Source organism: Candidatus Methylacidiphilales bacterium (assembly GCA_028713655.1).
Classification (GTDB): domain Bacteria; phylum Verrucomicrobiota; class Verrucomicrobiia; order Methylacidiphilales; family JAAUTS01; genus JAQTNW01.
Genome location: JAQTNW010000013.1, coordinates 1 through 57,671, shown reverse-complemented (window position 1 = coordinate 57,671; position 57,671 = coordinate 1). Strand labels below are relative to the sequence as shown.

Here is a 57,671-nt window from a genome sequence, read left to right as displayed (position 1 = left end):
ACGGGCAAAGCGATTTTGATCTCAGGCCACCTGACCGAAGGCACTGATCCAAGAGTCCTGCGGCAGGCGTTTGCCGAAGTTTTGCAAAAACCTTTTACGATGGAACAGTTGATCAGCTGCATTGAATCCTTGGCGTCCTAGCATCCGCGCGGACGCAGCGGCAAAATGTCCTGTTGACCCGCCGGAATCGATTTGATAAATTTTCAGTTCACTCCACTACTGCCCGATGGTGCAATGGTAGCACACCAGATTCTGGATCTGGGTGTTCTAGGTTCGAGTCCTAGTCGGGCAGCCATTTTCAATTTCCGGGCCCGCCATGACCAGACCGGTCTATTCACACCCATCTTCCTCTTTTCCAACGTGTTGCGTTACCATTTGCTTGAAGATCCGGGAAAAAAGCCTAAATAACTATGAACTCAACCGCTTTTTATAAACCAGTATCGAGACAAGCCTGCCTCCAGAAATCAGACAAAACATGAAAACCTGCGCATTAATCCTGTTGCTTCTGCTTCCTCTAACGTCCGCTTTCGCTGAAAATCTCAACCCCCAAAGCAACACACCCGGCTGGAGTTGCGGTTTTGAGGAGATGACTACCCTGCCCAACGGCTGGAGCTATGAAGGCCTTATATCTATCACGGCCGAGAATACATTCAAAGGCTCCAACGCCTTGGTTCTCAACCGCGCGGCGGCCAATCGTGAAAAACCCTGTTCTGCAACAACAGCAGCCTTTCCCATCACTGCCGGTAGCTGGGAATTTTCCTGCGCCACAGCCTCGGACCTCGAATCGCCCGACTCCTCCTATGACGGCGTCATTACGGTGGAAATTCTCAATGCCAAGGGAAAGATAATAGATCAAATTGTCATTGCCGATGTCTATGGCAAGCGTCCCTGGCAGTTGACCCGCCAACGCCTCAGCATTCCCGCCCGGGCCGTGTCGGCGCGCTTTGTCATCCAGCTCAACAAAACCATAGGAACCTTCCGCGTTGATGAACTGGCAGCCAAACCCGTTGCCGACGAGGACAAGGTTGCGGCCATCAACCGCATTGTTTTTTCTTCATCGCAACTTGGCAACATGTTCAGGCTGGAGGACCCCCGCATCCTTACCGTCACCGTGGAATCAATCCGAGAATTAACGGATACCGAGCGAGTTCTCACTTGGACCGTACGCGATTACTGGAGTGCGGAGCAGGCGCCGCCGGAGACCGTCACCGTGACGGCCAACGGCAAGAACAAAGATCGCTTCAGCTACACAGGCAGCATTGACCTTGCGAAGATGCCGTTGGAGGTCGGCCGCTACTATGAGATTCACGGCCAGATACCTTTGACTGACAGCGATCCCTATCGCAACTGGTCGAGCTTTGCCATTCTGCCCGTTGCTCCGGCCAAGGCTTACAAGCCGACACAGATACCCTTCGGGGCAGGCGCCTGGGATGGACGAATTGCCGTCTGCACCCAACTCTCCGACCGGCTCGGGTGTCGCATCGGCAATCGCCCCCAGGCAGCCCTTTGCGCCCAGCTTGATATGGGCATCATGTCAGGCACCCCGGGGGTCTATGAAATCGAGCACCACACCCGGGATTACGAAAAGATGACCGAAGCAACGCAGCGCGAGGCCATCCGCAAATGGCTCGCCGAAAACGGCAAGCAACCACCGAGTCCGGTTGTGATGGTTCTCGGCAACGAGCCAGGCAACTCCGGAGAGCGTTTAAAGGAAGCTGTGCGTTGCTACAAGATCGCCTATGACGAGATCAAGAAGGTCGCCCCGGAGACCATCGTCATTGCCACCTCGGTGAGCGCGGACGAGGAATACTTCAAACTCGGCTTCCAGGATGCCTGCGATGCCTTCAATTACCATGTCTATGAGTCGCCGCAAGGCTTGCGGGCTGGCATGGAGGCCTACGGGGCGTTGATGAAGAAGTACCACTGTGTAAAGCCAGTCTGGGTGACCGAAACCGGCCTCAATGCCCAAGGCATGACCCGGCAATATGTGGCAAGTGACATGGCACGAAAGGTCGCCACTTTTTTTGCCGCTGGCGGCGCTTGGATGTCATGGTTCGACACTGTTTATCCTGACACCGACGCCAAAGGCGTTGGGTCGAGCGGCGACGCCTTCAACATGTTTGACGGCCGCTACAATATAAACAGCCCACGCCTTGATGCGATAATGTACTATAACCTGATCAACGGCATCTTGATCAAGAAGTTCGCCAATGAACGCACCTGGAAGGACGGAATCAACGGTTGCCTGTTCCGCGATGGCGACGGCTGGTGTTTTGCAATCCTGTGGAAGGACAAAGGCAGATCCGATGTAGTACTGCCCCTGGTCGGGGTCAAAGATGTAAGCTGCGTGCACATCGACGGACGCCGCACCATGCTTGATGCCAACGGTACAGGCATCGGGTTGAGTATCGGCGAGGATCCACTGCTGCTTTCTTATAAAGGCCCGGCCACTTTGCCTGAAAGCCTGGCGGAGCCGGAGATCCGGATTAGCTCTGCTCCAGAGCGGTTGATTCGTGGTATGCCTGCGACCATTACACTGGGAACCAAAGCGGATCCCAAGCTGGTTTCACTGCTTACCCCTCCGGGATGGAAAGTTGAGCGCAACCCTAGCAATCCTCTAAGCTTTACAATCGCCTCGCCGGAAGCCAGCATGGCCAAGGCCGGCGACCTTCTGGTCCACCTCGCCAACGCCAGGGGAAGGGTCATTGCAGAACTTGCCACCCGTCCGACCATTGCCGGCCGCCTCGGAGTTGCGATTTGGCCCAAGCCCGCAGCCACTCTTGACGGCCAGCCGTCTGTACAGATTGAGATCAACAATCTCGCCGCACAACCGCAGACCGTGAATTGGACGTTTTCCCTCACAGGGGAGCAGTTGATGACACATGGCGGCTATTTTTCCCCGTTGCAGCCGACAAACGCCTTTCTTGCCGATGCCGGTTCCGGCAAGGCCACCGTGGCGGCCAACTCCCTGCAAATGGTGACAATACCGTTGTCTGGGATTGATCCGCTCAAACTTTATCACGCGAAAGCGAGCATTACGGATGCCGACGGCGGCACCATTACCTGCGCCCGCGCGCTCGGCGGCTTTGCCTCCGTGCCGCGGGCTGCTGCAGTGAAGCTTGACGGCGTTCTTGACGAGCCAGCATGGAAACGGGCAACCCCGTGCCTGCTCAATAAAGCCAGCCAATATTTCGCTTTTGGCGAAGGCAAAGCTTGGAAAGGCCCTGACGACCTCTCCGCTACCCAGCGCTGTCTGTGGGACAACAAGTACCTCTACATCGGAGTCGAGGTAACAGATGACGTGTTTCGCAATGTCGGCGCAGATGGTGATCTCTATGCCGGCGATGGGGTGCAGTTTCTGTTCGACCCCAAGCGCGATCAGGAGGAGAAACCCGGCAAGTATGATGCAGTCTTCGCTGTCGGAACCAAAGGGCCCGAGGCTTGGTACTCTTTGACGGGAAGCTCCTCGGTGCCGAGTGGAATACAAAAAGACGTCATCGTGACGATGAAGCGCGGAGCCAATGGCAACGCCACGTATGAGATAGCAATTCCATGGGCCAAACTTGCGCCATTTGAACCGCACGTCGGCGCCGATCTTGGCGCCGCCATGATTGTCAACGAGGACGACGGAACCGGCCGCTGCGGTTATATTGGCTGGTTCGGCGACGTATCGAACAAGTTGATCGATATCGTGGGCGACTTGATCCTCGGAGAATAAGCAGGGAAGTTCCCGCAAGACTCCCGTCCGCTTAGGAACATCACGGTAATTAACCCGGATGCCGAGACAGCCGGGTTATACCCCCTGCTTCTTCTTGATCTCTTTCAGCTTGGGAGCATCCTCAAACACCTTGTAGTAGTCGTCGAGCGGATAACAACCCGATCTGAGCCCGTTTCGCGGCGCCGTGGTGCAATCGCTGAAAGTCCTGCAAATGTACCGGGGCTGCAATTTCCCCTGCGCCAGCGCGTCATTCAGGATGGTCGGATACGACAACACCGCGCGCCCGATGCCCACGATATCGACATGCCCGTTCGCCAGATAATACTGGGCGACATGCGGGAGGAATTCCTGCAGGTAGGAATAACCGGTGCCGACGAGGATCATGTCGGGAAATTTGGCTTTGAGCTGCCGGACCACATTGATCTGGCGCGCAACGCCGACCAGCGGGTCTTCCGGCGGTTGGTAGCCGTCCGAGGGCGGATACGCCGCCGGGCGTTGGATGTGCGGATTGTAATACGGGCTGCCTGCGCTCAAGTTGACAAGACGCACGTCCAGACTGCGCAGTAGTTCCAGTAACTTGAATGTTTCCGTGAGATCGCATTCAACAGGATTATTCTGATTCACGCCAAACCCATACTTGTAGGGCAGGCAATGCGAATAATCTTCAGGCATGCCGGGGCCGATTTTCCCGGGCTCGGCAAGCGCCGGATTGGGTTTGAACGGCACAAAATCAAACGCGCTCAGTCGAACTGCGATTCCCAGCCCCGGCACTGCGTCCCGTATCCCCGCCACGATGTCGCGGACCATGCGGGTGCGATTTTCAAACGACCCGCCGAACTCGCCCGGACGCGTATGTGCGCCCAGGAACTCGTGCAAAAGATAGCCGTGGCAATGTTTAACATCCACGAAATCGGCCCCCGCATCATGGGCCACTTTGGCCGCCTTGACGTAGTCCTCAATCAGGCGCTTGAGATCGTCATCGCTCAGAATTTGTTCGTCGCTGGTGACATTGAATTTTTTGTCGAGAATCGGGTGGCGATAGGCAATGCGCGACTCCCAACGCGACTTGTCATTCGGGCGGCAAAAACGGCCCGAGTGCGTCAATTGAAAGCCTATCACCAGATCGTCTGTATTCCCGTAACGTTCCTTATGGGCGTCAACCAGGGTTTGCCGCAATTGGGCAATGCCGTCCTTATTCTGCTCCTGAATGATGATCTGGTTCGGATTGGCCCGTCCATCGGGGCGCACCGCCATGGCCTCGCCGCCGCTGATGAGCTTCGCGCCGCTTTCGCCAAAACGCTGCCAGCGCCGGAGCATGGGTTCCGTGACGCCGCCGGTTGTTGTTCCATCCCAGCCTTCCATCGGATGGATGGCGATCCGGTTGCCGATCTTGCGTTTTCCCCATTGGATGGATTTTGAAAGCGGCGATTCGGCGCCCTGCTTGATGGTGTCATCGGCCTGCAAATCAATCTGCAGGGAGGAAACCAACTGCCTGAAGGCGTCAACCGTTTTGAGTGAAGGAATGCGCGTGATCTTGATTTTTTCCATAAATAGACTCCAGTGTTCCGTTATTTAATTTTAAAGAAAGCGGGGTAGGTCTGCTTTTGGCCCAGGCGCCACAGCAACAGAGCGAGTTCACGGCCATGGTAATCCCCCCACATCGAGGACTCGCCGGATGGCACTTTCTGTTTGGGCGGAATGTAGTCCCAGCCGTTCGGGCGATGGTACACCGAGTGAAGCAGAAGCCCCTCATGCGCGGGGTCTTCAGAAAGATACGGATCGCTGAACAAGGACTGAGCGACAGTCAACCCGGCCTGGAAATAAAGCCTGCCCTTGGCGCGGGAATTCCGCTTTTGCAGATAAGATCCGAGGCGCAGCAGGCCTTGGGCGGAAATAGCGGCGGCTGAACTGTCCACAGGCTCATGAAGATTGAACGGATCTGACGGCTTTTCGAGATAATCCCCCATCTGCGCCAAGCCGGGAGCACCCGTGTCCCAATAGGGAATCCCATCGGTGGGTGTGTACTCCAGATAAAAATCCGCCACGGCCTCGGCGACTTCCAAAAACCGCTCCAAAACCCTGGATTTGCCGCCGGATGCGGAAAAAGCGCCGGACGGAAGGGTATCGAGGAACTCCAACTGCTCCGCATAGCCTAACAATATCCACGACAGGCCCCGCGTCCAGGTCGAGAAGGGTGAGTAGCCCTGCTGGCTGCTCGGGCAACGGTACTGGCCGTCATTCAAATTGAAGATGGACTCATGCGCGACGCGTCCACGGATGTCGTACGAATCCCGGCCCTTGCCGAAATACACATTATAACGGGCGGTAGTTTCGGCATGCCGGAGAACTCGCTCCAGAAGATTGACAGGCTTGTCCATTTCCCCCATGAGCCTGTGACCGAGAAGGTGGCTCACAGCCAATACGCGCATGGAGCGGATGGTGTCGGCAAACAGCGAATGCGGGCCATTGAAGGAATAGACATAGCCTGCGTCGTCACCTAGACATGTCCAACGCGCAGCCTGAACCGCACCGGAGACCTTGAGCGCCAGCTCGTAAAAATTCTTTTCCCAGGCGTTTTCGGCGATCCGGCCTTCCTTCATCAAGCGCAGCAGGTTGCCGTAGGTGCTGACATTGTTAAATCCGTGATCGTGGACGCCGATGTGGCTGAGATGCGGTGCCATCACACTCACCGTGGCGCGGCGGCCCAGTTCAAGGAATTTCTCATCACCCGTCACGTCAAATTGCAACAGGGCCGAACCGAACTGGAATCCCTGGGTCCATTCCGTCCAGCCTCGTGAGGTGTACTTGCCTTTAACGGTAAAGACAGGCGTCCCATTAGCCGGATTCCATCGTTTCTCCAGATTCTCTATCTTTGAAGCAGAAGTCGAAAAAAATCGCTCGACGATGGGTAATAAATCCTCCGCTTGAAGTTGGGTGTTGATTTTGATCATGTTCGCTTCTCTGTCTGGTGTGAATCAGAATCCTGTTTGTATGAATTGGCTACAACCGTCGCAAATGAAATCCACCGTCCACATGAATGACTTCGCCGGTCGAAAACGGAAATGACCCGCCGAGAACCGCGCAAACCGCGCGGCCCACATCCTCGGGGAAACCCCAGCGTTTTTGCGGAACCAGGCCCTCCTCCAGCAATTTGTCGTATTTTTCTTTGACCCCCGCTGTCATGTCGGTCTCCATGATGCCCGGACGGATTTCAAACGATTGGATTCCCTCGCCTGCGAGGCGCACGGCCCAGAGCTGATTCACCATCGCAAGCCCGGCTTTGGAAATGCAATATTCGCCGCGGTTGATGGACGCGGTGTCGGCGGAGATGGAGGTAATGAAAAGGATTTTAAAACCACCGGAAAGCAAAGGCTCCGATTTTTTCTGCAACCACCAATTGGCCACTGCTTGGGTCAGAAAAAAGGGGCCTTTCAAGTTGGTACCCAGAACCTCGTCAAATGAGTTTTCACCGGCCTCGGTCAGATCCGCGCGGACTCGCGGTGCGATTCCCGCATTGTTCACCAGCGCATCAATGCGCCCCAATTGTGCCAGGCTTTCCTCCAACAACCGTTTGCGGTCCGCGGCCTTTCCAATATCCGCCTGAACGGTAATAAATTGTTGGGCGCTGGATTTGGCCTCGGCTTTGCAGCGGGCGGCTGTCTCGGCGGCGGCTTGGGCATTGCCGGCATAATTGATCACGATGGAATAACCATCGCGGGCGGCGTGGAGGGCAATCCCACGGCCAAGGCCCCGGCTGGCGCCGGTGATGAGGATTACGGGTGGTTGCGGCATGGGTCGGAGCGTATCAAAAACGGAGGCGTACTGTTAGAAAAAGAAAGCAAAAATTAGCATAAAACCGACTTTATTTTTGTATTAATACGGATATTCTCCTTCTGTTGAAAGACTTCAAACCCCTCTACCTCCAAAACCTGGATCTCAACCTGGCCGGAACCCGGGTTTTGCGCCTCCAATTAAACCGCCACCTCCGCGAATTGGACGCCATCGCACCCCACCACCATGAGTTCGACCAGATCCTGCTCTATTTCATTGGCCGCGGTATCCAAGAGATTGACTCCCGCCAAATTCCCATCCGGACCGGTACAGTTGTCATGGCCGGAGCCGGACTGCCCCACGCCTTCCGCGAAACAAAAGGACAGCGCCCGCTGTGCCTGGTAATCGACTTGAAACTCAGCGGCTCCAATTCCGGCATACGGTCTTTGGCAGGCCAATTGACCCAGATCCAATTATCCATGCTACGCCAGCATCTTTCCAATTTAATGTCTTGTTCGAAGTCAGATTTGGCGTCGAACCAGTTTCGGGTGGCAGGTCTGGTTTTGGAAATACTCGATGTAGCCTTGAAAACTGTCGGCTGGCTGCCCATGAGCAGAACAAGTTTCGAATCTCCGCTGCTCAAGCGGGTTCGCCGGGCCTTTCTGGATCCCACAAATACCGGCCTCAAGCTGCATCTGATTGCCGCCAAGATCGGCTATCAACCGGATTATCTGAACCGGGTGCTGAAACAGCAATGCGGCCTCACGCTGGGACAAATCCGGGACCAGGAACTGTCGGCCCGTTCCGGCCGCCTCCTGAAGCAAAACCTGTCTGTGGCTGAAGTCGCAGAGCGGCTTGGTTTTTCAGAACAGAATTATTTCGCCCGCTGGTTCCGCCGACAAAGGGGCATGACCCCCAGCCAATGGCGGCGTCTGGGCTGAATATGCGCGAATCGTGCTTGCCAATTTCCCCGCTCCCACTCAATCTCGGCACGAATGAAAATTAAACAGATTGCCGTGCTGTGCCTGCTTGCCGTTGTCGCCTGTTCCCCGAAAAATCCAAAAGATCCGGGTTATGTTGTCGCCTCCTTTAAGGGCGGCAAGATTGTCCGCGCCGATCTGACAAAAAAGGCATCCAGCATCGTCAAGCGATTCGGCAGCCGTATTGAAGATTTGAATCCCACGCAAGCCAGCATGCTCGAATGGCAGGTACTCAATGAGATGGTCAACGAAAAGATCATTCTGAAAAAAGTCGATCCGGTGTTTGGCAAGGAAATCAAACCCAAGGTGGACCAGCAAATTGACGCCCTGAAAAAACGCTTCCCGGACGAAGCCCAGTATAAAGCCAACCTCACACAATCCGGCCTCAACGAAGAAGATCTTCGGTATGACATAGCCCGCCGGGTGGCTCTGGAATATCTCGTGGCCAAGGAAAACCCGACTGTCCAGCCTGTGGATGACGCGGAAGTTAAAAAGTTTTACGAGCAGAATCCCCAATACTGGAATCAGGATGAGCGCCTCCAGATGCGCTACATTCTTATCTCCATCCCCAAGAATGCCACTGAAGATGTCAAAAACCAGAAGAAAGCGGCAGCGGAAGCGGCTCGCAAACGTGTGGCAGGCGGGGAGGATTTTGGCAAGGTCGCTGCGGCTGTCTCGGACGAAAAAGCCAGCGGCGCACGCGGGGGCCAATTGCCGGAAATGGGCCCAAGCCAACTGCCGCCCGAATTTCAAAAAGCTGTACTGAACCTCAAGCCCGGTGGCATCAGCCCGGTTTTCCAATCGGCGGATGGCTATCATATCATCCAAGTGGTGCAACGCATCGCAGCACGCGTGGTTCCCTTTGCTGAAGTCAAGGACAAGATCGCGAATTCCCTGCAATCAAGACGCCGCGTCGATGAAGCACGCAAGCTGATTGAAAAATACCGGCAGGACGCAAAAGTCGAGATTCGCATACCAAATCCTTCGAGCGGTTTGAATCAGGCGCCTGCGCCTGCAGCGTCCGCCCCAACTCCCCCGCCCCCTCCCGTAAAAAGGTAAGCGGGGCCGCAACGTATTATTATTTCGCCGGAACATGGATTGCCGCGTCGTACGTCGCGGCGGAACGCTGTTGTGCGCTTCGTCATCGCGAGAATCCAAACCTTTCAAAAAGTCGTTTTGAGCGGGGATGAACGCGAAATTTTGGAGTGCGCCGGCAGAGCGTAGCGGCGACGGCGCTTTTTACTCGCGGCGGATGTCGGAGTTGCAGAAAATCCAAAGCGGTGTCGCGTCCGGCGGCTACCGGGCTTGCCACCGCACTCCATATCGCCTCCAAGCTGCCACAAGTGTTCATTAGGAACCCGGGCAAGCACCGTGCTCGACATCACGCAGAGTTTTCGGCAATTTACCCGCATGAAACCGACGGACAGGCACAAGCGGATTGAGGAGCTTCTCGCGAAGCTCGTACGCCTGGCCGATTCCTGCCGGGATCTCTACGCCCTTCAGACACGGCTTCAATTCCTCAACCTCGCAACTTCTGCGGAACTCGGTTTTTTTTTGCCGAATGAAGATTTGTCAGCGCTCAGCGCGGAACAACTCGAAACCCTGTCCTCGTGCCTGGAGTCCTGGTGGCGCGAACCGGCCCTGGCCGCGGCCTCGCTCAACCGCGAACTGCTCCGGCACCGGGCAATGCCATCCATCCAGCCAGTCCGGCGGAATTCCCCTGCCCCGGCGGATCGCTGGAACGGGGTTATTGCGCGCGAAACCGCCGGGGCGGGCAAATCTGCTTGCCATGCTGCCGGTATTTTATCACCGTAAAGTGAAGTTATCAAAAGGAGGTTCCCTGTGTCCGCTCTATTTGTACTGATTGCCCTGTTGCTCGCCTTGCTGTTGCTGGTTCTGTTTGTCGGCATATTGGCCACCGCAATTTTCAATAAACTCGTTGTACTGCGCAACCGCTACAAAAACGCATTTTCGCAAATCGACGTGCAATTGAAGCGGCGCTACGACCTCATACCCAATCTGGTCGAGACCGCAAAGGGCTATCTGGCCCATGAGCGCCAGACTCTGGAGGAAGTGATTGCCGCCCGCAACCAGGCGTCCTCCGCCGCGCAAAAAGCGGCGTCAAATCCCGGTGAAACCGCAGCCATGCAGGGCCTGTCCGGCGCCGAATCCACCCTGACCGGGGCTCTCGGACGGTTGATGGCCGTGGTGGAAGCCTATCCAGACCTCAAGGCCAACCAAACAATGGCGCAACTTTCAGAGGAACTCACCTCGACGGAAAACAAGGTGTCCTTCGCCCGCCAGGCTTACAATGACTCCGTCATGTCCTACAACACGGCCCGCGAAACGTTCCCGGATAATCTGGTTGCGGGTATCCTCAACTTCCAGGCGGCGGAACTTTTCCAGATCACGAACGACGCCGAGCGCGCGGCCCCCAAGGTTTCATTTTCATAAAACGGAGCTCTCGTATTCAAATTCCAACCTCCGACATTGCCTTACCCTGGTGTATTCGAGCATCTGCCAGGTCTTGAACCATGGATTTTTTTGAACAGCAGGAGTTGGCGCGAAAAAAAACGCGGGTCTTGGTGCTGTATTTTTCCCTGGCTGTCATCCTGACAATGCTTGCTGTCTATGCCGTCGCTCTCGTCGGCACACTTTATTTTAATCAAGCCGGGACTTATGGAAGATTTGAAAGCACTCCGGACCCCCTTTCCACGCTGTTCAGCAACCCATCGGCCTGGTGGGACCCTCAACTGGCCCTGATCGTTTTTTTCGGAGTTGGTTTGGTTGTTTTCACGGGAAGCTCCGTCCGGATTTATCAATTGGCCCGTGGCGGCGGATCGGTCGCCTCCGAACTCGGCGGCCGTCCGGTCAACCGCCAGACCTCGGACCCGGACGAAAAAAAACTGCTCAATGTGGTTGAGGAAATGTCCATAGCCTCCGGCACTCCCATGCCGGAAACGTATGTGCTCGACGAGGAGCCCGGCATCAATGCCTTCGCCGCCGGCTATAAAAGCGCCGACACGGCCATCGGAGTCACCCGCGGCTGCATCCGCCGCTTGAGCCGCGACGAGTTGCAGGGAACCATCGCCCATGAATTCAGCCACATTTTAAACGGCGATATGCGCATGAACATGCGCCTGTCCTGCCTGACCTTCGGCATCCTTTTCATCGCGTTGACCGGCAAACAAATTATCCAGCTTCCGTTCAGGGTCCGGTTCAGCGGTTCCTCGAGAGGCAGAGGAGGCGCAGGCCCCGTGATCCTGGTCCTTCTCGCCTCAGGACTCGCCCTTTGCATCATTGGCTCCATCGGCTATTTTTTCACACGGCTGATCCAGGCCGCAGTCTGCCGCCAGCGCGAATTTCTCGCCGATGCCGCCGCCGTCCAGTTCACCCGCAACCCGGACGGCATTGCCAACGCGCTGAAAAAAATCGCAGGGTTGGCTGAAGGTTCCTCCATCAAATCGCCCCAGGCATCCAAGGCCAGCCACTTTTTCTTCGGCAACGCGCACAACAGTTTTTGGGACAACATTTTCGCAACACACCCGCCGGTTGTGGAACGCATCCGCGCCATTGAACCCGATTTTTCACCCGACTCCCTCGCCCCCTTGCCATCGGAAGAAAGCGCCGCAATTCAACCCGCAATATCCGATCTTGGATTAAACGCCGCGCTGGGTCTCTCAGCCCTGAGCAACACACCAGCCTCGGGTTTCATCCAATACGCCGGAGCTCCAGACCCGGGCCATCTTGAACTGGCGCGCGGCATTCTGGATTCAATCCCGGCAGAGCTTCAGCAGGCCTGCCGTGATCCCTTGGAAGCCAAAGCCGTTATTTTCAGCCTTTTGCTTTCCGATAACGCCGCATCGGCGGAAAGCCAGATGGCTTTGCTGCAAAACAGCCCGGAAGCGCCCGTCTGCCTGGAAATCAGCCGCTTGGAGAAAAGCCTGGCCTCCCTGCAGACTAACCATCAGCTTTCACTTGTTGACCTCGCCACCCCCGCCCTGCGCCAGATGTCCGCAGGCCAATACGATTCCTTCACCGGCATGCTCACGCGCCTCGCCGAGGCCGACGGCCAGATTTCCCTTTTTGAATACACCCTGCAAAAAATGCTGCGCTACCATCTCGATGCGCACTTCCATCCCTCGCCGCCGCCCAAGATCCGCTACCAGTCCCTCCTGCCGGTCCTGGACGCTGCAGTTACGTTGCTTGGAGCCCTGGCCCGCGTCAAAGATGGCGGCGAAGATGAAATGCTCGCCGCTTTCAACAAGGGAACGAGCCAGCTCAATGTCACCGGACAGAATTTTACCCTGCCGCCGCCTGAATCATGCGCCTTGTCCGCAGTGGACGCGGCTTTGAATCAAATCGTCCTGGCTGCGCCGCTCATCCGAAGAAACATCCTTTACGCCTGCGCCAGCACGGTTATGACGGATCAACAGATCAATCTGGAAGAAGGGGAATTGCTGCGCGCCATCTCGGCCAGTCTGGGCTGCCCCATCCCGCCGTTTGCTTCTGAGAAGCTGTGAAAACGGACAGATCCTGCCAAGCAGGCCCGATCCACATCCTAACCTACTTGCTTTGAATGATTTACAGGATTTAATATCCTGTTTTTTATGTTTTGTATTGCCGCGCCTGCTTATTCAAATAAGATCAAATGCTGAGAAAGGAGTTACGCTCAGGGATTTAGCCGGGTCAACTGGAGGAGCTGCCGAAGCAATCTGAATTGTGGATTGCCGGGATAAAATTGCAGCACCTGACCTGAACCATTTCAAAATGACCGGCTTGGATACTTGCGAATGAACCGCTTGCACATGGCGCACTGAACGCCCGGTTCGAAAGCTGCTGGCGATACTCTTTTGGGAAATATTCGGTCTTTAGATATGAATCGACCGGAAACGTTATGACCTTGGCTGAATTATCGGAAATTTTGCCGGTCCCCTCACCGGGATCTGCGCCAGAAATGGAGAAAGTCCTCATGTTCCGAGTTGGACTGGCTCCAAGGGTTTGCGTTTTGATCCACCCTTCCCATCAGAGTGCCTGACCTGCGCCGCAGGCTTTTAAATCCGAATTCGGATTCGCAGATCCTTCCTTGGGCAAACTTGTAACATGAACATGCAAAGATCGGGCCGCCCCAGATCCGGCGGCGGACGCCGCCGTCGCGGCGGAATGCGCCCCCACCCCGGAGACCGCAATCGCAACCCGGGCCAAAAGCCCCAAACCAAAACCAACCCTGTGATCGCCTTCTTCAGCAAGCTGCTGGGATTGGGCAAAAAGGACAATGCACAGGCCCCGAATAGAAACAGGGCGAATGGACGTCCGGATTTCGCGGCACGGAGCGAACGCCAGCCCCGGCCCGAGTCCAACGAAAAGCCCGAGGTGCTGACCCCGCGCCTGTACATCGGCAACCTGCCCTATGAAACTTCGGAAAGCGATCTGTTCGATCACTTCTCCAAGGTTGGCCAGGTGATCAATGTCGAAATCGTACGCGACGCCCGTTCCAACTCGAAGGGATTCGGCTTTGTCGAAATGGGCTCCCTGGAAACAGCAAAGGAAGCCTCCGAAAAATATCATCGGACCGATTTCATGGGCCGCCAGATTGTAGTGGCCGGCTCAAAGAAATAATTTTCGGGTCAAACCGGAGAAAGCAAAAACCCGCCTTGGAAACAGGGCGGGTTTTTTTGTGGCTTGGGCGTCCCGCCCAAGGCTTTTACTGCTTACTTTCCAACAGCTTCACCGCTTCTTCGCGCGCCTTCTCAAACGATGGCAGCGCCGTGTAAAAACGGTGGATCTTGTAGCCCGTCGTTTTCCCGCCTTCGCTTTGCACTTCCCCAAGCAAAAACTTCACTCCGGCGGTTTCCGGCGGGGCTGGCGCCAGCTCCAGCCTTCTCTTGACCACTTTTTTGTCCGAAGCCACCAGTAAATACGCCCACACATACGTCCCGTTTTTATCCAGATTTTCCAGGATGGAAATTTGCGAGCCATCGGGAAGCCGAATCGTCTGGCGCTCATAGCTGAGGAGGGCATTCAACCTGGGATTTTTTCCGGAATCGCGTTCGTCCTGCAAAATTTTCCGCAGGCGTTCCACCTCAGCGGCTTGGCCGAGCGTCTGCCTGGCTTTGATCGCGCCGATCAAGCCGACTTCATTCAGAGGCTCCAATTTGAGAAATCGGACGAATCGTTCATCAGCCTTTTCAAACTGGCCCAGTTGCAGATAAGCCAGCCCGGAAAAAAGCAGCGAACCCTTCGACGCGGAATCTACGGCGAGATTGTGCTCGAAAAGCTCTATAGATTTGCTATACTCTCCTTCCTGGTAGAGTCGGATTGCCTGCTCATACCTCTGGCGCAATTCCTTCACCTGCTCCACCGTGGGTGGCGCTGCCTGCACTCCCGCCATGGATGCGGAAAGCAGCAGCACAAGTGCGGCATAATTCAGGAATGTACAAAACCTGGAAGGGTGAAGTTTCAAGTTGCAAGTTTTCAGTTTCAAATCTCAGGCCTAGCCTTTCATATCCGCGTTTATCTGCGTCCATCCGTGGTTCAAAAGACGTTGGTCATCTGCTCCTTGACATACCCGATTTGCCGCGTTAATAAAGAATAAATCATGCACACGCGTTATACCGCTCTCGCACGACTTAGCCGCCCTGGACTCCAGAGCCGGTACGGTCTGCTTTTATAACGCGCCGCCCAGCTCCTCGAGCTCCAGGCTTTTCTCCCGACGGTTTTTCGCATAGCCTGACTTAATGACTTGCTTAATTTACTAACTTAACATTTTAATGGTTTTTTTATGATAACAGACCCCAGCAAAAAATATCGGCCTTTCCCGCCGGTCGTCCTGCCCGGCCGCCAATGGCCCACACGCACGCTTTCACGCGCCCCCATCTGGTGCAGCGTCGATCTCCGCGACGGCAACCAGGCCCTGCCCATTCCCATGAATGTCGCGCAGAAACTGGAGTTCTTCGATGCCCTGGTCAAAACCGGCTTCAAGGAGATCGAAGTGGGATTCCCCGCCGCTTCCAACACCGAATTTGAATTCATGCGCCGCTTGATTGAGGAAAACCGCATCCCGGACGACGTCACGATCCAAGTGTTGGTGCAGGCGCGTGAGGAATTGATCGAACGCACGGTACAATCGCTGACCGGCGCCAAAAAGGCCATCATTCATCTCTACAACTCCACATCGCCCGCCCAACGCCGCATCGTGTTCGGCATGGAAAAGCCTGACATCGTGCAGGTGGCCGTCCGCGGTACGCAATGGATCAAGGACCGCGTGCCACGCCTGATAGGGACGGATGTGGTTTTTCAATATTCACCAGAAAGCTTTTCCGCCACCGAAGTCGAATTCTCCCTGGAAGTCTGCCAGGCTGTCATGAACGTCTGGCAGCCGACTCCTGACAAAAAAATGATCCTGAACCTGCCAGACACGGTTGAAGTGGCCATGCCCAACGTCTATGCCGACCAGATCGAATGGTTCATCAGCCATTTGAAAAACCGGGAATCGGTCATCATCAGCGTGCATACGCACAACGACCGCGGCACCGGCGTGGCGGCGACCGAGCTGGCCTTGCTCGCGGGCGCGGAACGGGTCGAGGGCACCTTGTTCGGCAACGGCGAGCGCACCGGCAACCTGGACATCGTCACCGTCGCGTTGAATTTGTACACGCAGGGTATTTCACCCGGATTGAAGCTGAAGGATCTCCCCCGCCTGCGCGAGGTGTACGAGCACTGCACGGGAATGGAAGTTCCGGCCCGCCAGCCCTATGGCGGCGAGTTGGTCTTTACGGCTTTCTCCGGCTCACACCAGGACGCGATCAAGAAGGGTTTTTCCGCGATGAAAAAATCCAGGGACGGCCTTTGGGACGTGCCCTATCTCATCATCGATCCGTCCGACATCACTCGCGAATACAGCGAGGTCATCCGCGTCAACAGCCAGTCCGGCAAGGGCGGCATCACGTATCTGCTGGAAAGCGAATACGGCATTTATCTGCCCAAACCGCTGCAGATTGAGTTTGGCAAGCTGGCCAATGAGGAAGTGGATCGGCTGGGGCGCGAAGTCGATGCCTCGGAACTGCGCGCCTTTTTCTGGAAGGAATACATCGAGCGCCGTGCTCCTTATGTGCTGGAGCATTTCCATGCCGACGGAACCAAGGGACTGCTGCGCTGCCGCGCGACGGTTTTGAAGGACGGCAAGCGGATCGATGTCACCGGCGAAGGCAACGGGCCGATAGCGGCCTTTGTGCATGGCCTGACAACTGCGGGCGCAAAACCGTTCGAGGTGGTTTTTTACTCCGAGCACTCACTGGGTTCCGGGGCTGAAGCCAGCGCCATTGCGTACATCCAGGTCCGGGACAAAAACGGCAAGACCGCCTTCGGCGCCGGGGTGGATACCAGCATCGAACTGGCGTCAATCAAAGCCGTGCTCAGCGCCGTGAACCGGCTGGCTGATTCCATTCTTTCTTGATAAGGAGCGCGACCGGCCCGGTCGCACCGTTCGGCATCTGGAACACTCGCGACGCATGTCGGAGTTGCCGAACGGAAGGCAGTGTCGCAGGCGGGACGCCTTCGACTGCGGGCAGGATGCCCGCGCTCCTGGCGAACCAATAACACTACCGCATCCTGCCTGCACCGCTGCGCATCTGAACCAAGGAAAGGGAGTCAACGCTTGACATTGACGAAGCAAGCGCATCACAGATTTGATTTCGCGTTTCCCCTTTTGCGTATTTTGCGCCTTTTTGCGGACAAGCCTTCGCTTTGTTCCTTGCGCTCTGCGCTGCGCCTCATTTCAACCAATGACTGCGGCGCCCGGAATTTCCAGATCCAGCGTCGCCAACTCCGCCCCGTGCGACTTGGCAAGCGCAAGCAGATGAGCATCCGTGGTTCTGGATGCGCCATGACACCACGACGGCCATTGTTGGGACGCTTCCTGGTCATCGGCGATAAACTCATGCCTGGCGCCCAGCGACTGCAACATGCCCGACAGCACCCGGCCCGCTGCCTCGGGTGAAACCTGTCCGCCCGTGCGCTGCACCGAAACCCGCACAAACCCCAACTGCGGAATGGCCGAAGTCAGCAGGCCATCTCCACCCTTTTTCCTCACCTTGCTTACCCAGCGTGCCACGCGGTCATGATCCGCATGGTCGGCCCAGCCCCAGGCCACCAGCACATTCACATCCAGCAGGTATTTCATGGAAAGTCAGCCAGCATTTTCCTCACCGCCTTCGTGGTCAGCGGCGGATGCTGCGGAGCCGGGGCGAAAATCATGGCCCCGGTGTGGCGGCATTTAATCTGCCCCACCGGCTTCGCTTTGGCGGTATTCACACGAATCTGCCTGCGCAAATACTCCGAGAGCGTCAACTTCGCGCGACGGGCGGCCATGTGCAGGCTCCGCGCCTCGTCTTCATCCACCTTGAATGTGAGCGTGGTCATGGGTATTACGGTATTACCGGATTGGAAAAATGTCAAGATGCGCACCATGCTTCCGCTGTCTTCTCAGCGGACTCGGCGACTCTGCGGTAAACAGCTTTTACTCGCGGCTGTTACTTCAACTCGGCCTGATGGAAAAGACACCAGTCGTCCAGATTGTTGAGATCAATGGCATCCGACAGCACCGTCCCATCGTCCTTCAACCCGTTCTCGGAGAGGATCTGCTTGCGCGTGGCGTCATCGTGGATGTAGCCCGCGATGGAAAGATTCAGTTTGTGAACATTCGCTTTGTCGAGCTTCACGCCCGGCTGTTTGGCAATCCAAGCCTCGAACTCGGGATAGCTCGGACGTTTCGTGCTGATAAAATCCTTCACCGCTTCGGGCGTAAGGCCGAGGCCTTTGATGACCATCGAGTCGTAGCCGGCGCCGATGCCGGGATATCCGTCGGCCAGCTTGCCACGCGCTTCGAGTGAGACTTTCAACCAGAGACGGGGCAGATGCAACACACCCAACGGCCCCGCGACGCCTGAACTGATAAGAGGAATGATTTTTGACATGCAGAAAAACTAGTCGAAAAATGGAGTGAGCGCCAACTTTTTTCGGCCAACAAACACCCTGCTCGTGGTGCAACCGGCTAATTCAACAACTGATACCAGTTGTTGCGCTGGTGGGGTTCGTAGCCGGCTGCCGTGATATGGCGTTTGATGTCATCCAAGGTCAGACGGAAGCTCGCCCCCGCCTGCGAGACCACATTTTCCTCCATCATCAGGCTGCCATAGTCGTTGGCGCCAAATTTGAGCGCCACCTGTCCGATCTGCGGCCCCTGCGTCACCCAGGAAGCCTGAACGTTATCAAAATTGTCCAAAAAGATGCGCGCCAGCGCCTGCATGCGCAGATACTCGTGCGAACCCACCGTCTCCGCCTTCAAGACAGTGCCCTCCGCCTGAAAGGTCCAGCAGATAAAAGCGGTGAAGCCGTGCGTGCGATCCTGCAGGTCGCGCAAGCGCTGCAAATGCTCCAGCCGGTCATCGACCGTTTCCACATGGCCGAACATCATTGTGGCGCTGGAATTCAAACCCTGCGCGTGCGCCAGTTCCATCACGCGAAGCCACTGGTCCGCGTCGCATTTCAAGGGCGAAATCCGTTCCCGTATCCGGTTGACCAGAATTTCTCCGCCGCCGCCGGGAATGCTGCCCAAACCCGCTTCCTTGAACCTCCGGATCACTTCCTCCATTGGCATGTTAAAAACGGAGGCGAAATGATTGAATTCCGGCGGTGAAAATCCGTGAATGTTCACCTGCGGGTAGCGGGCTTTGATATGGCCCAACAGATCCAGATAAAAATCGATTCCCAAATCGGGATGATGCCCGCCCTGCATGAGAATTTGCGTTCCGCCCAATGCCACCAGCTCGTCGATTTTTTCGTCGATCTGCCCGTGGGTCAAAATGTAGGCGTCTTCATCCTTTTCCGTTCTATAAAAATTGCAGAACTTGCAATACACATTGCAGACATTGGTGTAGTTGATGTTGCGGTCGATGATGTAAGTGACAATCTCGTTCCCGCGCCCGCCATAGGAGCCTTTTTTGATCTGTTTGCGGCGCTCGTCCGCCAGCCGCCCAAGCTCGGGCAGAGGCAGATCATACAACTCCCGGGCTTCGTCACGAGTGACCCGCCCGCCCATCAGTACCTTTTCGACTGTTTTCTGTTGAACCAACGGTGCTATCATAAAATCCATGTAAAAAAAATGACTTTCCAGAACCCGGTTTTACTCCACCCTTAACCTGATTCGGCGCATCAGCAAAAAAGGATACGCCATTTCCCAATAAGTACAAGGCCGGAATCGAACCCAACCCTACACTGCTCGGCATTAACAACATGGGCTTGCAAGAACCAGGAGATGTCATCGCGGGCCGTTACGAGGTCCTTTCCCTGCTCGGAGTCGGCGGGTTGGGCGAAGTCTATCTCTGCCTGGACAGGGAAAGCCAGACCCGGGTCGCGGTCAAGCGCCTGAAAGACGACAAGCAAATCCCGGCTTCCGTCATTGAGCAAACGCAGCGTGAAGCCAAAGTGCTCTCCGAGCTGCGGCATCGCAACATCATCCGCATCCTGGATTTTTCCATGGACAGCCGGGGCTATTTTTTCGTGCTGGAATTTGTGGACGGGCCGTGTCTGTCGGAAATCATCCGCAACACGCCTTTTGACCAAAACACCTTTCTGCATTTTGCCACGCAATGCCTGGAGGGCCTGGGCGCCGCCCACCGCAGGCACCTGCTGCATCTCGACATCAAGCCGGCGAACCTGATGTTGCACAACTATCCGAACCCCAATTTCACCGTCAAAATCCTCGACTTCGGAGTTGCCAGGCTTGTGGAGGAAACCGCACATGTGGGAGAAAACGAGGAGCTTTACGGTTCCATTTATTACATTTCACCGGAACAGTTGACCCAAAAGCCCCTTGATGCGCGCTCCGACCTTTATTCCCTCGGCCATGTCTTTTACCAATCCCTTTCCGGCGCCATCGCCTTCCCGGGAGTGGATGAAATGATGGCGCTCGCGAAAGCACATCTTCACCAAACCCCGGCCTCGCTTCACGACTACAAACCAGATCTGGATGAAACCCTGTGCCAATGGGTCTATTGGCTGCTGGCGAAAAAACCGGAAGACCGGCCCGCCTCCGACCAGGCTGCGCTTTTTGAACTCACAAAAATCCGCCTGCGCCTGAGCAAGGAAGCCCGGCCCGAGGAATTCGCCATCCCCGAACCGGAAGTGGAGATGGAGTCGGCGTCTGTGGTCCCAGACAAACCTGCCGAGAAAAGTTTTCTCGGACGGCTCTTTAATCGCTAACAAATCTTGCAAGACGCCTGCCGTTGTCTATTGATGTACCTTATGGATGATGCGCCCCGCGCCCGTCCTCCACTTATGAAACGCATCCTTTGCCTCATCCTCGTCTGTATCAGCCCGGTCTGCTGGTCTGAACCCGCTGCCATTACCGCCCAGTCACCACTGCCAGCCCCCACCCCCGCCAAGCCTTCCCTCATTTATGTCATCCCCATCCGCGATGATATCGACACTTCCATGGTCTTCATTGTCCGGCGCGGAATCAAGGAGGCCATCGACAAGCAGGCGGACGCCGTCATCCTGCACATGGACACCAACGGCGGGCGGATCGATAATACGGAGGAAATTATTGCCATTCTGAACCATTTCCAGCATCAGGACCAGCTTTACACCTACATCGACACCAAGGCCTTTTCCGCCGGTGCCTTCATCGCCTCTGCGACCCATAAAATCTATATGGCACCCAGTGCCGTGATAGGCGCGGCCACGCCCATCATCATGTCGTCCGGCGGCGGCGGCGTGGAAACCGTATCCAAAAGCGTCGAGGAAAAAATGACTTCAGCCGTCCGCGGCCTGGTCCGGGCGAATGCCGAACGGCAGGGCCACAATCCCGCCGTCTTCGACGCCATGGTGGACCGCGAGCAGGGGCTGCTCATCGACGGTAAGGAACTTCTCCCCAAAGGCAAACTGCTGACTCTCACGAGCAAGGAAGCCGAAGCCCGGTATGGCAATCCGCCCCAGCCTCTTTTAAGCGCCGGGACTGTATCCAGCCTCGACGCATTCATCACAGAAATTGGCGGCGGGCAGGCCAAGGTGCTGAAAATCGAACCCACGGGCTTTGAACAACTCGGCCGCTTTATTGTCATGATCTCGCCTTTTCTGCTCGCCGGAGCTTTGCTCTGCGGGTACATCGAATTCAAAACCGGCGGCTTCGGAGTTTTTGGAATCAGCGCGGTGGCTCTGGCCCTGGTCTTCTTTTTCGGCCAATACATCGCCGGATTGTCGGGCTACGAATACGTCATGATGTTCTTTTTTGGCGTATTGTTGCTGGCCATTGAATTGTTCGTATTGCCCGGCCACATCCTTCCCGGTCTGGCCGGCGCGGCGCTGATTCTGATTTCCATTTTAAAAGCCATGGTGGACAAATATCCCACGGATCCCGTGATGCCCACCATGCCGCAACTGGAGATTCCCATGACCAAGCTGGGGATCTCATTTGCGATCACACTGGCCGGCATGTGGGTGCTGGCAAAAGTTTTACCCAAGACACCGCTCTATCACAGGCTGGTGCTGCAAACGGTCAACCCCACGACGACCGCCGAGGAACCCAGCGGCATCGGAGTTGGCGATACCGGCATGAGTCTGACCCTTTTGCGCCCCAGTGGAACAGCCGACTTCGGGCACGGACCGGTCGATGTCATCACGCTCGGTGATTTCATCCAATCCGGACAGCGTATCCGCGTGATCCAGACGGAAGGCGGCCATATCATCGTGGAGGCGGCATGATCGGAATTGTCAGCCTCATCCTCGCCGGAATCCTGTTGCTGGCGGCGGAAATTTTTCTTCCGGGCCTGATCGCCGGGATTCTGGGTATCGTCTGCCTGTTGGGCGCGGCCGCCAGGGCCTGGTCGATTTATGGCGCCAATGCGGGCCTTTCGGTGCTTGGAGCGGAGTTCTCCCTCGGCATCATCCTGTTTCTGCTTTGGATGAAATATTTTCCGCGTTCGGCGCTCGGCAAAGTCTTGAGCCTGGACAACACCTCCGCTCCCAGGGCGGATGAAAATGCGGGCCTGCTGGGCAGCACCGGAAAAACCGTGAGCCTGCTGCGTCCTTCCGGCACGGCACGAATCCAGGGGCGGCGGGTGGATGTGATCACCGAAGGGCAGCCCATTCCTCCCGACACGGACATAAAGGTTGTGAAAGTGGACGGCGCGCGTATCATGGTTCGCAAACTATAGAAGCTCTCTGATCGGATTTTTTAATCTTAATCTCAAACAACCCAAGGAAAAATTATTATGTCATTCATCGGGATCATTATAGGCGTCGTCGTCCTCGTTGCGCTGGTCATCATCTTCAACTTTTTCGGGCTCTGGATCCGGGCATGGACCTCCGGAGCGCCCGTCAGCATCATGACCCTCATCGCGATGCGCTTCCGGAACATCCCCAGTTCCCTCATCGTAAATGCCCGCATCACCGCCGTGCGCGCCGGCATCAATGTCGAAAGCCGCCAATTGGAAACCCACTTTCTCGCGGGTGGCAACGTGAACGAAGTAGTCAGGGCCTTGATTGCGGCCGACAAAGCCAAGCTGAACCTCGACTTCAACAGCGCCTGCGCCATCGACCTCGCCACCTCCGGTTCCGGTAAATCGGTTTTCGAGGCCGTGCGTACCTCGGTGAACCCGCGTGTCATCGACTGCCCGAATCCCGCCTCCGGCAAAACCACAATCGAAGCAGTCGCCAAGGACGGCATCGGCCTGCGCGCCCGCGCCCGTGTGACCGTGCGAACCAACCTGGGCCGCTTTGTCGGCGGCGCCACGGAGGAGACCATCATTGCCCGCGTCGGCGAAGGCATTGTCACGACCATCGGTTCCTCCGACACCTACAAGGACGTGCTCGAAGCTCCCGATAAAATCTCCAAAACGGTTCTTCAGCGCGGCCTGGATTCCGGAACCGCCTTTGAAATTCTTTCCATCGACATCGCGGACCTGGATGTCGGCGAAAACATCGGCGCCCGGTTGCAGGCGGACCAGGCTGAAGCCGACAAGCGCGTCGCCCAGGCCCGTGCGGAAGTCCGCCGTGCGGCTGCTGTCGCGACAGAACAGGAAATGAAAGCCCGCGTTGAGGAAATGCGCGCCAAAGTCGTCGAGGCGGAAGCCCAGATTCCAATGGCGATGGCCGAGGCATTCCGCAGCGGAAATCTCGGAATTTTGGATTACATGAAATATAAAAATATCCAGGCCGACACCGCCATGCGTTCCGCCATCGCCACCGACTCGGCGCCGGGAACTCCGAAGCAGAGCTGAGATCGGAACACAAACTGAAGGCTGAACCATGAACCTCGGCGACCTCATCATACCGGTGCTCGTCATTGGCGGCGCCGTGGTTCAGTGGATGGCCAGGAACAAATTAAAAGAGCACGATCATCCTAACACTCCACCTGCACATCCAAATTCGGATCATGCGCCGGCGCCGCGCACGGAGTGGAATGATCTGATGGAGGCGCTCGGCCAAAAGCCCGCAATTCCCCCGGCCCAGACTCAGGTGACGCCTCCACCTCCGTTGCCGCCCGTTAAAAAAGCGCAAACGCACCGTCCGGTCAAAACTCCCACGCGAGTGCCCATGCCCGACCGGCCCATGTCAAAATTTGACGAAATCATTCCTCCTGAAACGAATCTCGAAACGCGGGCGGGCGGGCAGCCCGGCGACCGGCGCCACCTGAAAACGGGCGGAAATGCCGGTCCCTTGCAGTCTGTGGAAACGGCCAAGCCACCGGGAAAACTCCGGTTGTTTCTACGCGACAAGCCTTCCCTGCGCGATGCGGTTGTGTTGAAGGAAATTCTCTCCACGCCCGTTGGCCTGAGAGGGTGAATTTTTCCAGCCTACGGATGGAAAAATTCACATGTTTCGGACTAAAACCTCGCTCAATGCGGATCTGCATCTGCCAATTTGGAGTGCGGTGGCAAGCCGAAGGCGCGACACCGCTTTGGATTTTCCGCAAAAGTGCAACTCCGACATGCGTCGTGAGTAAAAAGCGTCCGCCGTGGCGGGCGCACTCCAAAATTTCACGTTCATTCCCGCTCAAAACACCTTTTTGAAAGGTTTGGTTTCTCGCGATGATGCCGCATGAAGCAATATGATTTTTTCTTTTAAATCCGGCGCCGGCTGATAGCTTGTGGCTTATATTCCCATGTTCAGATTGATCATTTCTTTGGTTGTCCTGCTGGTGGTTGTGTCGATTGCCCTGGGTAAATTGACCCGCTTTTTACGCGCCATCCATGACCTGAAACACGGCGGTCAGAGCATCGGGCCGGAGGAACGGTTCAAGCGCGCCAAAAAGGGCGAAATCATCGAAGTCGAAGCGACGAAGGTCAACGAATTCAAGGAATAGACGCAGAGCAGCAAAACCCCCGAATCAATCCCGGCTTGCATCATAGGCCAATACAACTCATATTCATCACCCCATGCCTCTCGATATCAAGGAATTGGTTACTTCCCGACTCGGGGAAAATTACGATCTGCACGATCAACACGTCAACCGTACACTCGTCAAGGTGCTCAGGACAATCGGGTTCGACAAGGTCTATGCCCGCGCCCAGGGAGCTTATCTGTATGACATGGACGGGCGGGACTACCTCGATTTCCTCAGCGGTTACGGTGTCTTCAATATCGGGCGGAACCATCCCGGGGTCCAAAAAGTCATCCGGGACGTCCTCGATATGGACCTGCCCAACATGGTGCAAATGGATTGCGCGCTGCTCAGCGGGCTCCTGGCTGAAGCTCTCACCAAACGCACAGGGCCGGGTCTCGATGCGGTCTTCTTTTGCAATTCCGGAACCGAATCCGTCGAAGGCGCCATCAAGTTCGCGCGCTGCGCAACCGGCCGCACCCGCATTCTCTCATTGCAAAATTCGTATCACGGGCTGAGTTACGGTTCCCTTTCGATCACCGGCAATAAAAATTTCCAGAACGGTTTCGGTCCCTTCCTGCCTGGCGCCGAACAGGTCAAAAACAACGATCTCGAAGACCTCGAAAGCAAGCTGCGCGCGGGCGATGTCGCCTGCTTCATCGCCGAACTGGTGCAGGGCAAGGGCGTTTATATCCCCGACGACGATTATTTCCCGAAAGCCCAGGCGCTGTGCCGCAAATACGGGGCGTTGTTTATCGCCGATGAAGTGCAAACCGGGCTTGGCAGAACGGGCAAGTTCTTCGCCTTCCAGCATTGGAACCTGGAGCCTGACATTCTCACCATCGCTAAGGCGCTCAGCGGCGGCTATGTTCCTGCCGCCGCGTTTGTCACACGCCGCGAAATCTATCAAAAAGTTTTTTCCAGCCTCGACCGTTGCGTGGTCCATTCCACCACATTCGGGCGGAACAACCTGGCGATGGCCTGCGGCCTTGCGACATTGGAAATTTTGGACGATGAAAAAATCGTGGAAAACGCGGCAAAACGCGGCGAGCAACTCATACGGCGCCTGCGCAGCCTTCAGGAAAAGCACGACATCATCAAGGAAATACGCGGCAAGGGGCTCATGATTGCAATCGAGTTCAAGGAACCCTCTTCCCTCAAGTTGAAAGTGGCCTGGAAAGCGGTCCACGCCGTGGACAAGGGGCTTTTCCCGCAAATGGTCGTCACTCAACTGCTCTCGAAGCATCGCATTTTGACGCAGGTGGCCGGACATCACATGGATGTGTTAAAAATCCTGCCGCCGCTGATTATCGGCGACGAGGAAATCGAACGTTTTGTCAACGCGCTGGATGATGTGGTCGGGAATATTGCCAGCTTCCCCGGACCGTTCTGGGAATTCGGCTCAGGCCTCGTCAAAGCCGCCATCACCTCGGGTTACAACAAAAAAGCGGCCGCGATCTGAAACCAGTCCCAGTTTCAAGATTTCCATCGCACCCTTGAGAGCGTCGCAGGCGCCTTGCGTTAAAAAACCGTGAGGATCCAATCCTAACCCGGATGTTTCACACGCTTCAGAAAGCCGCTTCAAAGTGCCCTGCTCCAAAGTATGGCGGGAACTGGGGTGCAGGAACATCCGGGTTACATAGCCTGCATATGCCCAGCTCGTGTCTTTCCGCTATTACGTCCCGGCGCTAACAGGTTGACCATTGAAATGAGTATGAAATATGCAGGCTAATCCAACAATTCGGCAAAGTTGGCAACGGCAACCTGCTTGAGCCGATCCATGACCTGCGCAGCAGTATTGAGCATGGAGACTTCATCCGCCATTTTGCGCATTTCCTCATAGTTCAGGTTTTGAATGGCGCTTTTGATGCGTGAGATATAAACCGATCCGGTGCTGAGTTCGTCAACCCCCAGCCCCAGAAGCAGCGGCGTCAGAATGACTTCACCCGCCATCTCACCGCAAACGCCGACCCATATTTTCGCCTCATGCGCCTGGGTCACAATATGCCGGATCAACGAGATAATTCCAGGGTGCGTCGGCTGGTAAAGGTACGCCACCTTTTCATTGTTGCGGTCAACCGCCAGCGTGTACTGGATCAGGTCATTCGTGCCGATGCTGACAAAATCAACTTCGCGGGCCAGATGGTTCATAATCATGGCGGCTGCCGGGGTCTCGATCATCGTTCCGATTTCGATTTCCTTGCTAAACCCTTCATTTTCCCGCCCAAGCTCGATCAGCACATCCCGAAGCAATTCCTTTGCCTGCAGAAGTTCCTCGAACGTGGAGACCATGGGAAACATGATGCGTATCTTCGTTCCCGCACCCGCACGGCATATCGCCCTCAACTGGGTCCGGAACACATCCCTGCGTTCCAGGCAGTAGCGTATCGCGCGCCAGCCCAGGAACGGGTTCAATTCCTCAGACATTCCAAGATGGTCGAGCATCTTGTCTCCCCCGACATCAAGGGTTCGGAAGATCACCGGATACGGCCGCGCTGCCTCAATCACCTTGCGATACATTTCCAACTGCTCCATCTCCGTTGGTAGTTCCAGTCTATTGAGAAATAAAAATTCAGTGCGATAAAGCCCGACACCTTCCGCACCGGCGGCCTGGATCAGGTGAAAATCCTCCGGCAACTCGACATTGGCTGAAACAATCACCTTGTGGCCGTCACGGGTGACGGCCTCAGTGCCCCGCAATTGTCCCAGCTTCTCCTCCACCAGGTGGCGTTTCTCGCCAATCTTGCCGTATTCAAACTTGGTTTGCTCGCTGGGATTGATGATCAGGAGGCCCTGATAACCGTCGAGGATCACTTCCACCTCGTTATCGAGGGTCTGGGAGGCTTCCTTCAACCCGACCACGGCCGGGATGTTGAGAGACCGCGCCATGATGGCTGTGTGCGAAGTACGACTGCCGATGTCGGTGGCAAATCCAAGAACCTTGCTGCGGTCCAAAACCGCGGTATCGGAAGGCGAAAGATCGTGCGCAAGAATAATGCACGGCTTTTCCAGGTCATAACGATCCGACATTGCCGTCCCCATGAGATTGCTGAGGATTCGCCGCCCGACATCCAAAATATCCGCCGCCCGCTCTTGCAGGTACACGTCGTCCATGTCGCGCATGGTCTGCGCATAGTTTTGAATCAGATGATGGAAGACATGCTCGACGCACAACAACCGGGATTCCACCTGTTTCCGCACCGCTTCCAGCAAACTGCCGTCCTCGACTACGAGCAGATGTGCGTCGAAAATACTGGCGTCCTTCTCTCCGATGGAGGCGGAGAGATGTTCCTTGATTTCAAGGATCTGCTGGCGTGTTTTGACAAGCGCGGATTCAAAGCGGGCGATTTCGCCGGGAACTTCCTGAGGCTTGATCTGGCGACGCGGGATCGAGAGTTCCTCGCGTGTTAAAATGGCCAAAGTACCGTGGACAACTCCGGGTGAAACCGGGATGCCCTTGATTTTGAGATCAGTGCCTGATTGATGCAACGCCATTTTCTGGAGGCTATGCTATAAGAAGCATGGCAAATGGCAAGCGGTGCGAAAAAAGAATTTACAACAAGTCAAAACCAAAGACCGGAATTGAACCACGGACTCCGACATGCGTCGCGAGCAGATGCACGCGGATAAAAACCAGCACAGGGTCTCACACGAAGCCACGAAGAAAGGCAAAAGACATTTTTTACGGGAAGGACGCGAAGGAGAAGCAGGTTTATCCGAAGATTAGCGGGATGGACGCTTATTCCTCGTCGAACTTGCGCTGGATGAGTTCTTCCAGTTCCTTGAGGGCCTGGGGGGCTTCATCGCCCGCAGCGATGACTTTGAGACGGGAGCCGCAACCGGCTGCCAGCATCATCAGGCCCATGATGCTCTTGCCATTGACTTCTTCGCCGTCTTTTTCAACGGTGATTTCACAGGGAAAACGGTTCGCGACACGGACAAACATGGCGGCCGGACGGGCATGCAAGCCCAGTTTGTTCAGGATTACCATGATTTTTTCACTGGCGTTGCCGCCAACTCCAACTTTTTTATTCATCACGCCCATTTTTCAGGATTCTCGTTGTTGCATCTTGTTGAGCAAACGCTCGTTAAATTCAAAGGCGGAATGATGGCCTATACTCTTGAGTTTCTGGTCCAAGGCGGCCACTTCCACCAACCCGGCCAAGTCTCGTCCTGACCGCACTGGAATTGTTACATGGGGAACTTTAATTTGCAATATCTCAAAAAAATCCTGGTCCAAACCGATCCGGTCCACATTTTCCACCTTGGACCACTCGACCAGGGAAACCACCATATCAACGCGTTTTTGATAACGAATGCTGCTGGCCCCAAAAATGCTGGCCACATTCAGGATACCGATTCCGCGCACCTCGATATAGTGCCGGGTCAGGTCGTTTGATGTCCCGGTCAATTCCCGGCCCTCAATGCATTTGATCTTGGTAATGTCGTCCGAAACCAGCGAATACCCGCGCTCAATCAAACCCAGTACGCATTCGCTTTTCCCGATCCCGCTTTCTCCGCGGATCAAAACCCCGATCCCCTGGATATCGACCATGCTGCTGTGCAGGGTCGTCACAGGGGCAAAATCCTCCTCAAGCAGGATGGTGACCCGATTGACCAGGCGCATGGTGATGACCGGCGAGCAAAATACCGGGACGCTGTGATTTTCCGCCTCCTCCAAAAGAAAAGCCGGCGGGCTGATGTTCCGCGCAATGATCAGGCACGGGATTTTGCGGTCCAGGATTTCCCGGATGCGGGTGCGGCGCAAATTCTGCGGCAGTGAGCTTAAAAAGGCCATTTCGCTCTTGCCGATCATCTGCACACGGCGGTTGGCGAAATATTTATAAAAGCCGGTCAAAGCAAGGCCCAGGCGGTTCACCGAACCCTCGGTGATCCTCCGGTTCATCCCCTGGGCGCCTGCGATCAGCTTGAGCTGCAAGGCGCTGGAGTGGCGGGCGTAAAATTGCCCGACCGTCACCTGGGGATTTTCCTGCTTTTTTTGGGGCTTCATTTATGCGCGCTGTTGTAACCGGACGGATGCCTGACCCGCCAGGCCCATGCGCTTTCCACAATCTGTTGAATCTTGTTGAAACGCGGTTTCCAACCCAGATCCATCTTGATGCGGTTGGAACTGGCCACCAGGCGCGGCGGATCTCCGGGGCGCGGGTCCATCATCTCCGCCGGGATGGGATGCGCCGTCACCTTGCGCGCCACTTCCACCACTTGCAGGACGGAATATCCCTCCCCGGTGCCCAGGTTGTAAAAACCTCCGGACGTTCTCTCTAATGATTTGATATGAGCGTCCGCCAGGTCCACCACATGGATGTAGTCGCGGATGCAGGTGCCGTCCGGCGTGTTGTAATCGCTGCCAAAAATCGAGATGGATTCCTTCTTGCCCAGCGCCACATCCAAAACATTCGGGATCAGGTGGGTCTCGATCTTCCGGTCCTCGCCGTTCATTTCCGTCGCCCCCGCGGCGTTGAAATAGCGCAGCGCTGTGAAAACAATCCCATGCACCTGCTCGTACCACTTGAGTATCTGCTCGAAAACCAGCTTGGAATGGCCGTAAGGATTGATCGGCTTCTGGGGGCAGCGCTCGTCAATCGGCATTTTTTCCGGCAACCCATAGGTGGCGCAGGATGAGGAAAAAACGATCTTCTTGCAGCCGCTCCGCGCCAGGGATTCCAACAGGTTGACCCCGCCGGAAACATTGGTCTGGTAATAAAGGTAGGGATTGGTCATCGACTCCCCGACCAGCGCCTTGCCCGCAAAGTGAATGGCGGCATCGGGTTTGAACCCGGCCACGGCCCGGTTCACCTGTTCAAAGTGGTTGATGTCCCCCTTGCAAAACTCCGCCTTGGGATGGACCGCGTCCGTGTGGCCTTCCTCCAGATTGTCAAATACCAGGACTTCATGTCCGGTTTTGATGAGTTCCTCCACACACACACTGCCGATGTACCCGGCCCCGCCTGTAACAAAAACACGCATAAGTGGAAAAATAATTAGGCCGTGTCAGGCGGAAGTCACGAGAAAATGCAGGCTACTAGGCGTCCTTCAAATTCATCGCCATGAGGAATTCGGCGTTGCTCTTGGTCTTTTTCAGGCGGTCGAGCAGGATTTCCATGGCTTCCACCGGCGGCAGCGAACTGAGCGCCCTGCGCAAGGCATGTATCCTGGGAGTTTCGTCCGGATGATAGAGCAATTCCTCCTTGCGGGTCCCCGACTTGGGAATGTTGACGGCCGGATACACGCGTTTGTCCACCAAAGCGCGGTCCAGATTGATTTCCATGTTGCCGGTGCCCTTGAACTCCTCGAAAATGACTTCATCCATCTTGCTGCCGGTATCGACCAGCGCCGTGGCGATGATTGTCAGGCTGCCTCCTTCTTCGAGATTACGGGCCGCAGCGAAGAAACGCCGGGGTTTGTGCAGCGCGTTGGCGTCCACACCACCCGACAAAATCTTGCCGCTGTGCGGCTGCAACGTGTTGTACGCCCGGGCCAGCCGGGTCAGGCTGTCCAGCAGGATGATGACATCCACTTTGCGCTCAGCCAGGCGCTTGGCGCGCTCGATGACCATTTCCGCCACCTGCACATGGCGCTCCGGCGGTTCGTCAAACGTGGAACTGATCACCTCGCCCTTGACGGAACGTTTCATGTCCGTCACTTCTTCCGGGCGTTCGTCAATCAAGAGCACAATCAGATAGGCGTTCGGATGGTTGGTCGTGATGGTATTGGCCACCTTCTGCATCAGAACGGTCTTGCCGGTCCGCGGCGGCGCCACAATCAAACCGCGCTGTCCAAACCCAATCGGCGTGATGAGGTCCATGGCCCGCATCGCCATGTCCGCCTTGGGGCCGGAAGTTTCCAGCATGATGCGCCGGTTCGGGAACAGTGGTGTCAGGTTGTCGAAGTGAATGACACTCTTGGCCTTTTCAGGAACCTCGCCCTCCAACTTATCGACCGATAACAACGCAAAATAGCGCTCCTTGTCGCGTGGCGGACGCAGTTCGCCGGAGATCAAATCGCCTTTCTTGAGGCCATAACGCCGGATCTGGGACGGGGAAACATAAATGTCCTCGGGACAGGGCGTATAGTTATGGATCGGCCAGCGCAAAAACCCGTAGGCGTCCGGCAGGATTTCCAGCACACCTTCGCCAAACATCCGGCCCTTGCGGTAGGCGTTCCGGCGCAGGATCTCAAAAATCAATTCGTGTTTGCGCAGCGTGCCGATGTTGTCGATCTTGAATCCGGTGGCCATGGCGCTGAGCTCGATGATCGACAGCTTTTGCAGGTCGCCGAGATGCAGCTCCACACCGGGCGGCAATTCTTCGCCAGGCGCAAGCGGTTCGCCATTGGAGACCTCAGGCAAAGGCTGGCCGTAAGGCTCGCGACCCTGTTCCGAGGAACTTTCGGGCTGGAAACCGGGATCTGGCTGGTCGTCGTACTGGCGCCGGCGTCCACGATGGTGGAATCCCCTGCCACGTCCGCGAGGCCCGCCCTGGCCTCCCTGGCCGCGTGGACCGCCCCGCCCTCCCCTGTTTTCAGAGCTGTAGGGTTGCGCGACATCCAGCGGTTCGCGATTGCCGGTCGGTTCAGCCTGGGCCGAACCCTTGATTTCATCTTCGTTTGCCATAAAAATATCCTATTCGTTTTGTGCGAGCCAAACCTGTTCAAGCAGTTCGGTCTGGTGGTTTAATAATTCCAAGCTTCCGTTGTTCCATAGAACCACGTGGCTTTTTCTGATTTTTTCCTCCACAGGCTCCTGTGCCCGAATCCACTGACGCGCTTCCGTTTCGTTCATGCCTCGCTGCTGCAACCGTTCCAATTGAAATTCAAAGGGAGAGGCCACGCATGCCACGGAGTCAAACCGATCTTCGCCCCCCGTCTCGAACAGCAGTGGAATCACCACCACCACGGGAACCCCCGGGGAATTCCGCAAATGTTGCTGCAGGCGATTATTCCAAACAGAACGGATCAGCGGATGAAGGATCGAATTTAACAACTTTCTCTTCTCAGGATCAGATAAAACCATCCGACCGAGGAGAGTCCGGTCAACCAGATGCGACCTATTTAGGATGTTTACCCCAAAAGCGTCAACTGTTTTTTTATGCCCCTCCGTGCCGGGCTCCAGTTGCTCCCGCGCAATCCGGTCGGTATCGATGACCTCCCAACCCTTCTTCTGGAGAAAATCCGACACCGCGCTTTTCCCGCACGCGATCCCGCCTGTGATGCAAAATTTGTTCATTGGCTTTTTATTCATCAACAGATTATGCAGATTTGCACAGATCAAAAGGCGTTAGACTTTTGAATAACTTTCTCTTTCCCATCTGCGTTTATCTGTGTCCATCCGTGGTTCAAAAATGTCTTTTGTTCGCACACGGGACGAATCCGTCCTCTGGCGGATCTTCCTTTCGCGTCGTTTCGCGGGCAAACACAAACCCCCTTGTCTTCCCCCTTTTCAGGGGGATGGGTGCACGATGAAATTCAAAAGTTTAAATTAAGAATTATGAAACATTCAGAATTCTTCATTTCCATCTGATTTTCCTCCGCGCCTCTGCGTCTCTGTGAGAGAAAATGCCTTTGCCTAAACCTTCTCGTCCTTTGCGATCTTCCTGTAAAAAATATTTTTGTCTTTTTCGTACCTTGGTGTCTTCGTGGTTCGTATTCCAGTTTCATCTGCATGACTCTGCGCCATCTGCGGTTAAAATCAGCCCCGGAAAATCGCCTAGGGTTCCGCCGGAATTTCCTGCAAAATCGAAGCCCGCACCCGGAACCCCGAGCTTTGAGTGCGCCCGTTCCGTCCGCCTCCGGAAAAAAAGCTCCGGTTGAATTCATCCGACGCACCCTTGAACCCGCCGATGGCCACCTCGCTCCCGTTGGCCACCGTCACCACCGTCGCCAAGTCACGGTAATCGATAATCTCGCATTTCGCGTCCACCAGCGCGCTGATCTGCGGCATGAGCTCCACCTCGATCCTGTCCCCCACAACCCGCGGGGTGACGGAAAGTTGCGAGCCGATGGAACGCCAATGCACCTCCGGCGTCACATAGGCGTGATCCAGCGCGTATTGATAAAAGTAATTCAAAAACGGCACTTCCTGCACCACGCGGATGCTCGCGGATTTTCCGCTTTGCACCACCAGAAACTGTCCGGAACGGCTGCTTTGGGTCGTACTCCTGTCCATCAGGTTGATATCGACGGAATTCCCGGGCCCCGGCCGGTTTCCCGCATGAATGCCGCCACCACCTGTGCGCCATTGAACACCGGCGGAACGGTCCGTTTGGGAACTGTCTTCATCGAACAAAACTTCGACTTTAACGTTAGGCCGCGGCGCGGCCAGTTGCTTGATAATCGCCTCGGCCGTCTCGACATAGGCGGTCTCATCCTGCACCAGCACTTTGCGTTCGGGCTTGAGGATGACCATTTTTCCGGTGGGAGACAAAACCTGTTTCAAGCCTTGCTCCACCTCGGCGGGATCGGCGTTGCCGTAGTTGAAAACCTTGGACACCACTTCGGCCCGCAGGCTGAGAGGGAGAAACAAGGAAAACAGAAGAAGCCACAGAACCCGCTTCATATAATCATGCTGCCAGCATCCCGCGACATCACAAGATTTTAACATTGCCAGTGGCGCGAAAAAAAAGGAACTTTGCCTGTCCACCCGGGATGAAAATTCTCCTCTTACACAGCACATTTTGGCCGCTGATCGGCGGAACCGAAAGCATCATGCGCCAGCACGCCGAAATGCTGGCCGAACACGGGCACGACGTGCGTGTTGTCACCGGACACGGCCAGCCCAGCAACGACCAATACCATGTGGAAGTCCTCAAGGAGCTCTCTCCGGGATTTCCCCTCAACCTCCAGGCCAAACGCGCGCTCGACCACGGGCAGACCGACCAGCACCTGAACACCTTCACCCACCTGCTCACCGAGACGCTGAAACCCTATTACGACCAGGCCGATGTCGTCATCACCCACGGCGCGGTCACAACTCACTTTAATCTGGCGCTAACCCAGGCTGTCTGGAAGCTCGCCGGTTCCAAACCGACCATCGCCTGGGTCCACGATTTCACGCCCGCCAACAAAAACTACGCCCTGCCCAATCCGGGGCACATGCCCTGGGCCCTCATGAGCCAGGCCCACCCGCAAATCAAATACGTCGCCGTTTCCGGACAGCGCCAGCAGGAAATCACCCAAACCCTCGGACTCGAGGAAAGCCAGGTCCCCGTCATCGAAAACGGAATTGACTTCAATGAGTTGCTGGGAATCGAACCCGCCTTCAAAAGCTGGCTGGAACGGATTGATTTTCTCGCGCGCGACATCATTTTTTTCTATCCAACCAAGCTGCTTCAGCGGAAAAACATCGACCAGGCCATCCTCTGGGCCGATGCGATCAAAAAGGCGGGCCTGAATCCGCTCCTGCTCATCAGCGGCAGCCAGGATGTTTATGGAACCGCCGGGGCCAGCTACGAGGACTACTTGAAATATTTTCCCAAACAACTTGGCCTTGAAAATGAGGTGTTTTATCTCAACGACTACAATGATGAAATAGGACCGGTCTGGCAGCAGGCATTCCGCATCAGCGATGTCCTGCTCTTCTCCTCCGGTTACGAGGGGTTCGGCATCCCGCCGCTGGAAGCCGTCGCCACCCGCATCCCCTGCTGGTGCCAGCCCCTCGGCACCATCCCCGACTGGCTTGCCCCGGCCATGACCTTTGTGAAAACTCCGGAGGAGGCGGCAGGAGCGGCGCAGGAGCTGGTGTCAAACCCCGTGTTCCAGGCGCGGAAACGAATCTGGCAGGAACACAATTGGAACTACCTTTACGATAAAAAAATCTGGCCTTTGCTTCAATCGCTGCTTGGCTGAAAAAGACACCTCTTCACTTTTATGATCACCATCAAACCCTACGCAGGCTGGAATGAAGTTCTTGTCCTGGGCAACCCCGCAGTTGAACTTTTTATTACCCTCGAGGCGGGGCCCCGCATCCTGCGCTTTGCGCTCAAGGATGGCCGCAATATTTTCAAGGAATACACCGAACAACTCGGCAAATCCGGGGAAAAAACCTGGATGATCCGCGGCGGGCATCGCCTCTGGGTTGCGCCCGAGCTGGACTCCACCTATCACCTCGATAATCACAAAGTCGCCTGGACCAAGCTCTCGGAGCTCTCAGTCCGCCTCCAGCCCGAACCCGAAACGTCCAATGGCTGGGCCAAGGAAATCGACATCACCCTGTCGCCTGACAAAAGCGAGGCGCAGGTTGTGCACCGCCTCAAAAGCCTGAAGGATCAGCCTGCGCCCGTGGCCCTCTGGGCGTTGAGCGTCATGGCTCCGGGCGGTACGGCCATCATCCCCCAGCCTCCTCTGGGCAGCCATCCGAAGGATCTCCTGCCCAATCGCCGGGTTGTCCTCTGGCCTTACACGGAAGTGGCCGACCCCCGCTACACATGGAACACAAAAAATATGCTCCTGCGGCAGGACGCTCAAAAAGGCCCGACCAAAATCGGCCTTTTGCACCAACAAGGCAAGGTGGGATACGCGCTCGACGGTCTTCTCTTTACCAAGACCATCCCCTTCCAGAGCGGAGCGGAATATCCGGACTTCGGCGTCAACCTGGAGCTCTTCAGCAACGAGGAAATGCTGGAAGTCGAAAGCCTCGCCCCGCTGGGCCTGCTGAAAAAGGGGCAGGTCGCCGAGCACGTCGAAAACTGGACCTTGCAAAAAATCGGCGCAACGGATTGGTCAAGCGCGAGCCTCCACTGAACTGCCCGAGCTGTGCGTGTCGCACTGCATTTGAATTTTTAAAGGATGACAACCAAGCTTGGATTTTGGAATGCGCAGACATGTCTGCGCTTTGGAAACGGGCGACATGTCGCCCGTGGTGAAAAGCGGTGTCATGCCACCGCACTCCAAATTTGCAACGGTGCCAAACCCCGAAAAATCACATGGAAAATCAACCCTTGATCGGCATTATAGGCGGCAGTGGTGTGTATAAAATGGGCGCCCTGTCGGATGTTGAGGAATTTCAAATCCCAACTCCCCTCGGAAAAACCTCGGATGCCATTCATGTGGGCAACCTGCATGGCCGTAAAGTCGCCTTCCTGGCCCGGCATGGACGCCACCATACCCTGCTCCCGTCGGAAATCCCCCACCGGGCCAACATTTGGGCACTAAAAAAACTCGGCGTCCGCTGGCTGATCAGCCTCAGCGCCGTCGGTTCCTTGAAGGGGAAATTGCGCCCCGGAGAATTCGTCATTCCCCTGCAGTTTTTCGACCGCACCAAGCTGCGGGAGGAACACACTTTTTTCGGACAGGGAATCGTGGCGCACATCAGCTTTGGGCAACCGGTCTGCGAAAGACTGGCACGCATCCTTCAGGAATCGGCCAAGGCGGCAGGTGCCGTCTGCCACTGGAGCGGGACTTATGTGAACATGGAGGGCCCCGCATTTTCGACGCTTGCGGAATCCGAGTTTCACCGCACGCAGGGTTTTGATGTGGTTGGCATGACCAATCTGGCCGAAGCCAAACTGGCGCGCGAGGCCGAGATCAGCTATGCCACCGTTGCGATGGTGACCGACTACGACTGCTGGCATCAAACCGAGCAGGAAGTTTCCGTGCAGGAAGTCATCAAGATTTTGAAGCAAAACGCCGAGCTCGCGGTGAGAGCCGTGGAACAAGCCGTGAGACGGATTCCTGTGGACGAGAAAACGTCCTGCCATTCCGCCCTGGCCCATGCGATCATCACGCCCAAGGAACACTGGCCGCAACAGCGGGTTGAAGATCTCCGGCCCATCCTGGCGGCTTACATTTGAATAAAATTTTTCGCCGCAGAGTCGCCGAGGGCGCAGAGAAAAAACAGGTTGGTTTGAACCACCAAGACACAAAGGCACCAAGGAAACCAACAAGCAGCACAGCTTCATCCGTGGTTATAATTTCGCGTGTTTCGCGGGCAAACTCACCCCCCCCCTTCGTCACGTAACCGCGTTGGACGCGGAACGCGACCTTGCGCGGCTTCCCCATTGTCAGGGGGATAATGATAGAGAGGCTGCGGGAATCAGACCTGGATGAATTTTACGGAAGTAATGTCAGGGTCTTTGGTCAGTTCCTGAATCACCGCCGGGCTGGGCATGGAATCGAGGTTCAACACGCTCAACGCCTTGGAACCCGGCGCGGAACGGCTGAGCGACATGCTCGCGATGTTCACCTTGTGTTTGCCAAGCAAAGTTCCCACCCAGCCGACAATACCGGGACGGTCCGTGTTTTCCATCACCAGCAGCACGCCTTCGGGACGGGCTTCCAGATAATGTTTGTTGATGCTGACCAGGCGCGGAGCGACACCGAAAATCGTCCCGGAAACCTCAAAAACCTCCCCGCTGCCGGTTGAAACCTGCGCCGTCAGCATTTCGGAATATTCACCCGCCTGGCTCAACCGTGTCTCGGAATATTTCAACCCGAGATTCTCGGCGTAAAACGGGGCGTTCACATCGTTGACATCCGGGCCGATGGCCAGCTTCAGAAAACCTTTCACAACCGCGCGGCTGATGGCCGTGGTGTCGAATTCGGTGATTTTTCCGGAGTAGTTCACCGTCAGCATCTCACAACGCGTGGGCGCCAACTGGGCGAGGATGCGACCGAGCTTTTCGCCCAGTTCAAGATAGGGCCGCAGCAGTTCCAAAGTCTTCGAATCCACATTCGGCATGTTGACCGCATTGCGGATCGTGCCCGTCAAGAGCAGGTCGCGAATGGCTTCCGCCACTTCGATCCCCACGCTCTCCTGGGCTTCAGCCGTCGAAGCCCCAAGATGAGGCGTCATCACCAGCGTCGGAACATCGCGCAAGGGAAATTCCGCCGCCGGGGGCTCTTTCTCGTACACATCCAGCGCGGCGCCTGCAACCTGCCCGCTCAACAGGGCTTCGTGCAGGGCCTTTTCCTCAACCAGCCCGCCCCGGGCGCAATTCACAATCCTAACGCCTTTCTTGCAAAGCTTCAGGGTGCGCTCGTTCAAAATCCCCTTGGTCTCCGCGCTCATGGGAATGTGCAGCGTGATGAAATCACAATGCGGCAGCATTTCATCCAGTTTTTCGTAAAGCTCCACCTGCAGGCTGCGCGCCTTGCCCAGAGAGAGATACGGATCATACGCCAGAACCTTCATCCCGAAAGCCATGGCGCGGCGGCAGACTTCAGTGCCGATCCGGCCCATGCCGATAATCCCGAGCACCTTGTTATTGATCTCAACACCTTCAAAACTTTTCCGGTCCCATTTGCCGGCTTTCATCGTGGCATGGGCCTGGGGGATGCTGCGGGCCATCGACAGGAGCAGCGAAAAGGCATGTTCGGCCGTGGAGATGGTGTTGCCGCCCGGCGTGTTCATCACGACGATGCCCTTTTGCGTGGCTGTGGGCACATCCACGTTATCGACACCCACGCCAGCCCGACCGACAACCTTCAGCTTTTTGGCCGCTTCCAGGGCCTTTTTTGTGACCTTGGTCTGGCTGCGCACCACCAAAGCGTCGAAATCGGGTATTTTTTGAACCAGTTCGTCTTCAGAAAGACTCTTGGATTGAATAACCTCCACCCCTTGAACTCCTGCCAAAACTTCAACGCCACGGGGGGAAACCCCGTCCAACACCAAGACTCGATATTGAGACATAAGAGGAGGAATGTACCAGCAGAAACCAGAGTGTCAACGTAGCTTTCCTTCAGGGGTGCAAATCGCAACAATCAACAGATTTGTTAATGCCATGTATTAAAATAGGTAAAAATCTTTACACGTTTCCAACGTAAAAAGTCTTGCTTTAACCATCCCAGTAAATAATTTGGGTAAGTAAATTGCCTTGTCTGATTTGAATGTATGAAAGGAAAATTTCTAAAAAAAGTTTCGAAGAATCCCAAGCTTCTGATTTTAACCGAAATCAAACGAAGCCAGGGTTTGTCCGTCTCCGAGCTCTGCAATCGTGTAGGCCTGTCCTACATGGGTGTAAAGCAGCACTGCATCGCGCTCGAACGCGATGGCTACCTCGACACCTGGCGCCGCCCCAAAGGAATGGGACGGCCGGAAAAAGCCTATCGCCTGACCGAAGTCGCCCAGGAATTTTTTCCGACCGAATACAGCAACTTCACCACCGAGGTGCTCGATTCGATCCAGGAAGTTTACGGCCCCAACGCGGCGGATAAAATTTTGTTTAACATTTTCAAAAATGAAACGGCCAAATTGCAAGCCCATGTCCGCGGGACTACCACCGAGGAAAAAATGCGCCAGCTCGCGGCCCTGCGCGATGAACGCGGGTACATGAGCGAATATTATTTCGATCGCGACAAAGGCAAGCATCAGGTCATCGAATACAATTCACCGATTCTGATGTGTATGGACCGCTTCCGCATTCTGCGGGATTTGGAAAAGCAACTGTTTGAAGACATCCTGAACTGCCCGATTCTCCGTGAAGAAGAACGGGTTTCCGGCCTTTATAAGTGCATATTCAGGGCAGTCTAAAAAAACTTTTACTCCCGCTCTCCGGAAAACTCCGCGAAAGTTATCTACACGAGCGCTGCTTCTGGCCTTGTCATCGCACTGGAGTCTGGGCACACTTTAAATGCCATGTTTCACATGGAGGTCCTGAAACCATGTGAAAATGGGGCACGAACGGAAGTCTTACGGAATGAACAATACCTTTATTGAGTTTTTGCTCTGGTACCAGTCCGCGGCCAAGACCGGTCGGCTCTATGTCTCCACAGGAGAGCAGGATGGCGACGTTTTCCTCATGGAAGGCTGTGCGGTGCATGCGCAGGCCGGCGATCAGTTTGGTTTGCAGGCCTACCTGGCGATGCTGTTGGATTGGCCCGAGCCCAAATTAATGGCATGGGAAGGGCAGACCTTGCCCCGCTTCCAATCACTTTGGCTGGATCATTTTTCAGGCATGACCCTGCTTTCCCGCTTTGCCTCGGCCCGCGAAACCCAGGACGGCACTCTCGCGGAACAAGTGCTGCGCCGCGAACTCGTCCTGCATAACCGTTATACCATTTCCTTCCTCGTTGACAGCCCGCAGCTCGGCCAGTTCACCTATGACGTGAGCCGCGAATTCTTCCTCGTCGGACGGGCCGAAGGCAATGAACTCGCCATCGATGACCACTCCCTCTCGCGCCAGCACTGTTTCATCAGCGCCCAGGAAAAGCGTTTGTTTGTACATGATTTGAATTCAGCCAACGGAACTTTTATCGACGATCATCCGACGTATTTTGGAGTGGCCGAAGAGGGTCAAAAGTTGCGCTTCGGAAATGTGACCTGCACATTTAAAATTCTCCCGTTCCGCACGGCGGAAGAACGCAAGGAAGACTTTCGTAATGGAAAAACCACCGTTATCCCCCGCGAGATCCGCCAAAGCCTGCGGCCGCCCCAAAGTCTTGCGCAGCCGATTCTGGCGCACGCCGCCACGCCCACACCCGCGACATCTGAAAACGGGCATCAACCGGGTCCGGCGAAGCAGAAAAAGACCCGGCCCATGGGCCTTGGCGCAGCGTAACAGTCAGTTCACCGTTGAGATGGCTTACCTTCTTTCCCGCCCGGTCATTTGCCGGGAAGACATTCTGTGTGTGTCATGAGCCATGCGTTGTTTCCGCTCCCTATGCCATCCCCAACAAATTTTTTCCCGCACTGCGGAAAAGATTTCACTTCTTGATCTTGGGAACAAATTTCGACGAGGATTTTTTTCCGAATAATCCGCCCAGGACGCCCTTTGGCTGCGCCAGGTTTTCGGCCTTGAGGGGCTCCTTGCCCTGTCCCGATCTCACACTCAGGTGCTGGGGCAATATCCGATTCGCCAGAATCGTGTTATTCGCATGCCGGAGCCGCTTGGTCAGCAATTGCGCGATCCCGAGCATCAATTGCCCGCCCGCAACAGGCAATTGTTCAAAATAATTCTGGAGTGATCCGACGTCCAGGCTCCAAAGCACGCTTGTCTCGATAACCTTCACCGTGGCGGATGCCTCGCCCGGCTCAAACACACTCACTTCGCCGATGCAATCTCCCGGGCCCACCTCGCCCAACTTCACGTCATTCTGTCCGCTGGAAATCACCACCTCCAGCAACCCCGAAATGATGAAATAAAGGCAGGTCTGTGACTCGCCTTGGCGGACTATCACCTCGCCGACCCCGTATTCGCCAAAAGTTCCGTGGAATTTAAGCGTCTCCAAGTCCTCGGGGCTGATATGGGCGAGGATTCCAACAGGGCTCAGATCCGCAATAATCTCATTCTCAGCCATGATCCAAGTACAAATCAGCCCAAGGACAAGTCAATCCCAAACCCTTCCAAGGCAGTGAACAAAGGCTTCTCAAAAATAAAGCTTGCCATGCGCATCCGCCTGCCATAATCTCCCCAAGTCTTGCGGGCACGGGTCCGCTTCTAATTGAGACCCCTTTCTGTCTTATCGATGAGAGATTTGCCAGGGAACAAGTAACTCATCGAACTTCCCAAACGGATTTTATAAACCGCAGGCTTAAGCCCGCGGAAACAGGCCCGGCCTGAGCCATGCTCATGCCGTACCGGAAATGACAGATTATGATCATGACACAGACACAAGAACCGACATTTGAATCCCTGGCGCTCAGCGAGGAGATTCAACGCGCACTGCGTGAAAAAGGGTACACGACACCGTCCCCCATCCAACACCAGTGCATCCCCCACCTGCTCGAAGGAAAAGATCTCCTGGGCTGCGCCCAAACCGGCACTGGAAAAACAGCGGCCTTCGCCCTGCCCATCCTGCACCGCTTCGACCAGAATCCCAAGCCGCGGATTCCGAATTCTCCCCGGGCCCTGATTCTGACCCCCACCCGCGAACTGGCCGCCCAGATCGGCGCGAGTTTTGCGACATACGGGAAGCACCTCAAATTAAACCACGCGGTCATTTTTGGCGGAGTCGGCCAGAATCCCCAGGTCAAAGCCCTCCAGCGCGGCATCGATATACTCGTCGCCACACCAGGACGCCTGCTCGACCTTCAGGGGCAAGGCTATCTCAAGCTCGGCCACGTCGAGGTCTTCGTGTTGGACGAAGCCGACCGCATGCTGGACATGGGCTTCATCCATGATGTCAGGAAAATCATGAAACAGTTGCCTGCCCGGCGCCAGTCCCTGCTCTTTTCCGCCACCCTGCCGCAGGAAATTGTCGGCCTCGCCGAGGGATTGCTGCACAACCCTGTCAGGGTCGATGTCGCCCCCGCTTCGACCACCGCCGACCGCATCGAGCAAAAAGTCTGTTTCGTGGACAAATCCAAAAAGCGCGAACTGTTGATTCATTTGCTCGGGAAAAACAACGGCGGCCTCGCGCTGGTTTTCAGCCGGACCAAGCACGGCGCGAACCATCTTGCGGAAGCGCTCAATCGCAGCCGCATCCCGGCGGAAGCCATTCACAGCAACAAATCCCAGAACGCGCGCCAACGCGCCCTCGAATCGTTCCGCAGCGGGCAGGTCAAGGTCCTGGTCGCCACCGACATCGCGGCACGCGGGATCGACATCAAAGGCATCACCCTGGTTGTGAATTTCGACATCCCGAATGAGCCGGAGTCCTATGTGCATCGCATCGGACGCACCGCACGCGCAGGCGCCGAAGGCATGGCCATCTCGCTTTGCTCGCACGAGGAACGATCCTTTTTGCGCGATATCCAGCGTCTCATCCGCCTGACACTTCCGATACTGACAGACCATCCGTTCCATGTTGAAAGGGCGGCTGAAACACAGGAAATCAAGGACGTCACACTGTCCGGAAACAAGCCCTTCCGCCGTTTCAACCGGGGTTTCCGCAGCCGGCGGTGAAGCTCCCTTACGGCTGGGTGTCTTCACATGCTTCGAGCTGAAGCACTATGCCCATTTCAAATTGAGCTTCTTGCGCTGCAAAGCACACTCCCTAAGGTATAAATTGATGAGATTTTGATAGGGCATTCCCATCTCGGTCCCAAGGGTCTTGAAGTAGGATACAGTCCCTTTATCCAGTCGAATAGTGATCGGCTGCTTGAGACGCCCGATATATGGGTTTCTTATGCCCTTCATCTTTGAAAAATCGTAGGATTCTCTCATGACATTATCTCCAGTAATTATTGGATTCCCTTTTGTCTGCGCCTCCTCAAATGACACCCCGTGTTTCTTGAGGTTTTCCTTACTCTTTTGATGGTTCCACTGAAACTCAATGCCATCCATATTTACAATGTAAGTATGTATCTTGCGGAGTCAAATTCTTTTTCTGATGCGCCGTGTGGTGCCGCAAAAGATCACAAACGGTAAAGTAATGGTAAATGGAAGGGCACGAAAGCGTCATTGCGAGGAGCGTAGCGACGCGGCAATCCGGAAATCCCGTCTATCCGCATTTAAATCTTCTGTCCGATTTTTTGCGACTTTTGCGTTTTTTCGCGGCCAATCGTATTCCAGTTTTAGGAATTGTCGGATTTCTTCATAACCTTCGCGTCCATATCCCCGTCCGAAAAGCGGATCTTCACATCCCCGGCCGCAAGCGCCTGCTCCACTTCCTTCAATATCCGCCCCTTCCGGTCAAAAACGATCGAATAGCCCCGGTTCAAGGTCTGTTGCGGCGAGAGCAATCGCAACTGGACCTTCCGGGCCTGGAGCAGGTTGCGCCATTCCGCCAGCCTGCGCTGCGGATGCGCCGACTGCCAGCGCTGGTTGATAAACGAAAGCCTCTCCCGCGTCGTATTGCGGGCCACTTGCAGATTCCGTACCAGGCCGTTCTCCAACTCGTCCAGCCGCTGCGACATCTGCCGCACAATCCGGATCGGCTCGCGAAAAACGTAATGGTCCCGGCACGCCGCCAATTTCCAGCGGCGATCCTGCAACAGGCCCGCCGCGTTCTGCCGCAAACCGTCGAACAGAACAACTAATCGGTTGCGCCAATCCTCATCCGCCGCGCTCGCCAGTTCCGCCGCAGCCGATGGCGTCGGCGCGCGCAAATCCGCGGCAAAATCGCAGATGGTGAAATCAATCTCATGCCCCACGCCTGAAATAACGGGAATCATCGACGCGGCCACAGCCCGCGCCACGATTTCCTCGTTGAACGCCCAAAGGTCTTCGAGGCTGCCGCCCCCGCGCGCCACCACGATCAAGTCCGCCTCACCCAAGCGGTTCAGTTCAGCCAGCGCCTGTGCCACCTGTTCCGCAGCCCCCTCGCCCTGCACCTGCACCCCAAAAACCTGGACCTTCAACCGGGGACAGCGCCGCCGGATAATGTTAAGGAAGTCGCGCAACGCCGCGCCGGTGGGAGATGTCACCACCGCCACCGTTTCGGGAAATTGAGGGATCGGCCTTTTCCGGGCTTGTTCAAACAACCCTTCGGCCTGCAATTTGCGTTTCAACGCCTCAAAACGTTCCTGCAGGGTGCCTTTCCCCTGCGCTTCCATGCGGGACACCCGGATTTGATATTCACCGCGCGGTTCATAGACCGTCAGCTCCCCGTGTACAATCACACCCTGTCCGTCCGCAGGAGCAAACTTCAACCGCGCGGCGTCGCCCCGAAACAGCACCGCCCGGATTTGGCCGCCCTCGTCCTTGAGTGTGAAATACACATGGCCGGAACTCTGGCGGCGCAGGTTTGAAATTTCGCCCCGCACACTCACCTCGCCGATCTGCCCCTCCAGCAAGGAGCGAATCTCGGCGTTCAACTGCGAGACCGACAGAATTTCAAGCTCCGGGCTCATGCTTTTTTTATTGGCCGCCCTGCGGTGGATTCGGGGCAACCGCTTCCTGGATTCGCTCAATCCTGATTGCTTTTCCCGTGCTTTCATCAATCTCAATAAACACCCCATCCACCTGGGGCTGCTTGCCTGTGACCGTCATCCGCACCGGCATGAGCGTGCGGTAACGCTCAAGGATCGGTTCCTTGTCGCGCCCGATCACGCCGTCATGGCCGCCGCAAAACCCGGTGTCTGTAATATAAGCCGTCCCACCGGGAAGAATTTTTTCATCCGCCGTCTGCACATGGGTGTGGGTCCCCACCACGGCCGACACCTGCCCGTCGAAGGCGTGGCCAAAGGCGATCTTTTCGGATGTGGTTTCGGCGTGAAAATCAACCAGGATGCAGTGCGCCTCCTGCCGAACCAACTCAAGGATCGTCGGCAGGCCTGTCATCGGGTTATCAACCGGGGCGGCCATGAAAGTCCGCCCCATGGCATTCACCACACCCAGCTTTTTTCCATTCCCCGACACCACGACCCAGCCCAGGCCCGGGCAACCCGCCGGGAAATTAAAAGGACGGATCAAGCGCGGTTCCTCGTCGAAAAAGGGTAAAATCTCGCGTTGGTCCCAGGTATGATCGCCCAAAGTCACCACATCGATCTTGCAGCGGAGCAGTTCATACACCAGGCGCGGCGTGATACCATGCCCTCCTGCGGAGTTCTCGCCGTTCACCACAATGAAATCGGGTGAAAATTTTTCCCGCAGTCCGGGCAAAGCCGCCTTGACTGCATCCCGGCCCGGCTCGCCGACCACATCGCCCAAAAAGATGACACGCATCCGGGCAGCTTAACTGCATCGGCGGCCAGGTAAAGCCTGCGTTCGGGATTAACTATCCGAGTTTCAGGTTCGCCACGGCGAATCCGTCCTGTGGCGGATTTTCAGTGTTCAGTTTCAAGTTCTCCGCCTTCCTTTCGTGGGTTTCGTGTGTTTCGTGGTGGAAACTCTCTTCTCTCTTGCGTTTTTTATTCGCGCACCAGACGAATCCGTTCTTTGGCGGACGTATTCCTGCTCACGACGCATGTCAGAGTTTTCGGGCGCGACTCGGCCCACAAACCCAAAAACGCTCGTGCTTGTCTTTCCTTCCCACTTTTGCCAGACTGGACGAATGGGAATTGCCGCTTCCGGCTTAAAACTCCGGACCAACACCTTGATGTGCCAAAAGCAACTTCTTATCAATCGAATCACTTAATTTCCAAGTTCCAGATAACATCAGGACGCATGGCACATTTCCTTACTCCAGTTGGCAGCGGCTCCCAGGCAACTGCTGGCGAGCGCCGCTTCGCGGAAAGACTCGATGGTCTTCTGGAGGACGATTACCTCTGTTGGTTCAATGTTCCGATCGGCCCCCTTCACCAATATCCAGATTTTGTTCTTCTTCATCCTTCCCATGGCCTCTGGGTCTTTGAAATCAAGGACTGGAAAATCGATACGATTCGTTCCATCGATAAACTGAAAGCCAGAATCTTGACGTCTGAGGGCACACTCAAAACCGTGGCCAATCCCTTGGAGCAAGCCCATCAGTATTGTATGACTGTTGTCAATAAACTGAGTTCTGATCCACAACTTCAACAGCCTTCGGGCCTTCATCAAGGCAAGCCCTGTTTCCCCTATGCCTACGCCGCAGTTTTTACTCAGATCACCCGGAATCAGTTGAATGCAGTCCTGAGCGAAGAAGAACAGGATCTTGTTTTGCCTTCCAGATTGGTCATTTGCAAAGATGAAATGACGGTAAATACTGCGGCTGACACTTTTCAAGAACGGCTTTGGGGCATGTTCCACCATCGCTTCAGTACTCCGCTCACCCTTCCCCAGATTGATAGGGTCCGCTGGCATTTGTTTCCTGAAATCCGCATCACCTCCGTACAGCAGGACTTTTTTTCAGAAGCCTCTGCCGACGAGTCCGGGCCTCAATTCATACGGACTATGGATCTTGTTCAGGAGCAACTGGCCCGCAATCTCGGCGATGGCCACCGTGTCATTCATGGCGTGGCAGGATCTGGAAAGACGCTCATACTCGGCTATCGCTGCTTGCATCTTGCCCAACACCTTCATAAGCCCATCCTGATTCTTTGCTACAACATTACCCTGGCTGCGCGACTACGCTCATTTATCGCGGAACGTAATCTTCAGTCCAAGGTTTCCGTTCTCCATTTTCATGAATGGTGCAAAGTGCAGTTAAAAACTTATCACGCCCAGATGATTGAGTCCGACAAACCCGCTTACGATCGTTATGTGGAGTCCGTCATTATGGGCGTGGAAAAAGGGTTTATTCCCCGCGCCCAATATGGAGCAATCATGATCGATGAAGGCCACGACTTTTATCCAGAATGGCTGAAGCTCATCACACAGATGGTCGATCCAGAAACCGATTCCCTGCTGCTGCTTTACGATGATGCCCAGTCCATCTATCGCAAAAAATCCAGTATCAAATTCACTTTGTCGAGCGTGGGTATTAAAGCCCAAGGCCGGACCACGATTCTCCGGTTGAACTACCGAAATACCCGAGAGATATTGAAATTTGCCTGCGACTTTGCCTCCGGCTTCCTCAAGAACATCGACGCAGACGAAGACCACATTCCAACAGTCGGACCTGAGGCTGCTGGAATTTCCGGCCCAAGCCCACGCTTCCATCAGTTTAGTAAGCAAATAGAAGAAACCGACTATGCAATGGAGTGCATCCGTTTCTGGCAAAAGGAGGGAAAATCTCTCGGTGAAATTGCTGTTCTCTACTTTAACCCTAACCAAGCTCGCAATCTACTGGCCCGGTTGGACACGGAAGGAATTCCGGCTATGATGATGGATACTGCGTCCCAGAAAAATGCCTACGATCCTCGCGAATCCAAAATATCCATCATACCGGTACCCAGCAGCAAAGGCTTGGAGTTCGATGCCGTTCTTGTGCTGGGAGTCGGTGATTGGACGGAAAAGGACCCCGAACAAAATGCCCGTCTGGTCTATGTTGCCATGACTCGAGCCCGGGAAAGCCTGCTTCTAACCTCATCCTCGAATGGTCCAATCCAACGGAGGCTGGCGGAACAGTCTGCTTTGTTAAGCTAACCACGGGTAAAAAAGACAAGGCAGCCCCGATAACGGCGGCACTCGTCCCTCCATTTGTGCTCCTTGCGTTCTCTCGCGGCTAAAACCCTGCGGACTATGGCGGGATACCCTTGCCTCGCATTCAACCACGGGCTTACGCCCGTGGCCTTCTGCGTAGGCGGGTAAATTGCTCTGTGCTCCTGATTATCTGGATTATTTCTTGGAATGATTCCAAAGCTCGGTGGCGTAGCGCTCTGTTTCGAGCGTGGCTGCGCGGACCGTTTCCTCTTCCGTCAAAGCGCTTTCGGTACCGCCCGGCCCTAACACGGGAATCAAATATTCGGCGACGGAATAACACAGCGACCTGAAATCAAAGCCGGAAACCAGCACGCTGCCTTGATGAAGGCAGCCTTCGCGCGTGCGGCGCTGGGCCGCGCCCGCCACCTTGCCCTCGCGGGCCACCACATCAAAGCGGACGGCCTTTTGGAAGCAGGCGCTGCTTTCCACCGGATCGGCGGAAGGGGCAAGCCGGACATCAAACCCTTCCTTCTTTAACGCATCGGAAAGCGGGGCATGAATACTTTCATAACTTTTGGCCGTACCCGCGAGACTAAGGGCATGCCGCTTCGGCAAAATCACCGAATATGTGAAATCGGCCGCGTGATCGACCAATCCCCCGCCCGTATAGCGCCGCACAAAGGGCCGCCGCGCAGGCACATCCGAGCTGGGCTGGAAGTAGCCGATCGAAATGGCGTCGGGCTCCGACCAGCGATAGAAACGAAGTACAGGTTGGCGACAGAGCCGAAGCAGGGCCTCGTCAATGGCCATATTCAGAAAGCGGTTCTGGGCGGAATGAATCAGGATACGCACATTCTCGGGCATAAAATCATCATACTAACTATGATAAATCCGGAGGGCACGAAGAAATTTGAGAAGCACTAACCCGGATGTTTCACCCGCTTCTGTAAACCCCTGCAAACTGTCCTGCTCAAAAGTGTGGCGGAAACAGGGGTGCGGCGACATCCGGGTTATAAGCAAAACCGCCTGAATTGACATTTTGCTTTTGGTTTTTGAATTGGAACTGCCTTATTTTGAGGCGGTTTTGCAAGAGCCTGCATAGGCTAGGCATGTGTCTTTCCACAATAATAGCACAGCGCTAACAGGTTGAACATTAAAATGAGCATGAAATATGCAGGCTAAGAACCAAGAATGTGAAACTAAGAACGAGTTCCCCCTGCGTTTCTATCCGCTTGCGGCCCGGCTGCGCATGGCCTAGACCTGTAAACCATGAGGCGCCTGGTTTTTTTAAGCGTGTTCCTGCTGCTCGCGGGAGTCGGATTTTTCTGGCTCACCGGCCTTGAGGATATGGCCGGGAATTTCAAGGCTTCAAGCGTTCTCCTAAGCGGCAGAAAGCACAAGCCCGGGACCCTCCTCTCCGAGCGCGAGGCGCCCAAGCCCAGCCTCAACCCTCTTCTGCTCGGCGGTGTGAATGATCCACTGCGGCTGATCTCGCAGCGCTACCAGTCGCTGGTGGCCGAGGTTCTCCCATCCATTGTCATGATCCAGGCCTATCCGGATCAAAGCGGCAAAGACCCCGATCCAAACCGCGTCCTGCTGGATAAATTCGCCGCCTACGGGATTGAGCCCGGCTTTACCGGCGGCGGATTTTTCATCGACGAGAACGGCGGGATTTTGACCAGCTTTCAAACCTTGATTGGTTCTAATACATGGATAGTCGAAACCGCGGACGGCGGCATTTATCCCGCCGAACTGGAGGGGGTCGATGCCTCCACAGACATCGCCCTGATCCGGATCCCATGCAAACAAACCCGCCCCGTCCGCTGGGCTTACGACAGCACGCTCAATTTCGGGCAGCCTGTTTTCCCCGTCGGAATGGACCTGCGCGAGGGCCCGCGCGTGCTCGGCGCCCTGGTCGGCACAGGCCTGCAAACCGAACCGGGAGCGCAGGGCTGCTTTTACGGTGAATATTATTTTCTCGACCGCAACCGTGCGGATGTGGAGCCGGGCTGGCCGGTGTTGAGCCTTGAATCGGGCGTGGTGGGGATGGTGGCCGAAACGGATCATCTTGGCGGATTTTATTCAACCAAATGCGCGGTTCTACCCGCAGAAATCCTGCGTCCAGTCTCGGAACAACTCAAACGGAATCCCATATTGCGCCGCGCTTATTTGGGCGTCACAGGACAGGAACTCACTCCCCTGCTGGCCTCCGCCCTTGGCATAAAGGCGGGGCAAGGCGTTCTGGTTGCCGGCGTACTTCCGGACAGTCCGGCACAACAGGCAGGCATTCAAGCCGGGGATCTGATCACCCGGTTCGGCGACAACCCGGTTTCCAGCCATCTCGAACTGAGACGGCTCGCCTCGCACATGGCGATCGGGGCGCGGGTGCCGGTCGAAGTGATGCGCAAAAGCGCCCAAATAAAGCTTTCAGCCGTGCTGGTCGAACATCCCGGCAGCCTGAACAATCTGGTTGAAGAGTGGATAAACAATTACCATCAATCGACCCAAAAGGTGGAAAGCGGAAGCCTGTTGAAGGCGCTGACCGTCATGGAAATTCCCAAGGCATCCGCGGATAACCCGCAGCAAGGCAGATTGATTATCACAGCCGTCGATTCCTCCCGCTTTTTGCCTTCCTCGCCCATCAATCCGGGGGAATTCATTTTGGAGATCAACGGGGAAGCGGTTCCTTCACGCAAGGCCTATGACGACCTGACAAGCCGCACGGAAACTGCGCCCACATTGATCCTGCGCCTGGCCTCAGGCGATCAAGCGCGCTACGTGGCCTTGATGCGTCGGAAATAAGGGGTGGTGGGTTCAATTTTCTTGTTGTTGCCATGCCGGGGCTGGCGTTATTGTTCTCCTCTCAACTTTTTAGGTGTGGTGGCTGAGTGGTCTAAAGCGACGGTTTGCTAAACCGTTGTAGGGTAAAACCTACCGGAGGTTCGAATCCTCTCCACACCGCGTCAGCGGTGCCGCGCGAAGCGCGAGTCTCTCAAAGATTCGAACGAAGTTTGGCCGTGTTCGCGTCAGCGAATGCTATCATCCGCCAGCATCCTTCCGCTACATCCGGCGAAGCCTGGATGGACAATCCTCTCCACACCGCGTCAGCGGTGCCGCGCGAAGCGCGAGTCTCTCAAAGATTCGAACGAAGTTTGGCCGTGTTCGCGTCAGCGAATGCTATCATCCGCCAGCATCCTTCCGCTACATCCGGCGAAGCCTGGATGGACAATCCTCTCCACACCGCGTCAGCGGTGCCGCGCAAAGCGCGAGTCTCTCAAAGATTCGAACGAAGTTCGTCCGTGTTCGCGTCAGCGAATGCTATCATCCGCCAGCATCCTTCCGCCATGTCTCGCGAGCAGCGGTACCAACAATGCCCTCAGCAGCGCACTGTTCATAACTGCCACACCAGTGCCCAACTGGCTGGAAAATCCTGAAAATTCCGCAGCTCGTGCATGTTAGCAAGTACGCAAGTCTATCGTTGACCAAATAACGGAAATGAGCAGTATAACACCTCATGAGCAAGACCAAGAAACGTCGTCGCAAACTGGGCATCCGCGGTGTCAGCCGCATTGATCAACCCGAAAAACACAACCACGGATTCTATGTCCGCCTGACGGCCCGCAAAAAACACTTTTCCAAGTTCTTTTCCGACAGAAAACACGGCGGAAAGGCGAAAGCGCTGGTTGCGGCCAAGAAATTCTATGCGGGCCTCAGAAAAGCCAATCCCCCGACAGACAAGAAGAAAAGCTCCCCGGCAAAGCGCCGTAAATAACGAGTGTACAGCCGATGTGGGGATAAGCGCCCGGCGTGAAATCATCCCCCATTTCTGATTTCCATTGAGTTTCGGAAATATTCTGTTCAGATACGCACACCCATGAGTCAACGCCGATCGACCGGTGATGCCTGGAGCACTCTGGTTCGTTTTTATGCCTACCTCCGGCCCTACGCCGGAAAATTGTCGGCTATATTAATCCTGCTCCTCGCGGTATCCGCCTTGGAATTGGCCAAACCCTGGTTGATCGGCAAAATCATTGATGCCGCCGCCACAGGCGGCGCCTGGCGCCACTCGCTCTGGTTTTTGGGGCTCTTTCTTTTTGTCGTTCTGCTGCGCGCTGGAATTCTACTCGCCCGCAACTACCTTCTCCAAAGCAGCGCCATGCGGGTGGTCTGCGACATGCGGGTCGGCATTTTTGCGCACCTCCAGAAGCTTTCGCTCAAGTTTTATGAAGGCCGCCAAACCGGCAGGATCGTTTCCCGCATCAGCGAAGACACCGGCGCCGTTTACAATCTCGTCGCGGGCGCTTCCATCAATTTGATCGGGGATCTGGTGACCGTTCTGGGGGTTTTAGTCGTGCTTCTGTATGCAAATTGGAAGCTGGCCCTCATGACCTATACCGTACTACCCTTCTTTTTATTCAATTACCTTTGGCATCGTCGGCGCCTGCGCGTCGAAAGCCGGATGCACCGCAGAAACTGGGACCGGGTAATCGGCTTCCTCCATGAACGGATTTCCAGCACGCGGCTGATCAAGGCGTTCACAGCGGAGGAAATTGAAACCGAGACTTTTCGCGGCGGGATTGAAAGCGATTACAGCAACTTCAACCGCCTGGTTTGGCGGAATACCTTGTTAAGCGTCGGCGCCGAGGTGATCAGCGGCGTCGGCTCGCTCCTGGTTCTGGGTTATGGCGCCTGGCTGATTCTCACGAAGGAAAACGGTTTCACCATCGGCCAACTGGCCGCTTTTAATTTTTACCTCGGCATGCTCTATGCCCCCATCACCCGGACGGTCGATGCCAATGCCATGATCCAGCGCGCCGTCACAGCCTTGGAAAAAATCTTCGCCGTGCTCGACACGCAGCCACACGTTCCAGAAAACGACACCCTGCCGACGCTGCCGACGTTGACAGGATTTGTCCGGTTTGAAAATGTCTCGTTTGCCTACCGGACCGGACAGGCGACCTTGCACGAAGTCGATTTCAAGGTGGATCCCGGGGAAATGGTGGCGTTGGTGGGCCCCAGCGGCGCCGGCAAAAGCACGGTGATTACCCTGCTGGCGCGCTTTTACGAACCCAGCTCAGGCCGCATCCTCGTGGACGGAAGAAACATCCAGGAGTTCAACGTTCAATCGCTCAGGCGTCAGATCGGGATCGTCATGCAGGACAATATTTTGTTCGGAGGCTCCATTGCCGACAACATCAAGTACGGGCGTCCGGATGCGTCCAATGAAGACATGCTTCGCGCCGCCGAGGCGGCCAACGCGCACGAGTTCATCCGAAATCTGCAACGGGGATATGACAGCGAAATCGGCGAGCGCGGCGTGCAGCTTTCGGGCGGGCAACGCCAGCGCATCGCCATCGCGCGGGTCATACTCAAGGATCCGAAAATTTTAATCCTCGACGAAGCCACTTCAGCGCTGGACACGCAATCGGAGCGGCTGATCCAGGAAGCGTTGGAACGCCTGATGAAAAACCGCACTTCCATCGTGATCGCGCACCGGCTTTCCACGGTTGTCAACGCCGACCGCATCCTGGTCATGAAGTCGGGAAAGATCATCGAGCAGGGCAGGCATGATGAGTTGATCGCGCGCAAGGGGCTTTACAGCGAACTGCACAACCTGCAGTTCAGTGAAGCAAAGGCGTAAGGTCCAAATACCTTGTTACAAGAAGTCCGCAAAGGAACGCAAAGGATGCATTTTCAACCGCGAAAATCACGGCGCACTATATCAGGGACGGCAGAATCACGCAGATGCCGCTTATTTTAAGCCTCACAGAGCTGGGGGTTGAGCCCGCTTATCTCTGCCAATGATACTCCTTGGCAATAGCCTCGATGATTTCATTGCATACTCCCGAGTCATCGTTCGCATTAATCATGATCACCGCGCCTTGCCCCGTATTGGCAAACGCCTCTATTGCAGCATCGAAACCTTCGTCTCGACCGCTGTGAAAAAATAGCAGGCCCTTTCCTTCACCGCGAAGAAATACACCGAGACCCGCATTATCTTTTTGTCTCGTCAACATCTGTCGGGCCATGTCTTTGGAAATGACGGGATTGGATTCCCCTGTCGCGGCTTTTTGAATACCGATCACAAAACGCGCCAGATCGGCAGCGGTCGTCCACAGGCCGGCCGCAGCCATCTCCGGATAGATGTGCCAGCGACCCTGCACCGCTTTGCCATTGTCGTAATAGCCAGTCGCGGTCTTCGATGCCAACTCCTGTGACAACGGTTGCTCGTAAGTGCTGTTCGTCATTCCGAACTGTTTCAGCACAGTGTCGTGCATGAATTTCGGAAACGGTTGCCGCGTGACATCGATCATCATCTGCTGCATCACGGTGTAGCCGCCACCCGAATATCGTTCTTTGCTGCCGGGAACAATATCCACACGAATTGCGGGTGAATTTGCGGGCTTTGCACCATCAAGGACCTGCACAAGGCTCGGGACGATGCTATCGACAGCATAACCAGGGAAACCGTGAACAGTCAGCCCGGCGCTGTGGCTAAGAATGCACCTCAAGGTCACAGGCTTCTCTTTCGTGAAACCATTCTCCGGAACTTTCCAGGTGCATAACTGTGTGTTGACATCTGCATCCAAGGACAAGCGCCCCTGCTCAACCAAATGGAGCGCCGCAGTGGCAGCTACAGGCTTGCTGATTGAACCTGCTTGAAAGAGCGTCGCAGGTGTCACCGTGCTCTTACCGCTCTGATCCGTAAAGCCATAACATTGCACTTTGGAAATCTTTCCATCCTCGATGACCGCGAGCGACAAGCCGGTAATTTTCCGTTCACACATTCGCCTGGCAATCAGATCGTCCACCCCGTCTGCGTGGACAGTCATAACGCCAGAATAAAGCAGATAAGCTAGAAGGAAAGTCGGCAGCAGAGAGAAGCGGGCAGACGAATCACGTAGTCCAATGCCTTTTCTAGCCGGTTTTAAGATTTGAATGTCCATATGAATAAATCAACTTTTAAAGTTGATTTATTTAACTTCTTGCAAGCGCTTTCAGTTCGTCCCGGAGTTTGGAGGCTTCCTCATAGCGCTCGGAACGAATCGCCTCGCCCAGCGCTTTTTCCAGCAGGCCGCGCTGCCGGACCAGGTTCATTTCCGCCACAAGGCGCTGCGGCACCTTGCCCGTATGCCGGGTGCTGCGTTGCATGTCACGGAGGGCGTTTTGCACCACATTCTCGAATGTCTCATAACAGACCGGGCAGCCGAGGCGTCCGGTTTTCACGAGTTGCTGCTGGGTAAACCCGCAACTCGGACAGGCGGTAAGGTCTCCCGGCTCATCGGCTTTCCCGGCACTGTCTTTGAGCAGCAGATCAGCCAGTGAAAAGCCCGCTGAATGCGTCACGCCCATTTCCTTGGCGCATTTTTCGCATAGATCCACCTTATGCATCTGCCCATCAATGAACTGGGTCAGAAAAACAGTGGCTTCCCTCGTCTGGCATTTTTCGCAAATCATGAGACTTACCCGCCTAACCCGGATACCTCACCCGCTTCTGAAAAGCCCCACAGAGTATCCATGCCGAAAGGCCGGGCAGCAGGAAGGCAATCCAGTATCCGGGTTAAAAGCAAAACCGCCTGAACAGGAATTTCCTTTTGAACCATAAACTCCGTATTTTGAGGCGGTTTTGCCATAGCCTGCATGTTCCCGGGGCCTTCCTTGTTACCGCGGACAAGAAATGCCAACCGCAGTTTCTCAAAAAACTGAGACATGCAGGCTAGGGGAATATAGGCGTACCCGAGCGCCGGGTCAAATCGTGGTAGGCGCCCATAAATTTCCGGGTCCAGGCGCCCACACTCCCCTCGCCGATCGTGCGGCCATCCACCTTCACCACGGGAATGACCTCCGCGCCGGTTCCTGTCAGGAAAATTTCGTCCGCCACGAACAGGTCGTAGCGCGTCATGGGAACTTCATGCAATTCAACGCCCAATTCCTTCGCCAGCTTGAACAGCGCCATGCGCGTGATGCCGCCCAGCGCTCCCATGTAAATCGGCGGGGTTGTCATGCGTCCATTCTTGATGGCAAAAATATTGTCGCCCGAGCACTCTGCAACCAGGCCTTCGGAATTGAGCATGATCACCTCATGCACGCCGGCCAGTTTGCCTTCGAGCTTTGCCATGACATTGTTCAGATAGTTCAGCGACTTCACGGCCGGGTTCAACGCAGCCGGGCTGGTGCGCTGGGTCGAGGCGGTCACGACCGCAAGCCCTTCCTTGTAAAAATTCTCGGGGTACAATTCCAGAGAGGCCGCAATGATGAAGATCGTCGGACGCTCACAACGGTCTGGCGACAAGCCAAGGTTCCCCGTGCCTCGCGTTACCACAAGGCGGATATAACACTCCTTGAGGTTGTTCTGGCGGCAGGTCTCCAGCAGCGCCTCCGTCATCTCCTTTTTCGAGATGGGGATCTCCAGCAAAATCGCCTTGGCCGAGTCGTAAAGCCTGTCGATATGCTCCTCGAGCATGAAGACACGCCCGTTGTAGGCGCGGATGCCCTCAAAAATACCGTCTCCGTAGAGCAGCCCGTGGTCAAACACCGAAATCTTGGCGTCTTCCTTGCCGTAAAATTTGCCGTCGATATAGATTTTCATCTTAATAATTCCAATTTGCCCTCCGTAAGACGATAGCGCGTCGCCATGCGGTCCGCAATCGATTCATCGTGGGTCACAAGAATAAGAGCCTTCTGTTTTTTGGCCGCCAAATCAAGCAGCAAATTCAGAACGGAGGCGCTGTTCTCCGCATCCAGATTGCCCGTCGGTTCATCCGCCAGGATGAGGGCCGGATCATTGATCAGAGCGCGCGCAATCGCCACCCGCTGCTGTTCCCCGCCCGAAAGCTCGCCCGGACGGTGCAGGAGCCGCTCCTTCAACCCCACCAGTTCGATCAATTCCTCGGCCCGCCCCCGCTGGTCCATTCCTAAAAACCAGGCCGGCAACAGCACGTTCTCCAGAATGTTGAGCTCAGGCATGAGATGATACGATTGAAAAATAAATCCCGCCATCCGGCTGCGCCACTGCACCAGGCTCTCCCGGCCCTGTTCATAGA

General features: G+C 55.6%; 51 protein-coding genes and 2 tRNA genes (1 of these 53 running past the window's edge). 28 read left to right on the top strand and 25 right to left on the bottom strand.

The window, feature by feature from the left end:
• From PHD76_05985 to PHD76_05975, 3 genes are all read left to right on the top strand, one after another.
• Positions 1–141 carry the 3' portion of a response regulator gene (locus PHD76_05985; protein MDD5261382.1) on the top strand. 228 nt of this gene lie to the left of the window's left edge, so 141 of the gene's 369 nt are visible here — the last part of the coding sequence; its start codon lies off the left edge, out of view; the stop codon is at positions 139–141.
• Between the two features lie 79 nt (positions 142–220).
• Positions 221–295: transfer RNA gene (locus PHD76_05980), tRNA-Gln, on the top strand.
• Positions 296–475: 180 nt separating this feature from the next.
• Positions 476–3,718 (top strand): sugar-binding protein, encoded by a 3,243-nt coding sequence (locus PHD76_05975; protein ID MDD5261381.1) that lies wholly within the window; start codon positions 476–478, stop codon positions 3,716–3,718.
• A 75-nt stretch (positions 3,719–3,793) separates the two neighbouring features.
• On the opposite strand, the gene PHD76_05970 is transcribed toward PHD76_05975, so the two are convergent.
• Genes PHD76_05970 through PHD76_05960 form a run of 3 tightly spaced genes read right to left on the bottom strand, consistent with a single transcriptional unit; the run spans position 3,794 to position 7,510 of the window.
• Complete coding sequence (locus PHD76_05970) at positions 3,794–5,266, bottom strand: hypothetical protein (protein MDD5261380.1); 1,473 nt, start codon at positions 5,264–5,266, stop codon at positions 3,794–3,796.
• A gap of 20 nt (positions 5,267–5,286) precedes the next feature.
• Positions 5,287–6,669: a hypothetical protein gene (locus PHD76_05965; protein ID MDD5261379.1), complete on the bottom strand. Its 1,383-nt coding sequence runs from the start codon at positions 6,667–6,669 to the stop codon at positions 5,287–5,289.
• 49 nt (positions 6,670–6,718) lie between these two features.
• Positions 6,719–7,510, bottom strand: a complete 792-nt coding sequence (locus PHD76_05960) for a 3-ketoacyl-ACP reductase (protein ID MDD5261378.1) — start codon at positions 7,508–7,510, stop codon at positions 6,719–6,721.
• A 104-nt stretch (positions 7,511–7,614) separates the two neighbouring features.
• Here PHD76_05960 and PHD76_05955 point away from each other — a divergent pair, with 104 nt between their 5' ends.
• The 6 genes from PHD76_05955 to PHD76_05930 all read left to right on the top strand — a co-directional run bounded on the left by PHD76_05955 (position 7,615) and on the right by PHD76_05930 (position 14,088).
• Positions 7,615–8,430 (top strand): AraC family transcriptional regulator, encoded by an 816-nt coding sequence (locus PHD76_05955; GenBank protein MDD5261377.1) that lies wholly within the window; start codon positions 7,615–7,617, stop codon positions 8,428–8,430.
• Positions 8,431–8,484: 54 nt separating this feature from the next.
• Positions 8,485–9,528 carry a peptidylprolyl isomerase gene (locus tag PHD76_05950; GenBank protein ID MDD5261376.1) on the top strand — a complete coding sequence of 348 codons (1,044 nt, stop codon included), beginning with the start codon at positions 8,485–8,487 and terminating at the stop codon, positions 9,526–9,528.
• Positions 9,529–9,879: 351 nt separating this feature from the next.
• A complete protein-coding gene (locus PHD76_05945; GenBank protein ID MDD5261375.1) occupies positions 9,880–10,284 on the top strand; it encodes a hypothetical protein in 405 nt (134 codons plus the stop codon).
• Positions 10,285–10,311: 27 nt separating this feature from the next.
• Positions 10,312–10,923, top strand: a complete 612-nt coding sequence (locus PHD76_05940; GenBank protein ID MDD5261374.1) for a LemA family protein — start codon at positions 10,312–10,314, stop codon at positions 10,921–10,923.
• 80 nt (positions 10,924–11,003) lie between these two features.
• Complete coding sequence (locus PHD76_05935; GenBank protein MDD5261373.1) at positions 11,004–12,992, top strand: M48 family metallopeptidase; 1,989 nt, start codon at positions 11,004–11,006, stop codon at positions 12,990–12,992.
• A gap of 580 nt (positions 12,993–13,572) precedes the next feature.
• Positions 13,573–14,088, top strand: a complete 516-nt coding sequence (locus tag PHD76_05930; GenBank protein MDD5261372.1) for an RNA-binding protein — start codon at positions 13,573–13,575, stop codon at positions 14,086–14,088.
• A gap of 85 nt (positions 14,089–14,173) precedes the next feature.
• Here the strand turns inward: PHD76_05930 and PHD76_05925 are convergent, their stop codons facing one another.
• Positions 14,174–14,932, bottom strand: coding sequence for a hypothetical protein (locus tag PHD76_05925; protein MDD5261371.1), 759 nt, complete (start codon positions 14,930–14,932; stop codon positions 14,174–14,176).
• 318 nt (positions 14,933–15,250) lie between these two features.
• Between PHD76_05925 and leuA the strand changes: the two genes are divergently transcribed.
• Positions 15,251–16,924, top strand: coding sequence for a 2-isopropylmalate synthase (leuA, locus tag PHD76_05920; GenBank protein ID MDD5261370.1), 1,674 nt, complete (start codon positions 15,251–15,253; stop codon positions 16,922–16,924).
• A 321-nt stretch (positions 16,925–17,245) separates the two neighbouring features.
• On the opposite strand, the gene PHD76_05915 is transcribed toward leuA, so the two are convergent.
• The 4 genes from PHD76_05915 to mqnC all read right to left on the bottom strand — a co-directional run bounded on the left by PHD76_05915 (position 17,246) and on the right by mqnC (position 19,612).
• A complete protein-coding gene (locus PHD76_05915; protein ID MDD5261369.1) occupies positions 17,246–17,650 on the bottom strand; it encodes a PIN domain-containing protein in 405 nt (134 codons plus the stop codon).
• A complete protein-coding gene (locus tag PHD76_05910; GenBank protein ID MDD5261368.1) occupies positions 17,647–17,889 on the bottom strand; it encodes a hypothetical protein in 243 nt (80 codons plus the stop codon). Before PHD76_05910 ends, PHD76_05915 begins: the two co-directional genes overlap by 4 nt.
• 110 nt (positions 17,890–17,999) lie before the next feature.
• Positions 18,000–18,443 (bottom strand): DUF5069 domain-containing protein, encoded by a 444-nt coding sequence (locus tag PHD76_05905; protein MDD5261367.1) that lies wholly within the window; start codon positions 18,441–18,443, stop codon positions 18,000–18,002.
• 77 nt (positions 18,444–18,520) lie between these two features.
• Complete coding sequence (mqnC, locus tag PHD76_05900; protein MDD5261366.1) at positions 18,521–19,612, bottom strand: dehypoxanthine futalosine cyclase; 1,092 nt, start codon at positions 19,610–19,612, stop codon at positions 18,521–18,523.
• 149 nt (positions 19,613–19,761) lie between these two features.
• On the opposite strand from mqnC, the gene PHD76_05895 reads away from it, so the two are divergent.
• The 7 genes from PHD76_05895 (at position 19,762) to PHD76_05865 (ending at position 26,312) form a co-directional block, all read left to right on the top strand.
• Positions 19,762–20,730, top strand: coding sequence for a serine/threonine-protein kinase (locus PHD76_05895; protein MDD5261365.1), 969 nt, complete (start codon positions 19,762–19,764; stop codon positions 20,728–20,730).
• 75 nt (positions 20,731–20,805) lie between these two features.
• The gene (locus PHD76_05890; GenBank protein MDD5261364.1) at positions 20,806–22,230 is read left to right on the top strand and encodes a serine protease; all 1,425 of its coding nucleotides are present in this window, start codon (positions 20,806–20,808) and stop codon (positions 22,228–22,230) included.
• Positions 22,227–22,682: an NfeD family protein gene (locus PHD76_05885; protein ID MDD5261363.1), complete on the top strand. Its 456-nt coding sequence runs from the start codon at positions 22,227–22,229 to the stop codon at positions 22,680–22,682. Before PHD76_05890 ends, PHD76_05885 begins: the two co-directional genes overlap by 4 nt.
• A 57-nt stretch (positions 22,683–22,739) precedes the next feature.
• The gene (gene floA / locus PHD76_05880; protein MDD5261362.1) at positions 22,740–23,747 is read left to right on the top strand and encodes a flotillin-like protein FloA; all 1,008 of its coding nucleotides are present in this window, start codon (positions 22,740–22,742) and stop codon (positions 23,745–23,747) included.
• Positions 23,748–23,775: 28 nt separating this feature from the next.
• Positions 23,776–24,312 carry a hypothetical protein gene (locus tag PHD76_05875; protein MDD5261361.1) on the top strand — a complete coding sequence of 179 codons (537 nt, stop codon included), beginning with the start codon at positions 23,776–23,778 and terminating at the stop codon, positions 24,310–24,312.
• Positions 24,313–24,631: 319 nt separating this feature from the next.
• Positions 24,632–24,832 carry a hypothetical protein gene (locus tag PHD76_05870; protein MDD5261360.1) on the top strand — a complete coding sequence of 67 codons (201 nt, stop codon included), beginning with the start codon at positions 24,632–24,634 and terminating at the stop codon, positions 24,830–24,832.
• A gap of 73 nt (positions 24,833–24,905) precedes the next feature.
• Complete coding sequence (locus PHD76_05865) at positions 24,906–26,312, top strand: aspartate aminotransferase family protein (GenBank protein ID MDD5261359.1); 1,407 nt, start codon at positions 24,906–24,908, stop codon at positions 26,310–26,312.
• 266 nt (positions 26,313–26,578) lie between these two features.
• Here the strand turns inward: PHD76_05865 and ptsP are convergent, their stop codons facing one another.
• From ptsP to PHD76_05830, 7 genes are all read right to left on the bottom strand, one after another.
• Positions 26,579–28,345: a phosphoenolpyruvate--protein phosphotransferase gene (gene ptsP / locus PHD76_05860; protein MDD5261358.1), complete on the bottom strand. Its 1,767-nt coding sequence runs from the start codon at positions 28,343–28,345 to the stop codon at positions 26,579–26,581.
• Between the two features lie 244 nt (positions 28,346–28,589).
• Entirely contained in the window at positions 28,590–28,886 is a 297-nt protein-coding gene (locus PHD76_05855) for an HPr family phosphocarrier protein (protein ID MDD5261357.1), read from the bottom strand.
• A gap of 12 nt (positions 28,887–28,898) precedes the next feature.
• Complete coding sequence (gene hprK, locus PHD76_05850; GenBank protein MDD5261356.1) at positions 28,899–29,861, bottom strand: HPr(Ser) kinase/phosphatase; 963 nt, start codon at positions 29,859–29,861, stop codon at positions 28,899–28,901.
• Positions 29,858–30,838, bottom strand: coding sequence for a UDP-glucose 4-epimerase GalE (galE, locus tag PHD76_05845; GenBank protein ID MDD5261355.1), 981 nt, complete (start codon positions 30,836–30,838; stop codon positions 29,858–29,860). Before galE ends, hprK begins: the two co-directional genes overlap by 4 nt.
• A gap of 55 nt (positions 30,839–30,893) precedes the next feature.
• The gene (rho, locus tag PHD76_05840) at positions 30,894–32,141 is read right to left on the bottom strand and encodes a transcription termination factor Rho (GenBank protein ID MDD5261354.1); all 1,248 of its coding nucleotides are present in this window, start codon (positions 32,139–32,141) and stop codon (positions 30,894–30,896) included.
• 351 nt (positions 32,142–32,492) lie between these two features.
• Complete coding sequence (coaE, locus tag PHD76_05835) at positions 32,493–33,095, bottom strand: dephospho-CoA kinase (GenBank protein ID MDD5261353.1); 603 nt, start codon at positions 33,093–33,095, stop codon at positions 32,493–32,495.
• Between the two features lie 480 nt (positions 33,096–33,575).
• Positions 33,576–34,424, bottom strand: a complete 849-nt coding sequence (locus PHD76_05830) for a hypothetical protein (protein ID MDD5261352.1) — start codon at positions 34,422–34,424, stop codon at positions 33,576–33,578.
• Between the two features lie 89 nt (positions 34,425–34,513).
• On the opposite strand from PHD76_05830, the gene PHD76_05825 reads away from it, so the two are divergent.
• The 3 genes from PHD76_05825 (at position 34,514) to mtnP (ending at position 37,656) form a co-directional block, all read left to right on the top strand.
• The gene (locus PHD76_05825) at positions 34,514–35,713 is read left to right on the top strand and encodes a glycosyltransferase family 4 protein (protein MDD5261351.1); all 1,200 of its coding nucleotides are present in this window, start codon (positions 34,514–34,516) and stop codon (positions 35,711–35,713) included.
• Positions 35,714–35,734: 21 nt separating this feature from the next.
• Positions 35,735–36,607 carry a hypothetical protein gene (locus tag PHD76_05820; GenBank protein MDD5261350.1) on the top strand — a complete coding sequence of 291 codons (873 nt, stop codon included), beginning with the start codon at positions 35,735–35,737 and terminating at the stop codon, positions 36,605–36,607.
• Between the two features lie 182 nt (positions 36,608–36,789).
• The gene (mtnP, locus tag PHD76_05815) at positions 36,790–37,656 is read left to right on the top strand and encodes an S-methyl-5'-thioadenosine phosphorylase (GenBank protein ID MDD5261349.1); all 867 of its coding nucleotides are present in this window, start codon (positions 36,790–36,792) and stop codon (positions 37,654–37,656) included.
• A 242-nt stretch (positions 37,657–37,898) separates the two neighbouring features.
• Here mtnP and serA read toward each other — a convergent pair whose 3' ends face one another.
• Positions 37,899–39,494 carry a phosphoglycerate dehydrogenase gene (serA, locus tag PHD76_05810; GenBank protein MDD5261348.1) on the bottom strand — a complete coding sequence of 532 codons (1,596 nt, stop codon included), beginning with the start codon at positions 39,492–39,494 and terminating at the stop codon, positions 37,899–37,901.
• Positions 39,495–39,695: 201 nt separating this feature from the next.
• Between serA and PHD76_05805 the strand changes: the two genes are divergently transcribed.
• Together PHD76_05805 and PHD76_05800 are read left to right on the top strand one after the other, a co-directional pair.
• Positions 39,696–40,334: a winged helix-turn-helix transcriptional regulator gene (locus tag PHD76_05805; GenBank protein ID MDD5261347.1), complete on the top strand. Its 639-nt coding sequence runs from the start codon at positions 39,696–39,698 to the stop codon at positions 40,332–40,334.
• Positions 40,335–40,500: 166 nt separating this feature from the next.
• Positions 40,501–41,361 (top strand): FHA domain-containing protein, encoded by an 861-nt coding sequence (locus PHD76_05800; protein ID MDD5261346.1) that lies wholly within the window; start codon positions 40,501–40,503, stop codon positions 41,359–41,361.
• Between the two features lie 145 nt (positions 41,362–41,506).
• Here PHD76_05800 and PHD76_05795 read toward each other — a convergent pair whose 3' ends face one another.
• Complete coding sequence (locus PHD76_05795; protein MDD5261345.1) at positions 41,507–42,100, bottom strand: cyclic nucleotide-binding domain-containing protein; 594 nt, start codon at positions 42,098–42,100, stop codon at positions 41,507–41,509.
• Between the two features lie 302 nt (positions 42,101–42,402).
• On the opposite strand from PHD76_05795, the gene PHD76_05790 reads away from it, so the two are divergent.
• Positions 42,403–43,647, top strand: a complete 1,245-nt coding sequence (locus tag PHD76_05790; protein MDD5261344.1) for a DEAD/DEAH box helicase — start codon at positions 42,403–42,405, stop codon at positions 43,645–43,647.
• Between the two features lie 45 nt (positions 43,648–43,692).
• Here PHD76_05790 and PHD76_05785 read toward each other — a convergent pair whose 3' ends face one another.
• From PHD76_05785 to PHD76_05775, 3 genes are all read right to left on the bottom strand, one after another.
• Positions 43,693–44,028, bottom strand: a complete 336-nt coding sequence (locus tag PHD76_05785) for a hypothetical protein (GenBank protein ID MDD5261343.1) — start codon at positions 44,026–44,028, stop codon at positions 43,693–43,695.
• Between the two features lie 230 nt (positions 44,029–44,258).
• Positions 44,259–45,536 carry an exodeoxyribonuclease VII large subunit gene (xseA, locus tag PHD76_05780; protein ID MDD5261342.1) on the bottom strand — a complete coding sequence of 426 codons (1,278 nt, stop codon included), beginning with the start codon at positions 45,534–45,536 and terminating at the stop codon, positions 44,259–44,261.
• A 7-nt stretch (positions 45,537–45,543) separates the two neighbouring features.
• Positions 45,544–46,350, bottom strand: a complete 807-nt coding sequence (locus tag PHD76_05775; GenBank protein MDD5261341.1) for a TIGR00282 family metallophosphoesterase — start codon at positions 46,348–46,350, stop codon at positions 45,544–45,546.
• Positions 46,351–46,791: 441 nt separating this feature from the next.
• On the opposite strand from PHD76_05775, the gene PHD76_05770 reads away from it, so the two are divergent.
• Positions 46,792–48,630: a 3'-5' exonuclease gene (locus tag PHD76_05770; GenBank protein MDD5261340.1), complete on the top strand. Its 1,839-nt coding sequence runs from the start codon at positions 46,792–46,794 to the stop codon at positions 48,628–48,630.
• Between the two features lie 192 nt (positions 48,631–48,822).
• On the opposite strand, the gene PHD76_05765 is transcribed toward PHD76_05770, so the two are convergent.
• Positions 48,823–49,491 (bottom strand): hypothetical protein, encoded by a 669-nt coding sequence (locus tag PHD76_05765; GenBank protein MDD5261339.1) that lies wholly within the window; start codon positions 49,489–49,491, stop codon positions 48,823–48,825.
• A gap of 405 nt (positions 49,492–49,896) precedes the next feature.
• Between PHD76_05765 and PHD76_05760 the strand changes: the two genes are divergently transcribed.
• The 4 genes from PHD76_05760 (at position 49,897) to PHD76_05745 (ending at position 54,268) form a co-directional block, all read left to right on the top strand.
• Complete coding sequence (locus PHD76_05760) at positions 49,897–51,429, top strand: PDZ domain-containing protein (GenBank protein ID MDD5261338.1); 1,533 nt, start codon at positions 49,897–49,899, stop codon at positions 51,427–51,429.
• 72 nt (positions 51,430–51,501) lie between these two features.
• Positions 51,502–51,588, top strand: a tRNA-Ser gene (locus PHD76_05755).
• Between the two features lie 553 nt (positions 51,589–52,141).
• Positions 52,142–52,399, top strand: coding sequence for a hypothetical protein (locus PHD76_05750; GenBank protein ID MDD5261337.1), 258 nt, complete (start codon positions 52,142–52,144; stop codon positions 52,397–52,399).
• Between the two features lie 102 nt (positions 52,400–52,501).
• Positions 52,502–54,268 carry an ABC transporter ATP-binding protein gene (locus tag PHD76_05745; protein MDD5261336.1) on the top strand — a complete coding sequence of 589 codons (1,767 nt, stop codon included), beginning with the start codon at positions 52,502–52,504 and terminating at the stop codon, positions 54,266–54,268.
• A gap of 148 nt (positions 54,269–54,416) precedes the next feature.
• On the opposite strand, the gene PHD76_05740 is transcribed toward PHD76_05745, so the two are convergent.
• The 4 genes from PHD76_05740 to PHD76_05725 all read right to left on the bottom strand — a co-directional run.
• Complete coding sequence (locus tag PHD76_05740; GenBank protein MDD5261335.1) at positions 54,417–55,574, bottom strand: serine hydrolase; 1,158 nt, start codon at positions 55,572–55,574, stop codon at positions 54,417–54,419.
• 31 nt (positions 55,575–55,605) lie between these two features.
• Positions 55,606–56,085, bottom strand: coding sequence for a UvrB/UvrC motif-containing protein (locus PHD76_05735; protein MDD5261334.1), 480 nt, complete (start codon positions 56,083–56,085; stop codon positions 55,606–55,608).
• A gap of 259 nt (positions 56,086–56,344) precedes the next feature.
• Positions 56,345–57,217 (bottom strand): branched-chain-amino-acid transaminase, encoded by an 873-nt coding sequence (ilvE, locus tag PHD76_05730; GenBank protein MDD5261333.1) that lies wholly within the window; start codon positions 57,215–57,217, stop codon positions 56,345–56,347.
• A partial coding sequence (locus tag PHD76_05725; protein MDD5261332.1) for an ATP-binding cassette domain-containing protein occupies positions 57,214–57,671 on the bottom strand: 458 nt, incomplete at its 5' end. The genes ilvE and PHD76_05725, both read right to left, overlap by 4 nt.

Excerpts from the sequence above, each read along its gene's own strand:
- PHD76_05975 (MDD5261381.1), top strand. The coding sequence starts at position 476 with ATGAAAACCTGCGCATTAATCCTGTTGCTTCTGCTTCCTCTAACGTCC.
- PHD76_05970 (MDD5261380.1), bottom strand. The coding sequence starts at position 5,266 with ATGGAAAAAATCAAGATCACGCGCATTCCTTCACTCAAAACGGTTGAC.
- PHD76_05965 (MDD5261379.1), bottom strand. The coding sequence starts at position 6,669 with ATGATCAAAATCAACACCCAACTTCAAGCGGAGGATTTATTACCCATC.
- PHD76_05960 (MDD5261378.1), bottom strand. The coding sequence starts at position 7,510 with ATGCCGCAACCACCCGTAATCCTCATCACCGGCGCCAGCCGGGGCCTT.
- PHD76_05950 (MDD5261376.1), top strand. The coding sequence starts at position 8,485 with ATGAAAATTAAACAGATTGCCGTGCTGTGCCTGCTTGCCGTTGTCGCC.
- PHD76_05945 (MDD5261375.1), top strand. The coding sequence starts at position 9,880 with ATGAAACCGACGGACAGGCACAAGCGGATTGAGGAGCTTCTCGCGAAG.
- PHD76_05935 (MDD5261373.1), top strand. The coding sequence starts at position 11,004 with ATGGATTTTTTTGAACAGCAGGAGTTGGCGCGAAAAAAAACGCGGGTC.
- PHD76_05930 (MDD5261372.1), top strand. The coding sequence starts at position 13,573 with ATGAACATGCAAAGATCGGGCCGCCCCAGATCCGGCGGCGGACGCCGC.
- leuA (MDD5261370.1), top strand. The coding sequence starts at position 15,251 with ATGATAACAGACCCCAGCAAAAAATATCGGCCTTTCCCGCCGGTCGTC.
- PHD76_05915 (MDD5261369.1), bottom strand. The coding sequence starts at position 17,650 with ATGAAATACCTGCTGGATGTGAATGTGCTGGTGGCCTGGGGCTGGGCC.
- PHD76_05910 (MDD5261368.1), bottom strand. The coding sequence starts at position 17,889 with ATGACCACGCTCACATTCAAGGTGGATGAAGACGAGGCGCGGAGCCTG.
- PHD76_05905 (MDD5261367.1), bottom strand. The coding sequence starts at position 18,443 with ATGTCAAAAATCATTCCTCTTATCAGTTCAGGCGTCGCGGGGCCGTTG.
- mqnC (MDD5261366.1), bottom strand. The coding sequence starts at position 19,612 with ATGATAGCACCGTTGGTTCAACAGAAAACAGTCGAAAAGGTACTGATG.
- PHD76_05895 (MDD5261365.1), top strand. The coding sequence starts at position 19,762 with ATGGGCTTGCAAGAACCAGGAGATGTCATCGCGGGCCGTTACGAGGTC.
- PHD76_05890 (MDD5261364.1), top strand. The coding sequence starts at position 20,806 with ATGAAACGCATCCTTTGCCTCATCCTCGTCTGTATCAGCCCGGTCTGC.
- PHD76_05885 (MDD5261363.1), top strand. The coding sequence starts at position 22,227 with ATGATCGGAATTGTCAGCCTCATCCTCGCCGGAATCCTGTTGCTGGCG.
- floA (MDD5261362.1), top strand. The coding sequence starts at position 22,740 with ATGTCATTCATCGGGATCATTATAGGCGTCGTCGTCCTCGTTGCGCTG.
- PHD76_05875 (MDD5261361.1), top strand. The coding sequence starts at position 23,776 with ATGAACCTCGGCGACCTCATCATACCGGTGCTCGTCATTGGCGGCGCC.
- PHD76_05870 (MDD5261360.1), top strand. The coding sequence starts at position 24,632 with ATGTTCAGATTGATCATTTCTTTGGTTGTCCTGCTGGTGGTTGTGTCG.
- PHD76_05865 (MDD5261359.1), top strand. The coding sequence starts at position 24,906 with ATGCCTCTCGATATCAAGGAATTGGTTACTTCCCGACTCGGGGAAAAT.
- ptsP (MDD5261358.1), bottom strand. The coding sequence starts at position 28,345 with ATGGCGTTGCATCAATCAGGCACTGATCTCAAAATCAAGGGCATCCCG.
- PHD76_05855 (MDD5261357.1), bottom strand. The coding sequence starts at position 28,886 with ATGAATAAAAAAGTTGGAGTTGGCGGCAACGCCAGTGAAAAAATCATG.
- hprK (MDD5261356.1), bottom strand. The coding sequence starts at position 29,861 with ATGAAGCCCCAAAAAAAGCAGGAAAATCCCCAGGTGACGGTCGGGCAA.
- galE (MDD5261355.1), bottom strand. The coding sequence starts at position 30,838 with ATGCGTGTTTTTGTTACAGGCGGGGCCGGGTACATCGGCAGTGTGTGT.
- coaE (MDD5261353.1), bottom strand. The coding sequence starts at position 33,095 with ATGAACAAATTTTGCATCACAGGCGGGATCGCGTGCGGGAAAAGCGCG.
- PHD76_05830 (MDD5261352.1), bottom strand. The coding sequence starts at position 34,424 with ATGAAGCGGGTTCTGTGGCTTCTTCTGTTTTCCTTGTTTCTCCCTCTC.
- PHD76_05825 (MDD5261351.1), top strand. The coding sequence starts at position 34,514 with ATGAAAATTCTCCTCTTACACAGCACATTTTGGCCGCTGATCGGCGGA.
- PHD76_05820 (MDD5261350.1), top strand. The coding sequence starts at position 35,735 with ATGATCACCATCAAACCCTACGCAGGCTGGAATGAAGTTCTTGTCCTG.
- mtnP (MDD5261349.1), top strand. The coding sequence starts at position 36,790 with ATGGAAAATCAACCCTTGATCGGCATTATAGGCGGCAGTGGTGTGTAT.
- serA (MDD5261348.1), bottom strand. The coding sequence starts at position 39,494 with ATGTCTCAATATCGAGTCTTGGTGTTGGACGGGGTTTCCCCCCGTGGC.
- PHD76_05805 (MDD5261347.1), top strand. The coding sequence starts at position 39,696 with ATGAAAGGAAAATTTCTAAAAAAAGTTTCGAAGAATCCCAAGCTTCTG.
- PHD76_05800 (MDD5261346.1), top strand. The coding sequence starts at position 40,501 with ATGAACAATACCTTTATTGAGTTTTTGCTCTGGTACCAGTCCGCGGCC.
- PHD76_05795 (MDD5261345.1), bottom strand. The coding sequence starts at position 42,100 with ATGGCTGAGAATGAGATTATTGCGGATCTGAGCCCTGTTGGAATCCTC.
- PHD76_05790 (MDD5261344.1), top strand. The coding sequence starts at position 42,403 with ATGACACAGACACAAGAACCGACATTTGAATCCCTGGCGCTCAGCGAG.
- PHD76_05785 (MDD5261343.1), bottom strand. The coding sequence starts at position 44,028 with ATGGATGGCATTGAGTTTCAGTGGAACCATCAAAAGAGTAAGGAAAAC.
- xseA (MDD5261342.1), bottom strand. The coding sequence starts at position 45,536 with ATGAGCCCGGAGCTTGAAATTCTGTCGGTCTCGCAGTTGAACGCCGAG.
- PHD76_05775 (MDD5261341.1), bottom strand. The coding sequence starts at position 46,350 with ATGCGTGTCATCTTTTTGGGCGATGTGGTCGGCGAGCCGGGCCGGGAT.
- PHD76_05770 (MDD5261340.1), top strand. The coding sequence starts at position 46,792 with ATGGCACATTTCCTTACTCCAGTTGGCAGCGGCTCCCAGGCAACTGCT.
- PHD76_05765 (MDD5261339.1), bottom strand. The coding sequence starts at position 49,491 with ATGCCCGAGAATGTGCGTATCCTGATTCATTCCGCCCAGAACCGCTTT.
- PHD76_05760 (MDD5261338.1), top strand. The coding sequence starts at position 49,897 with ATGAGGCGCCTGGTTTTTTTAAGCGTGTTCCTGCTGCTCGCGGGAGTC.
- PHD76_05750 (MDD5261337.1), top strand. The coding sequence starts at position 52,142 with ATGAGCAAGACCAAGAAACGTCGTCGCAAACTGGGCATCCGCGGTGTC.
- PHD76_05745 (MDD5261336.1), top strand. The coding sequence starts at position 52,502 with ATGAGTCAACGCCGATCGACCGGTGATGCCTGGAGCACTCTGGTTCGT.
- PHD76_05740 (MDD5261335.1), bottom strand. The coding sequence starts at position 55,574 with ATGGACATTCAAATCTTAAAACCGGCTAGAAAAGGCATTGGACTACGT.
- PHD76_05735 (MDD5261334.1), bottom strand. The coding sequence starts at position 56,085 with ATGATTTGCGAAAAATGCCAGACGAGGGAAGCCACTGTTTTTCTGACC.
- ilvE (MDD5261333.1), bottom strand. The coding sequence starts at position 57,217 with ATGAAAATCTATATCGACGGCAAATTTTACGGCAAGGAAGACGCCAAG.